64 protein-coding genes and 2 riboswitches (1 of these 66 cut by a window edge) are annotated in these 56,608 nt (G+C 45.4%); of the genes, 10 read left to right on the forward strand and 54 right to left on the reverse strand.

Features of this window, described 5'->3' with window-relative positions; genetic code table 11:
* Positions 1–43: 43 nt before the first annotated feature.
* Entirely contained in the window at positions 44–1,057 is a 1,014-nt protein-coding gene (pdxA, locus tag CHH53_RS10045) for a 4-hydroxythreonine-4-phosphate dehydrogenase PdxA (protein WP_095215999.1), read from the reverse strand.
* Complete coding sequence (locus tag CHH53_RS10050) at positions 1,054–2,352, reverse strand: four-carbon acid sugar kinase family protein (RefSeq protein ID WP_095216000.1); 1,299 nt, start codon at positions 2,350–2,352, stop codon at positions 1,054–1,056. Before CHH53_RS10050 ends, pdxA begins: the two co-directional genes overlap by 4 nt.
* A 332-nt stretch (positions 2,353–2,684) precedes the next feature.
* On the opposite strand from CHH53_RS10050, the gene CHH53_RS10055 reads away from it, so the two are divergent.
* Both CHH53_RS10055 and CHH53_RS10060 read left to right on the forward strand, forming a co-directional pair.
* A complete protein-coding gene (locus CHH53_RS10055) occupies positions 2,685–4,418 on the forward strand; it encodes a sigma-54-dependent Fis family transcriptional regulator (RefSeq protein ID WP_095216001.1) in 1,734 nt (577 codons plus the stop codon).
* Between the two features lie 216 nt (positions 4,419–4,634).
* Entirely contained in the window at positions 4,635–5,669 is a 1,035-nt protein-coding gene (locus CHH53_RS10060) for a 2-keto-3-deoxygluconate permease (protein WP_095216002.1), read from the forward strand.
* 97 nt (positions 5,670–5,766) lie between these two features.
* Here the strand turns inward: CHH53_RS10060 and acsA are convergent, their stop codons facing one another.
* The 6 genes from acsA to metX all read right to left on the reverse strand — a co-directional run bounded on the left by acsA (position 5,767) and on the right by metX (position 13,007).
* Positions 5,767–7,452, reverse strand: a complete 1,686-nt coding sequence (gene acsA, locus CHH53_RS10065) for an acetate--CoA ligase (RefSeq protein ID WP_095216003.1) — start codon at positions 7,450–7,452, stop codon at positions 5,767–5,769.
* A complete protein-coding gene (locus CHH53_RS10070) occupies positions 7,412–8,164 on the reverse strand; it encodes an ABC transporter ATP-binding protein (protein ID WP_095216004.1) in 753 nt (250 codons plus the stop codon). The genes acsA and CHH53_RS10070 overlap by 41 nt, the downstream gene beginning before the upstream one ends.
* Positions 8,165–8,180: 16 nt before the next feature.
* Positions 8,181–8,957 (reverse strand): ABC transporter permease, encoded by a 777-nt coding sequence (locus CHH53_RS17655; protein WP_233135023.1) that lies wholly within the window; start codon positions 8,955–8,957, stop codon positions 8,181–8,183.
* Positions 8,958–8,963: 6 nt separating this feature from the next.
* Positions 8,964–9,965 (reverse strand): aliphatic sulfonate ABC transporter substrate-binding protein, encoded by a 1,002-nt coding sequence (locus CHH53_RS17660; protein WP_233135024.1) that lies wholly within the window; start codon positions 9,963–9,965, stop codon positions 8,964–8,966.
* Entirely contained in the window at positions 9,958–11,748 is a 1,791-nt protein-coding gene (locus tag CHH53_RS10080) for a PLP-dependent aspartate aminotransferase family protein (protein WP_095216005.1), read from the reverse strand. Before CHH53_RS10080 ends, CHH53_RS17660 begins: the two co-directional genes overlap by 8 nt.
* A 72-nt stretch (positions 11,749–11,820) precedes the next feature.
* Positions 11,821–11,929, reverse strand: a riboswitch (SAM riboswitch).
* The gene (gene metX, locus CHH53_RS10085; RefSeq protein ID WP_233135025.1) at positions 11,928–13,007 is read right to left on the reverse strand and encodes a homoserine O-acetyltransferase MetX; all 1,080 of its coding nucleotides are present in this window, start codon (positions 13,005–13,007) and stop codon (positions 11,928–11,930) included. It overlaps the preceding riboswitch by 2 nt.
* Before the next feature lie 66 nt (positions 13,008–13,073).
* Positions 13,074–13,186: riboswitch (SAM riboswitch) on the reverse strand.
* Positions 13,187–13,835: 649 nt separating this feature from the next.
* Here metX and CHH53_RS10090 point away from each other — a divergent pair.
* Positions 13,836–15,053, forward strand: coding sequence for an ammonium transporter (locus tag CHH53_RS10090; protein ID WP_095216007.1), 1,218 nt, complete (start codon positions 13,836–13,838; stop codon positions 15,051–15,053).
* 24 nt (positions 15,054–15,077) lie between these two features.
* Positions 15,078–15,428, forward strand: a complete 351-nt coding sequence (locus tag CHH53_RS10095) for a P-II family nitrogen regulator (protein ID WP_095216008.1) — start codon at positions 15,078–15,080, stop codon at positions 15,426–15,428.
* A gap of 186 nt (positions 15,429–15,614) precedes the next feature.
* Here CHH53_RS10095 and CHH53_RS10100 read toward each other — a convergent pair whose 3' ends face one another.
* Both CHH53_RS10100 and CHH53_RS10105 read right to left on the reverse strand, forming a co-directional pair.
* Positions 15,615–15,917: a hypothetical protein gene (locus tag CHH53_RS10100; protein WP_095216009.1), complete on the reverse strand. Its 303-nt coding sequence runs from the start codon at positions 15,915–15,917 to the stop codon at positions 15,615–15,617.
* A 25-nt stretch (positions 15,918–15,942) separates the two neighbouring features.
* Positions 15,943–16,245, reverse strand: a complete 303-nt coding sequence (locus CHH53_RS10105) for a hypothetical protein (RefSeq protein ID WP_095216010.1) — start codon at positions 16,243–16,245, stop codon at positions 15,943–15,945.
* A 124-nt stretch (positions 16,246–16,369) separates the two neighbouring features.
* Between CHH53_RS10105 and CHH53_RS10110 the strand changes: the two genes are divergently transcribed.
* Positions 16,370–16,930, forward strand: a complete 561-nt coding sequence (locus CHH53_RS10110; protein ID WP_233135032.1) for a GNAT family N-acetyltransferase — start codon at positions 16,370–16,372, stop codon at positions 16,928–16,930.
* A 127-nt stretch (positions 16,931–17,057) separates the two neighbouring features.
* On the opposite strand, the gene CHH53_RS17340 is transcribed toward CHH53_RS10110, so the two are convergent.
* From CHH53_RS17340 to CHH53_RS10175, 14 genes are all read right to left on the reverse strand, one after another.
* On the reverse strand, positions 17,058–17,198 hold the full coding sequence (locus CHH53_RS17340; RefSeq protein ID WP_158221533.1) for a hypothetical protein: 141 nt from the start codon (positions 17,196–17,198) through the stop codon (positions 17,058–17,060).
* A 110-nt stretch (positions 17,199–17,308) separates the two neighbouring features.
* Positions 17,309–17,593, reverse strand: coding sequence for a holin (locus CHH53_RS10115; RefSeq protein ID WP_369819876.1), 285 nt, complete (start codon positions 17,591–17,593; stop codon positions 17,309–17,311).
* 103 nt (positions 17,594–17,696) lie between these two features.
* Positions 17,697–18,533: a manganese catalase gene (locus CHH53_RS10120; protein WP_095216012.1), complete on the reverse strand. Its 837-nt coding sequence runs from the start codon at positions 18,531–18,533 to the stop codon at positions 17,697–17,699.
* 90 nt (positions 18,534–18,623) lie between these two features.
* Positions 18,624–19,829: an MFS transporter gene (locus CHH53_RS10125; RefSeq protein WP_095216013.1), complete on the reverse strand. Its 1,206-nt coding sequence runs from the start codon at positions 19,827–19,829 to the stop codon at positions 18,624–18,626.
* Between the two features lie 247 nt (positions 19,830–20,076).
* Positions 20,077–21,270 carry a CaiB/BaiF CoA transferase family protein gene (locus CHH53_RS10130; RefSeq protein WP_095216014.1) on the reverse strand — a complete coding sequence of 398 codons (1,194 nt, stop codon included), beginning with the start codon at positions 21,268–21,270 and terminating at the stop codon, positions 20,077–20,079.
* 17 nt (positions 21,271–21,287) lie between these two features.
* On the reverse strand, positions 21,288–23,051 hold the full coding sequence (locus CHH53_RS10135) for a thiamine pyrophosphate-binding protein (protein WP_095216015.1): 1,764 nt from the start codon (positions 23,049–23,051) through the stop codon (positions 21,288–21,290).
* Between the two features lie 33 nt (positions 23,052–23,084).
* A complete protein-coding gene (locus CHH53_RS10140) occupies positions 23,085–24,512 on the reverse strand; it encodes an aldehyde dehydrogenase family protein (protein ID WP_095216016.1) in 1,428 nt (475 codons plus the stop codon).
* 6 nt (positions 24,513–24,518) lie between these two features.
* Complete coding sequence (locus CHH53_RS10145; RefSeq protein ID WP_095216017.1) at positions 24,519–25,346, reverse strand: citryl-CoA lyase; 828 nt, start codon at positions 25,344–25,346, stop codon at positions 24,519–24,521.
* A 25-nt stretch (positions 25,347–25,371) separates the two neighbouring features.
* The gene (locus tag CHH53_RS10150; RefSeq protein WP_095216018.1) at positions 25,372–26,202 is read right to left on the reverse strand and encodes a sugar phosphate isomerase/epimerase family protein; all 831 of its coding nucleotides are present in this window, start codon (positions 26,200–26,202) and stop codon (positions 25,372–25,374) included.
* Positions 26,203–26,266: 64 nt separating this feature from the next.
* On the reverse strand, positions 26,267–27,541 hold the full coding sequence (locus tag CHH53_RS10155) for a TRAP transporter large permease (protein ID WP_095216019.1): 1,275 nt from the start codon (positions 27,539–27,541) through the stop codon (positions 26,267–26,269).
* Positions 27,542–27,573: 32 nt separating this feature from the next.
* Positions 27,574–28,089: a TRAP transporter small permease gene (locus tag CHH53_RS10160; protein ID WP_095216020.1), complete on the reverse strand. Its 516-nt coding sequence runs from the start codon at positions 28,087–28,089 to the stop codon at positions 27,574–27,576.
* Positions 28,090–28,108: 19 nt separating this feature from the next.
* The gene (locus CHH53_RS10165) at positions 28,109–29,110 is read right to left on the reverse strand and encodes a TRAP transporter substrate-binding protein (RefSeq protein ID WP_095216021.1); all 1,002 of its coding nucleotides are present in this window, start codon (positions 29,108–29,110) and stop codon (positions 28,109–28,111) included.
* Between the two features lie 36 nt (positions 29,111–29,146).
* Positions 29,147–30,193 (reverse strand): Gfo/Idh/MocA family protein, encoded by a 1,047-nt coding sequence (locus CHH53_RS10170; RefSeq protein ID WP_158221534.1) that lies wholly within the window; start codon positions 30,191–30,193, stop codon positions 29,147–29,149.
* A gap of 58 nt (positions 30,194–30,251) precedes the next feature.
* Complete coding sequence (locus CHH53_RS10175) at positions 30,252–30,956, reverse strand: GntR family transcriptional regulator (RefSeq protein WP_158221535.1); 705 nt, start codon at positions 30,954–30,956, stop codon at positions 30,252–30,254.
* Positions 30,957–31,061: 105 nt separating this feature from the next.
* Here CHH53_RS10175 and CHH53_RS10180 point away from each other — a divergent pair, with 105 nt between their 5' ends.
* Positions 31,062–31,382 carry a hypothetical protein gene (locus CHH53_RS10180; RefSeq protein WP_095216024.1) on the forward strand — a complete coding sequence of 107 codons (321 nt, stop codon included), beginning with the start codon at positions 31,062–31,064 and terminating at the stop codon, positions 31,380–31,382.
* 34 nt (positions 31,383–31,416) lie between these two features.
* Here CHH53_RS10180 and CHH53_RS10185 read toward each other — a convergent pair whose 3' ends face one another.
* Positions 31,417–31,797, reverse strand: a complete 381-nt coding sequence (locus CHH53_RS10185; protein WP_095216025.1) for a hypothetical protein — start codon at positions 31,795–31,797, stop codon at positions 31,417–31,419.
* A 709-nt stretch (positions 31,798–32,506) separates the two neighbouring features.
* Between CHH53_RS10185 and CHH53_RS10190 the strand changes: the two genes are divergently transcribed.
* The 4 genes from CHH53_RS10190 (at position 32,507) to CHH53_RS10205 (ending at position 35,057) form a co-directional block, all read left to right on the forward strand.
* Positions 32,507–33,418, forward strand: a complete 912-nt coding sequence (locus tag CHH53_RS10190; RefSeq protein WP_095216026.1) for a ParA family protein — start codon at positions 32,507–32,509, stop codon at positions 33,416–33,418.
* Positions 33,418–33,831, forward strand: a complete 414-nt coding sequence (locus CHH53_RS10195; protein ID WP_095216027.1) for a hypothetical protein — start codon at positions 33,418–33,420, stop codon at positions 33,829–33,831. Before CHH53_RS10190 ends, CHH53_RS10195 begins: the two co-directional genes overlap by 1 nt.
* Before the next feature lie 239 nt (positions 33,832–34,070).
* Positions 34,071–34,571 carry a nuclear transport factor 2 family protein gene (locus CHH53_RS10200; RefSeq protein WP_143594487.1) on the forward strand — a complete coding sequence of 167 codons (501 nt, stop codon included), beginning with the start codon at positions 34,071–34,073 and terminating at the stop codon, positions 34,569–34,571.
* 246 nt (positions 34,572–34,817) lie between these two features.
* On the forward strand, positions 34,818–35,057 hold the full coding sequence (locus CHH53_RS10205) for a hypothetical protein (protein WP_095216029.1): 240 nt from the start codon (positions 34,818–34,820) through the stop codon (positions 35,055–35,057).
* A 44-nt stretch (positions 35,058–35,101) separates the two neighbouring features.
* Here CHH53_RS10205 and CHH53_RS10210 read toward each other — a convergent pair whose 3' ends face one another.
* The 29 genes from CHH53_RS10210 to CHH53_RS10350 all read right to left on the reverse strand — a co-directional run.
* Complete coding sequence (locus CHH53_RS10210; RefSeq protein WP_233135026.1) at positions 35,102–35,890, reverse strand: N-acetylmuramoyl-L-alanine amidase; 789 nt, start codon at positions 35,888–35,890, stop codon at positions 35,102–35,104.
* 51 nt (positions 35,891–35,941) lie between these two features.
* A complete protein-coding gene (locus CHH53_RS10215) occupies positions 35,942–36,211 on the reverse strand; it encodes a phage holin (protein WP_095216031.1) in 270 nt (89 codons plus the stop codon).
* A 55-nt stretch (positions 36,212–36,266) separates the two neighbouring features.
* Positions 36,267–36,479 carry a BhlA/UviB family holin-like peptide gene (locus CHH53_RS10220; RefSeq protein WP_095216032.1) on the reverse strand — a complete coding sequence of 71 codons (213 nt, stop codon included), beginning with the start codon at positions 36,477–36,479 and terminating at the stop codon, positions 36,267–36,269.
* A gap of 32 nt (positions 36,480–36,511) precedes the next feature.
* Positions 36,512–37,318: a glycerophosphodiester phosphodiesterase family protein gene (locus CHH53_RS10225; protein WP_095216088.1), complete on the reverse strand. Its 807-nt coding sequence runs from the start codon at positions 37,316–37,318 to the stop codon at positions 36,512–36,514.
* 80 nt (positions 37,319–37,398) lie between these two features.
* Positions 37,399–37,566, reverse strand: a complete 168-nt coding sequence (locus CHH53_RS10230) for an XkdX family protein (protein ID WP_095216033.1) — start codon at positions 37,564–37,566, stop codon at positions 37,399–37,401.
* Positions 37,567–37,568: 2 nt separating this feature from the next.
* Entirely contained in the window at positions 37,569–38,006 is a 438-nt protein-coding gene (locus CHH53_RS10235) for a hypothetical protein (RefSeq protein WP_095216034.1), read from the reverse strand.
* A gap of 11 nt (positions 38,007–38,017) precedes the next feature.
* On the reverse strand, positions 38,018–39,994 hold the full coding sequence (locus CHH53_RS10240) for a pyocin knob domain-containing protein (protein ID WP_095216035.1): 1,977 nt from the start codon (positions 39,992–39,994) through the stop codon (positions 38,018–38,020).
* 2 nt (positions 39,995–39,996) lie between these two features.
* Positions 39,997–40,269 carry a hypothetical protein gene (locus CHH53_RS10245; protein WP_095216036.1) on the reverse strand — a complete coding sequence of 91 codons (273 nt, stop codon included), beginning with the start codon at positions 40,267–40,269 and terminating at the stop codon, positions 39,997–39,999.
* On the reverse strand, positions 40,266–40,844 hold the full coding sequence (locus CHH53_RS10250; RefSeq protein WP_095216037.1) for a putative phage tail protein: 579 nt from the start codon (positions 40,842–40,844) through the stop codon (positions 40,266–40,268). Before CHH53_RS10250 ends, CHH53_RS10245 begins: the two co-directional genes overlap by 4 nt.
* A complete protein-coding gene (locus tag CHH53_RS10255; RefSeq protein WP_095216038.1) occupies positions 40,831–41,874 on the reverse strand; it encodes a baseplate J/gp47 family protein in 1,044 nt (347 codons plus the stop codon). Before CHH53_RS10255 ends, CHH53_RS10250 begins: the two co-directional genes overlap by 14 nt.
* Positions 41,867–42,289 carry a DUF2634 domain-containing protein gene (locus CHH53_RS10260; RefSeq protein ID WP_095216039.1) on the reverse strand — a complete coding sequence of 141 codons (423 nt, stop codon included), beginning with the start codon at positions 42,287–42,289 and terminating at the stop codon, positions 41,867–41,869. Before CHH53_RS10260 ends, CHH53_RS10255 begins: the two co-directional genes overlap by 8 nt.
* Positions 42,290–42,300: 11 nt before the next feature.
* Complete coding sequence (locus CHH53_RS10265; protein WP_095216040.1) at positions 42,301–42,609, reverse strand: DUF2577 family protein; 309 nt, start codon at positions 42,607–42,609, stop codon at positions 42,301–42,303.
* Positions 42,606–43,586, reverse strand: coding sequence for an XkdQ/YqbQ family protein (locus CHH53_RS10270; RefSeq protein WP_095216041.1), 981 nt, complete (start codon positions 43,584–43,586; stop codon positions 42,606–42,608). Before CHH53_RS10270 ends, CHH53_RS10265 begins: the two co-directional genes overlap by 4 nt.
* Before the next feature lie 54 nt (positions 43,587–43,640).
* Positions 43,641–44,063, reverse strand: coding sequence for a GNAT family N-acetyltransferase (locus tag CHH53_RS10275; protein ID WP_233135027.1), 423 nt, complete (start codon positions 44,061–44,063; stop codon positions 43,641–43,643).
* A gap of 94 nt (positions 44,064–44,157) precedes the next feature.
* On the reverse strand, positions 44,158–44,814 hold the full coding sequence (locus CHH53_RS10280; RefSeq protein ID WP_095216043.1) for a LysM peptidoglycan-binding domain-containing protein: 657 nt from the start codon (positions 44,812–44,814) through the stop codon (positions 44,158–44,160).
* Positions 44,807–49,282, reverse strand: coding sequence for a transglycosylase SLT domain-containing protein (locus CHH53_RS10285; protein ID WP_095216044.1), 4,476 nt, complete (start codon positions 49,280–49,282; stop codon positions 44,807–44,809). Before CHH53_RS10285 ends, CHH53_RS10280 begins: the two co-directional genes overlap by 8 nt.
* A 16-nt stretch (positions 49,283–49,298) precedes the next feature.
* Positions 49,299–49,442, reverse strand: coding sequence for a hypothetical protein (locus CHH53_RS17665; RefSeq protein ID WP_095216045.1), 144 nt, complete (start codon positions 49,440–49,442; stop codon positions 49,299–49,301).
* Between the two features lie 38 nt (positions 49,443–49,480).
* On the reverse strand, positions 49,481–49,930 hold the full coding sequence (locus CHH53_RS10295; protein WP_095216046.1) for a phage tail assembly chaperone: 450 nt from the start codon (positions 49,928–49,930) through the stop codon (positions 49,481–49,483).
* A gap of 40 nt (positions 49,931–49,970) precedes the next feature.
* Positions 49,971–50,417 carry a phage tail tube protein gene (locus CHH53_RS10300; RefSeq protein WP_095216047.1) on the reverse strand — a complete coding sequence of 149 codons (447 nt, stop codon included), beginning with the start codon at positions 50,415–50,417 and terminating at the stop codon, positions 49,971–49,973.
* A gap of 1 nt (position 50,418) precedes the next feature.
* Complete coding sequence (locus CHH53_RS10305) at positions 50,419–51,765, reverse strand: phage tail sheath family protein (RefSeq protein WP_095216048.1); 1,347 nt, start codon at positions 51,763–51,765, stop codon at positions 50,419–50,421.
* Position 51,766: 1 nt separating this feature from the next.
* A complete protein-coding gene (locus tag CHH53_RS17900) occupies positions 51,767–52,006 on the reverse strand; it encodes a YqzN/YkzM domain-containing protein (RefSeq protein ID WP_143594488.1) in 240 nt (79 codons plus the stop codon).
* Positions 52,003–52,446: a phage tail terminator family protein gene (locus CHH53_RS10315; protein ID WP_095216049.1), complete on the reverse strand. Its 444-nt coding sequence runs from the start codon at positions 52,444–52,446 to the stop codon at positions 52,003–52,005. Before CHH53_RS10315 ends, CHH53_RS17900 begins: the two co-directional genes overlap by 4 nt.
* 6 nt (positions 52,447–52,452) lie before the next feature.
* Complete coding sequence (locus CHH53_RS10320; protein WP_095216050.1) at positions 52,453–52,959, reverse strand: HK97 gp10 family phage protein; 507 nt, start codon at positions 52,957–52,959, stop codon at positions 52,453–52,455.
* Positions 52,956–53,318, reverse strand: a complete 363-nt coding sequence (locus CHH53_RS10325; protein ID WP_095216051.1) for a DUF3599 family protein — start codon at positions 53,316–53,318, stop codon at positions 52,956–52,958. The genes CHH53_RS10320 and CHH53_RS10325 overlap by 4 nt, the downstream gene beginning before the upstream one ends.
* Positions 53,315–53,695: a protein YqbG gene (gene yqbG, locus CHH53_RS10330; RefSeq protein WP_095216052.1), complete on the reverse strand. Its 381-nt coding sequence runs from the start codon at positions 53,693–53,695 to the stop codon at positions 53,315–53,317. The genes CHH53_RS10325 and yqbG overlap by 4 nt, the downstream gene beginning before the upstream one ends.
* Before the next feature lies 1 nt (position 53,696).
* Entirely contained in the window at positions 53,697–54,077 is a 381-nt protein-coding gene (locus tag CHH53_RS10335) for a YqbF domain-containing protein (RefSeq protein ID WP_095216053.1), read from the reverse strand.
* Positions 54,078–54,082: 5 nt separating this feature from the next.
* A complete protein-coding gene (locus CHH53_RS10340; RefSeq protein ID WP_095216054.1) occupies positions 54,083–55,018 on the reverse strand; it encodes a phage major capsid protein in 936 nt (311 codons plus the stop codon).
* Between the two features lie 15 nt (positions 55,019–55,033).
* Positions 55,034–56,146, reverse strand: coding sequence for an XkdF-like putative serine protease domain-containing protein (locus CHH53_RS10345; RefSeq protein WP_095216055.1), 1,113 nt, complete (start codon positions 56,144–56,146; stop codon positions 55,034–55,036).
* A gap of 56 nt (positions 56,147–56,202) precedes the next feature.
* Positions 56,203–56,608 carry the 3' portion of a hypothetical protein gene (locus CHH53_RS10350; protein WP_095216056.1) on the reverse strand. Its footprint extends 224 nt past the window's final position, so 406 of the gene's 630 nt are visible here — the last part of the coding sequence; its start codon lies beyond the right edge, outside the window; the stop codon is at positions 56,203–56,205.

Genomic DNA, 56,608 nt, shown 5'->3' on the forward strand with positions numbered 1-56,608 from the left:
GAATCTTCCAAAAGAAGATTCTTTTTTGTCGGCACTACATTTTTCAGGTCTGCATATCACGTTTAGGCGCTAATTCGACAGCTGCAGTAATTGCAGCCTTCATGCTTTTCGAATCCGCAATATTCTTACCTGCAATATCAAATGCTGTTCCGTGATCCACCGAGGTGCGAATGATCCCGCCCTTGAGTCCAACGGTGATATTGACGCCGTCTTCGATACCCATCACTTTTATCGGGGCATGTCCCTGATCATGGTAACAAGCGACAACGATATCAAAATCACCCCGGCCAGCCCGGAAGAACAAAGTATCGGCAGGATAAGGTCCCGAGGCATCGATGCCCTCTTCGCGAGCTTTCTGTATACCAGGCACAAGCTTCTCCTCTTCTTCCCCATTACCAAACAGACCATTCTCTCCCGCATGCGGGTTAATACCGCAGACAGCAATTTTCGGCCGTTCCTTCCCTGCCGCTGTCAGGGTATCATGTGCTAGCTTCAGCACTTTATAAGTCCTGTCAGGATTTATCCGATTAATCGCTTCTATTAAACCGACGTGGGTCGTCAAGTGAATCACCTTGAGATTCGGTGTCGTCAGCATCATGGAAAAATCCTCTGTATCGGTAAGCGCCGCCAGGATTTCTGTATGCCCAGGGTAAAGATGCCCGCCTTTATGAAGCGCTTCTTTATTCAGCGGAGCTGTACATATAGAATCAATCTCTTTTGCTTTGGCTAAAGCGACTGCCTTCTCCAAATATTTGTATGCAGCATCACCCGCCAGTGCAGAAACCTCCCCGAATGCCAAATCCTCCGGAAGCACGTCAAGGTCAACTACATCTATGACATTGAATTCATTTTTCGCTTGACTGACTTCTTCTATACTATTGATTTCTGCATTTGATCCCACAATCCCCAAAGCGCGCTTCAATATCTTTGCATCCCCGATGACAATCGGCTGACTTTCCCCGTATATTTCCTCATCCATCAATGCTTTCACAATGATTTCCGGACCGATTCCAGCTGCATCGCCCATCGTAATACCAATTACCGGTTTTGTATTCATACATGCACAACCCCTCTTAGTTTTTTGATTGCATCCTTAAATACGGTTTCTTTACCGAATCCGCCCGCTTTCGTGATCACGAACATGTCTTCCCTGCCGATGAAGGAGGATATCGGCACACCAGTTTCCAATTCGTCATATAAAACGAATCCGTTCGTATCCAGCAAATCACAAACCTGTTTTGCTGTATCGCCTCCTGTCATGACAAGACCTTGAAAAGTTCCCTTTTCTACAAGTGCCGCTATCACTTCACCAAGCATTTTTACAATCTCGTTGCTGACTTGCGTCCTATCCAAACCGAGCTTTCCGCCTAATTCCCTGGCCTTCGCGATATCATTTTCGCTTCCCGCCGTATAAATCGCAGGATCCAGCCCTTCATCAGCCGCTTCCTTTGCCAAGGAGATCACTCGCCTTATTTCCCTTTCTCTTTCTTCTATAGAAGAAACTGCTTTGGCAGAATCCAGACAGATTCCTTTTGTCGTTGTATCCGCCAGTAAAATCTCAAGCTGTCTTCTGGAATTTTTATTCACGCTTCCTACGACAGTCAGCACCTGCTTATTATGCAGAGGAATGATAAGTTCCCGTTTCTTTTCACTTTTCAAATCATAGAAGGATGGCAGATAACTCGCCAAACCGGCAGACCCTGCCCATGAAATGGAATGAGACAGGCTCTTCGTATGCTCCAGCAGCAGTTCCAGGTCTTTCTCCTGCTCAGAATCCGCCACTATATATTTGATGCCTCGCTGTTTGTACGCATCCAGTAAGTCCTTCAGCTGCTCTTTTTCCGATCGGAGAACATCCAGGGTGATCAATCCGATCTCTTCTCCTATGTCTTTCTTTATGAGCGTGGGTATATGCGCCTCAGCCACAGGTGTTTTCGGGTCATTGGCTATTTCTGTTTCATGCAGCAAAACACCATGGAGATAGTGATTACCTCTCACCACCGTCCTCCCATTCCTTGGGTAGCCTGGTGCAATGATGATGAAATCGGTTTGGATTGCATCCCCGAATGCCTTGATTTCCTTTCCGACATTTCCTCTCATAGTGGAGTCTATCTTTTTGTAAATAAAATCAAATCCTGCATCGATCAAAAACTCAGTAATCGATTTTATTTTATCAAAAGCTGTTCCTGGTTCTATGGAACGGCTGTCCGTATCGAATACTACAGCCTCTGCATCTTTCGCAGCTGCATAATCCCGTTCAAGAAATACTGCCGTATTCAGTCCTTCTTTTGCCAGCTGGACTCCGCTGTCATTTGCCCCAGTCAGATCGTCGGCAATGATTGCTAATTTCAAATTGAAGTCACCCCTATTTTGTTACCGTTTTCAAAAACCATAAAAATTATTTAATGTTTGAATCTAATGCCATTGTAATAGTTAGTGATTTATTATGCAACATTTTTTGGTTATATTTATATAAAACCTGCTAAAAAGAATACATCGAGATAATAATTGCATCTAAACACAAAAGTAACGTTGCATTATAAAACGAATTTCATTTCAAGACAAAGCTTTCTACTCTCGCAAAGTAAATCTATAACCCTTCATGGGAAGTGAATTATTTCGTTCCGTGTATTATGCTAAGGTTAGAATGATTTGTAGATAAGTTGCTGAACAAAGGAGAAAACATGAGCATAAAAATATTGTTTATCGCCCCTTATAACGGATTAAAAGAATTGGTCAACACCATGAAGGATGATTTCCCTGATTTAGATATAGATGTATTGGTCGGCGATCTGGAAGAAGGAGTGCGTTATGCGAAAGAAACATACCAGCAATATGATTTGATCATCAGCAGAGGAGGAACTGCTCGATACATAAAGAAAAGCGTCCCCATACCGGTAATTGAAGTGAAAGTCTCGGGTTATGATGTATTGAAGGTCTTGACCCTTGCGGATGGCTATCCGGGCAAAAGCGCCATCGTCGGCTTCTCCAATGTAGCACAAGGAGCAAGGACAATCGCCAGCCTCCTGGACATGGATATCAAAACAGTCGAAATCGACAGCGGCACAGAAGTCCACGCTACTTTGACTGACTTACAGGAAGCGGGCATTACATCGATCATCGGGGATACCATCACTGTCGAAACAGCAAAAAAAATCGGTCTTCACGGCATACTGATCACTTCAGGGACGGAAGCAGTACACGATTCTTTTGAAGAAGCCATACAAATATACGAACTGGCGAACGGCATGCAGAAAGAGATACAGCGATATAAGGAATTGCTGAGAAACGAACAAAATGCTTATATCCTGCTTGATGCCAATGGAAATATCGCAGAGCAAAATCATGCCGCCGACCAGTTTATCCGGAAAATGGGAACAGCGTTCAGACAAATTCGCAACGCTGCATTGGCTTGCATGGATACAAACACCAAAAACAGGAAAATGGTTACAACGAACGAAAGTACATTCGACATTCTCTTCTTGCCGTTTAAAGAGGGATTGTGCTGGATCAAAATAACAGATACACCGATTCGAACAGATGGGAATCAAGGAATTTATATTGAAGAAGTGACCGCAGGCATGGACAGGATCGGTTCGAGTAAAGAGATCCAAACAGTTCATAAAAAAATACAAGCAGCATCGGATCACAGCCTGCCTGTCTTGTTGATCGGCGAAAATGGAGTCGGAAAAAGCACGGCAGCCAAGGAAATACACCGGAGAAGCAGCCATTCACACCATCCATTTGCCACTGTCGTATGCGATGAAATCCCTGCAGGTTCTTGGAAAACGACTATCCATTCTGTATTGACAAACGAGCACTTTGGTACATGCTATCTGATCAATCTCGAAAATGTAAGCAATGACAGAATTCATGCTTTGGCGGACACCCTCAAGGAAAGGGTAACGGGCCCTCGGCTTATAGCTGGTATGGAACAAGAGAAATACAGATTCATGTTTCAGGATGATGACACTGTTCAATCTGTATTCAGCCGAGCAATGATTGAAATCCCCCCACTCAGGGAGCGGAAGGAGGATATCGAATCATGGGCGCATTACCTTATCTCCTATTTCAATACGGAACACGGAAGACAAATAGTAGGCTTCAGGGAAGGTGCATCAGCTTTATTGCGCGAATTCGAATGGCCAGGGAACATCAGGCAGCTGACAACAGCCATCAAACAGCTTGTAGCAGAGGCAGACGGGTTTTATATCGAAACAGCCTCGGTAGAAACCCTGCTTCAAGCCATAAGCGCAGAAACACATACAGACACTCCCCTCTCCTTAACAGGAACGCTTGAGGAAATAGAAAAAAAAGTGATAAAGGCAGTTCTGAAAGAAGAAAATTACAATAAATCCAAAACAGCTGCGCGATTGGGTATCAATCGCTCTACCTTATGGCGTAAGCTGCAATCCTAACCAATACAATAAGAGGCAGCTCGTATCTGAGCTGCCTCTTATTGCATTATTCACCACACAAAACATCCTTTCTAACCCGAATTCATTTTTGTTTATTTTTGCAACTATTTTATAAATATATCTTGTATTAATTGGTGTAAGCATTTACAATAAATATTTGAAAGCGGTTAATATCCAAAAACGTTTCAAAATGAAACTATAGAAAAGGGTGTCTGTATGAAAATCAAGGCTACGTTAGAAAGAATCCCCGGCGGAATGATGGTTGTTCCCTTATTGCTCGCCGCAGTTTTAAACACATTTGCTCCTGATTTGCTTCGTATAGGAAACTTTACGCAAGCATTGTTTGTCGATGGTGCTTCCACACTGATTGCATTGTTCCTTTTATGCACCGGGGCACAAATCAATTTGAAATCATTTGGTCGTTCTTTAGGAAAAGGAGCTACATTACTATTCACTAAATGGGCAGTCGGAGCATTATTCGGATTGCTTGCCATCCTGTTTGCAGGAGAAGACGGATTGTGGCTGGGTATTGCGCCTATCGCCATGATTGCAGCAATGACTAACAGTAACGGCGGAATGTTCGTTGCACTTGTCGGTCAATACGGCAGCAAAGAAGACAGAGCGGCTTATTCTTTATTGGCACTCAATGATGGCCCTTTCCTTACAATGGTTGCCTTGTCCGTCTTCGGCGCGATGGGTTTTGTAAACGGTTTATTCTCGATCACTTCCTTCATCGCCGTACTTCTTCCCATCGTTGTCGGTATGGTTCTTGGTAATTTAGATGAAAATATGCGTCAGTTCCTTGAACGAGGAAGCTCCATGCTGATACCATTCTTTGCTTTTGCACTCGGAATGAGCATCGATTTCCGATCCATTATCGAAGGTGGTTTAAGCGGTATCATCCTTGGGCTGTTGACTGTATTCGTAACAGGTACTGCCGGCTACTTCGTGTTCAAGGCTCTCAAATGGAATCCGATTGTTGGTGCAGCAGAAGGTTCAACTGCTGGTAATGCAGTAGCGACACCAGCAGCGATCGCAGCAGCTAATGCAAGCTTTGCATCCGTAGTGGACATAGCTACAGTACAGGTTGCCGCCTCAGTTGTGACCACAGCAGTCCTGCTTCCGCTCTATGTCGGTTTCTTGGTGAAACGTTTGGAGAAAAAAGGCTATAAATTCGAACAAGACGCCCAAACAGAGTCAGGAAATGGTCATTCTGGAACAATGACCAACCAGGTGGGAAATCAAGCTTAAGGGCTTACGTAATATACAGAAGGTTCGTTTCGGAAATGACATCAACGGCCCTAGTGAGCGGGAAATATAAGAACAAGTGCTTTTAAAAACGCCCTCCTCATTCGGAAGGCGTTTTTAAAGCTAATTCTTTTTCCAATTCCCACTGCTTCAATTGCCGGCGCAAAATCTTTCCGCTGATTTGTGTTTTAGGCAGCTCTTCCATCACTTCGATCTCTCTCGGCGCAGCATGGGCGGCCAGGTTTTTACGGACGAACAAACGCAGTGATTCGAGCAGCTCCGGTGTCTCCTCATAGCCATCACGCAATGTGATGAATGCTTTGACGATCTCCCCGCGGACAGGATCGGGTTTCCCGATCACACCCGCTTCTGCCACAGCGGGATGTTCAATCAGCTTGCTTTCCACTTCGAATGGTCCGATTCGCTCCCCGGAGGAATTGATCATATCGTCATTCCGTCCTTGGAAAAAGATATAACCGTCTTCATCCTTCAAAGCCAAATCCCCGGAAATATACCAGCCTGGATAGACAAAGTAACTATCATACTTGCCCCTGTCGCCCCAGATATCATGCATCAGTCCTGGCCATGGAGTCTTGACGGCCAGCTGGCCAATCGTATTGGGCGGCAATTCGTTCCCTTCTTCATCCAGGATGCCGACCTGGATACCTGGGAATGCACGTCCCATCGAACCAGGCTTAATAGGTTCCGAGGGCAGGTTGACGATGATATGCCCACCCGTTTCCGTCATCCACCACGTATCATGGATTCGCAGCTGCAAGTTTTCCCAAGCCCATGTGATGACTTCCGGATTGAGCGGCTCTCCGACACTGAGGATGTGACGCAAGCTGGAAAGATCATAATCCTTATACAAATCACCTTTTGCTTTCAGCAGACGAAAAGCAGTCGGGGCGCTGTAAAGTGTCGTCACTTTCAGGTCTTCAATGATTTTATACCAAGATTCCGCCTTGAATCTCCCTCCTTGAATGACGATTGTCGCCCTGTTCAGCCAAGGGGCGAAGAGCCCATAAACGCTACCCGTGACCCAGCCTGGATGGGAGGTGCACCAATAGACATCATCATCCTGTATATCCAGTACCCATTTCCCCGAAATAGCATGATGGATCAAAGAACGATGTACATGCAGCACGCCCTTCGGCTTCCCGGTCGAACCGCTTGTGTAATGAATCAGCAGACCGTCTTCTTTGTCAACCCACTCCACGTCTCCGGAAATGGACGAATCGGGCTGAGCGGCATTCATGTCTTCTATTAATAGGATTTCCTTCAAGGAAGGGATATCCTCTGCAGGTACCCGCTTGATCAAATCCTGATCTGTAATGAGCAGGGTACCGCCGCAATCATTGATACGATCCCGTACAGCATCTTCCATGAATGCCTCGAACAGCGGTCCCGCAATGGCACCGATCCGGATCGTTGCCAAGATGGCAACATAGCATTCGGGATTTTTCGGAAGAAAGATGAAAACACGGTCTCCTTTGGCTACACCATGCGAGCGGAGGACTTTTGCATAGTGTTCGATTTTTTGCTGCAGTTCCGCAAATGTCAGACTGGATTCCAGCACTCCGTCCTTCACATAATGCAATGCAGTCTTTGCGCCATAGCCTTCTGCTACATGGCGGTCGACAGCTTCATAGGAAGCGTTGCATTTTCCGTTTTTTCTGCTGAGCAGTTCTTCTTCAAGCGCTTTCCAGTCGTGACTGCTCACTGCCTCTTGATAGCTTGGCAGATTATGCTTTCTGTCCGATTTCGGTGACAAGGTTATAGTCATAAATCTGTTCCTTCCCTTCCAGTAAATCCAGTATGTCTTCCTTCCATTTTCCGAGTGCCGCACTGCCGCGGGAGCGCGGCCTTGATAATGCTATTTTCAGATCCTTTGCCAACGTGGATGGCCTGCCTTGTAAAAGCAAGACACGATCGCTCAAATACAGGGCTTCGTCGATATCATGCGTGACGAGGATGATCGTCGTGCCGAATTCCTCCCAAATCTTCAAGAGGAGCTCTTGCAGCTGCATCTTTGTGAATGCATCCAATGCACTGAATGGCTCATCCAGCAGCAGGATATCCGGTTCCGTGACAAGGGCGCGGGCAATGGCAGCCCGCTGTGCCATCCCTCCCGAAAGCTCACGCGGATATAGTTTTTCTGCTTCCTTCAGCCCTACCAGCTCCAAATACCGGCGAGCTTTTTCTTCATTGTTTTTCCGGTCGCCATTCAAGCCGAAAGCGGCATTGGCCAATACCGTTTTCCACGGCAAGAGCCGCGGCTCCTGAAAGATAAACCCGACACGCTGGTCGGATGGGATGGTGATGTTCCCTTCATAATCCGGATCCAGTCCGGCCAGGGCCCGCAGGACTGTACTTTTACCGCAGCCGCTTGTACCGAGAAGGCTGACGATTTCTCCTTTTCCGACTGTGAAATTCACTTGCTGTATAACCTGCTTTTCCCCAAAACGCCTTCCCAGCTTATCCACTTGCAATGTCATGCTGAATCCTCCCTTGTCATTTCGCTAATACGGTATCCTGCCAATGAAGTGATCGTTTCTGGATGAGCTTCAACACCCAATCCGTCAATTTCCCAAGCAGGGCAAACAAGAAAATGCTGGCAATGATCACATCGGGAGCGTATGTGTTCTGCCCTAAAATAAGAAGATAGCCAAGCCCTTGGCTGGCACCCATGATTTCCGCAGCAACGACGAACATCCACCCCAGGCCAAGACCACTGCGCAATCCGGTAAGGAAAGAAGGCAATGATGCAGGAAGGATGATCCTTCTTACGAGAGCCATCCCATCCAGCCCATACATCCTTCCTACTTCGATCAGCTTACGATCAACGCCGCGAATCCCATCGACGATGTTCAAATAGACCGGGAAGAATACGCCGACCGCGATCAATGTCACCTTCGACGGTTCGCCGATCCCCATCCAGAGGATGAATAAAGGCACCCACGCCAGTGAAGGTATCGAACGGAACGCTTGAATCAGCGGATCAAAAAACTTTTCGGCAAGCTCCGAATAACCTACAAGGGTTCCCAAAAGGATAGCTGCTGCGGTTCCGATGATGAAACCGATGAATAAACGGTAAACGGTAAGCAATACATGATCCTGCAGAGTGCCATCCTGCAAATAAGCGATGATCGTTGACAGGATCTTACTCGGGGCAGGAAGCTGATAGGCAGGAATGACTCCTGCCCTGCTCAATACTTCCCACGCTGCCAGCAGGACAATCGGCAGCAAGGAACCAAGCAGTGCAGGATGCGTCCTTAATTTCTTCCACATAAATCATCATTCCTCCCCAAGATCTTCTGCGTATTTCGGTTCGATATAACTATCCACCGTTTCCGCTACATCTTTGCTGCCTTTCCATAGATTCGCTTTTTCCAGGACAGCACCTGATTGATTCAGGATCTCCCGCTGGGTATCACCCGGGACGGATTCCGAGAAATCATTACGTTCCAGCTGCTTTGCTGCTACTTCCTGGCTGATATTTGCCTCTTTGGCAACAATTTCAGCTGTCTCTTCCGGATTTTCTTCGATCCAGGCCCTTGCTTTGTCATAAAGCTTCAAGACTTCCTTCACTTCTTCGGGATGATTCTCAGCGAATTCTTCGCGGACATTCAGGAAATTATAAGTGTTGAAATCTTCGTTTCGATAGAATAATTGCGTATCACTTTCCAATTCCAGCTTTGCCATATGGGGATCAAGGCCTGCCCATACATCCACATCACCGGAAAGCAGCGCACTCGCTCCATCGGCATGCTGCAAATTGACGATTTGGACATCTTGTTCATCCAGACCTGCTTCCTGCAAGGAACGCTGCAGGAAGATATATGGATCGGTACCGACAGTTGCGGCTACCTTTTTCCCCTTGAGATCGGCCGGCTCCTTGATGTCGCTATCCTTTGTTGTGACCAATGCTGTCCACTCCGGCTTCGATGCCAGGTATATACCTTTTATCGGATTGCCATTCGCCTTGGCGAGCAAGGCCGCACTGCCTGCTGTGGAACCAAAATCCACACTGTTGCTGTTCAGGAATTCCAGTGCCTTGTTGCTCCCTTGACTTAGTGTCCAAGTCACCTCGATGCCTTGATCCTTGAACGCTTCTTCTGCCCAGCCTTTATTTTTGATCACCAAGCTGGCCGGGGAATAATAGGCGTAATCCAAACGAATCTGTTTAAGGTCTCCTGATGCTGAGCTTGAATTACCGCAGGCTGCCAGGAAGACAACCGCTAAAACGCTGAGTAAAGCTAGTAAACTTCTTTTATCTATGAGGGGAATCTTATTCATCGATTGCTACTCCTTTATCATCCAGTTCGCATGCATAGGTGCTGATCGTTCCGCGCAAGCGCTGCGCTTCTTTATAGGTGCAGCGGTTGTGGACCACTTCCAATCCCGCTTCACGCGCAATCGCGGCTGCTTCCGGGGAGACGACACCTTCCTGCAGCCAGAATATTTCCGGACGGACCTCGGCTGCTTCCTTTGCCAGCTCCACAGCCGCTTCCGGACTGCGGAAGATTTGGGCTATATCGATTTTCCCTGGTACACTTTTCAAATCCGGGTAAGCTTTCTCTCCCAGGACAGTTGTTTCGGCAGGATTTACCGGGATGATTTTGTAACCGAGGCGCTGCATCTTCCGAGCCAAACGATTGCTTGGACGCTGCTCCTTGCTGCTCAGCCCTACTACTGCAATCGTTTTTTGGCGCCCTTGGGCATCCGTTGCACTGCCGAGCGCTTCCCGGATGACAGCTTCATCATTGATCACGATTTTCCGGGATTCCGAACGGAATCCAGTAGCCTTCTCCAATGCACGATCCAAATCATGGATAAGATCATCCACTGCTTCAATCCCGACGGACAGCCGCACCAATTCCTCTTTTACCCCCGTAGCTGCCAATCCCTCGGCATCCAGCTGCAGATGTGTCGTGGAGGCAGGGTGGATGATCAATGATTTGGCATCGCCCACATTGGCAACATGGGACCAAAGGGCGACATTATTGATCAAAGCAGCACCAGCTTCCCTGCCTCCCTTGATGCCAAAGTTGACAATGGAACCAGCACCGGATGGAAGCACTCTTTTGGCGATTTCATGGGATGGATGGCTGCTGAGCCCCGGATAAGCGACCCAATCGACTGCCGGATGCCGTTCAAGGTAATCTGCCAGCTTTTCTGCATTTTGTACATGGCGTTCCACTCGTAAATGCAATGTCTCCAAGCCTTGGATCAGCTGCCATGCATTGAACGGACTAAGGGCAGCCCCAAGATCGCGCAGCAATTGGACACGCAATTTTGTACTGAAAGCAAGCGTACCGAAGTCAAATGCATAGCGGATGCCATTGTAACTCGGATCCGGCTCGGTGAATGTCGGAAACTTCGGTGAATTCCAATCAAATCGGCCCCCATCGACGATCAATCCCCCGATGGAAGTACCATGACCGCCGATCCATTTCGTTGCACTGTGCACGACGATATCCGCACCAAGCGTTATCGGTTTGCTAAGGATAGGTGTGGCAAACGTACTGTCGACAATGAGGGGGATCCCGGCATCATGTGCCACTTCCGCGACTGCTTCCACATCCAGCACATGCAGGCTGGGATTTCCGATGATTTCTGCAAATACAGCTTTTGTTTTGTCTGTGATCGCCGCGCGGAATGCCTCCGGATCGGTCGGATCGACGAATTTGACAGTGATTCCGTAGCGAGGGAGCGTAGTCTGGAATAGGTTATACGTCCCTCCGTATAAATTCGTTGCTGCTACGATTTCATCCCCGGCGCTTGCCAGATTGAGGATGCTGTAGCTGATGGCTGCCATTCCGGATGCAACACCGACTGCTGCGACGCCATCTTCCAGCAAAGCAATTCGTTTTTCCAGAACATCGACGGTAGGGTTGCCGATTCGGGAATAGATATTTCCCGGCTCATCCAGTGCGAATAGACGCTCTGCATGATCTGTATCATGGAACAAGTAAGAAGTGGTCTGGTAAAGCGGCACCGCTCTTGAGCCTGTCGTCGGATCCGGCGCTTGCCCGCCATGCAATGCTAGTGTTTCTGCTTTATATACTTGATCTGTCATTTTGTCATTCCTCCAGTTTATATAGATGAAAAAAGCAGCTCCCGGTAAGAAGCTGCTGCTTATGCACGAAACTCCTTATCTCCCAAACTTCCGTTTGCTGGATGTAGCACCTTAAAAGCCATTTCCGCTTACAGGTTGCCGGGTTTCATCGGGCCAGTCCCTCCACCTCTCTTGATAAGTCAATATGAAATTTTCATCGGCTGCTCGAGTACCTCCCTGATATGGTGTCCCCACTTCTCGAACTCCAGCAGAAAACCATCATGCCCATAGATTGTATCCACATCCACATGCCTTCCCCTTGGAACTGCCGCAGCAAAGCGGCTTATCTCCTCTGGAGGAAATAGCAGATCTCTTGAAAATCCGAATGTCAGCACAATTGCGTCTATTCTCCGGGCGGCTGCTTGCCATCCTCCTCTTCCCCTGCCGATATCATGACTGTTCATCGCTTCCAATAAAGTCATATAGCAGTTGGCATCAAAGCGATTGACCAGCTTCTCTCCTTGATAGTTCAAATACGATTCCACCTCGTAAGCTGCATCATCCCTCCGGGAGGCAGCACGGCGGAAACGTTCATTATATTGATGGTCGGAACGGTAAGTAAGCATCCCCACCATCCGCGCAAGTCCGAGACCGGCCGCAGGTAATCTGTCCGGTGTATAGTATCCATCGTTCCAATCGGGATCGGAGGTGATGGCTGTCTTAGCCAAATGGTTATACGCAATCGCATAATCACTCACAAAGGGGGTTGCTGCGAGCGGAATCAGCACATCCATGAAATCAGGGTACATGACGCCCCATTCCAGTACTTGCATCCCTCCCAATGATCCGCCGATTACTGCCTTTAGATGAGCAATTCCCAGTTTCTCCAAGGCAAGACGCTGCACCAAAACCATGTCCCTGATCGTTATTGCCGGAAAGGCTGCCGCATACCTGCTTCCCGAATCCGGGTTTACCGACAATGCACTCGTTGTCCCATTGCACCCGCCCAATACATTGAATGTAATCACTTGGTATCGGCGGGTATCGATGTATCCGCCCGGCTGCAGCAATCCATTCCACCATCCAGTTGCTGCATCAGTTCCGATTGCAAACTGATCTCCCGTCAACGCATGACAGACAAGCACCGTTTCTCCCGAAGCGGGTCCGCTTTTTTCAAAAGCCACCTCGACGTTTGGCAGGATATTGCCTGATTCAAGCACAATATCCCCGATGAGAAGTTTGCCGGTTTGGTATGACTGTTGTAAATCCATTCTCCGCATGCTTCCTCCCCCCAACTAAAAAAGCCACCCTGAGAGGACAGGGTGGCAATATGTACCGACATGTCTCTCTCATCTCTAAAGTGCTCTGCGCACTTTCAGGAATTAGCACCTTAAAAGCATTTCTGCTTGCAGGTTGCCGGGCATCATCGGGCCAGTCCCTCCGCCTCTCTTGATAAGAGCTTGCTATTGATTTGTTAACAGGATTGTAGCATGGGGTTCTTATAGGAGTCAACTATAAATTCTGAAATTTCCATCAGGATATTCTTCCCGGAAATTTGGACGCCCCGCATCGGCAATTGCCGATGCGGGGCTTAAAATGTAACTTTTTCTATTGTTATGCGAGAATGCCTAATACATTCTCCTGCCGCGGTACTTGTTCCACATGGTAGTTTTCACTTAAACGATGCAATCCCTACCTCTATTGCATCCTTACGGCTCCTTGGCCGCTCCAGTCTGAATAAGTACTTCTGATTAAAACTATAGCAGAATGCCAGAGATCTTCAATAAAGTTACTCAAATATTGAAGACGTTAATTATTCTATCATGCTTTACAATTACTGTCAAACCACCGATGCAGATGTACTCCCCTCCCTCTTCCATTCCCGTTAATCAAAGAGGACAAATCGCCCCGCATTTCCCATCTTTCTATAGGAGACCTTATTTTGGTGACGCTTTATGACAAATAATCTGTAAACACTTACACAACTTGGTCAGAAATATTCACGTAAGATATCCTGACAAGTTTGTTACATTTTTTTGCAGGGCACTTATAATGAAAAAAGATTTAAATTTTCAAATAATAAAGAAGGCATTCAGGGGGTAGAGAAAATGGATATGGCCAATACGGTATTCATGTTCGTCGCAACCGTCCTCGTATGGTTGATGACACCGGCACTCGCACTCTTCTACGGCGGGTTGGTAAGAAGCAAGAATGTGCTGAGCACAACGATGCACAGCTTTACGACAATGGCAATCGTTTCGATCATTTGGATCATTGTCGGCTTTTCCCTGGCATTCTCACCAGGTAACGGAATTATTGGGGGATTGGATTATTTCGGGCTGAATAACGTTGGTTTCGATCCAAACGCAGACTCCGGACATACAATTCCATTCAACTTATTCATGATGTTCCAAATGACATTTGCGATTCTGACAACAGCCATCGTGTCCGGCGCATATGCAGAACGCATTCGTTTTCCAGCATTCATTCTATTCACAGTTCTTTGGGTCCTCATCGTTTATTCCCCGCTGGCACACTGGGTTTGGGGCGGCGGCTGGATCGCAGAAATGGGCGCGCTTGATTTCGCAGGCGGAAACGTTGTCCATATCTCCTCCGGTCTTGCTGGGTTGGTTGTTGCAATCGTCATCGGCAAACGTAAAAATGCCGGCTCCACTGCACCGCATAACTTGATTTTCACATTGATCGGCGGCGCATTGCTTTGGTTCGGATGGTTTGGATTCAACGTCGGCAGCGAACTTGCTTTCGATGATGTAGCAATGTACGCCTTTATCAATACGAATACTGCTGCAGCAGCTGGTGTACTTGGATGGATGATCATTGAATGGATCATCAATAAAAAGCCGACACTGCTTGGAGCTGTATCCGGTGCGATCGCCGGGCTGGTTGCCATCACCCCTGCCGCTGGATTCGTCTCCCCGCTTGCCAGCATTCCAATCGGCTTGATCGGCGGCATCGTCTGCTTCTGGGGCGTCGGCTGGCTGAAGCAGAAGCTGGGTTATGATGACGCACTTGATGCCTTTGGATTGCATGCAGTGGGCGGTACATGGGGCGGCATCGCGACTGGCTTGTTCGCAAGCGACTCCATCAATGCAATCGTCGAGCACAATGGCCTTTTCTATGGCGGCGGTATTGATCTATTATGGAGACAGGTAGTTGCCATCATTGCAACATTCGCCTTTGTCGGGGTTGTGACATTCATCTTGATCTCCATCGTCAACCTCATCTTCAAAGCACGTGCCACAGAAGAAGAAGAAGCAAAAGGTCTTGATCTGACGATGCACGGCGAACGTGCCTACCAGGATTGATCAATCTAAAAGGAGGAACGGTATATGAGTGACATGTTCAAGGTTGAGATCATCACAAGGAACTCAGCAGATCTTGAAGTTTTCAAAATGAAAATGGCTGAAATCGGGGTATCCGGCATGACGTTCTCCCACGTGCAAGGCTGCGGCCTGGAAGAAGGCTATACGGAGTTATACCGCGGCGTCAAGAAAGTGCAGAATGTATTTGATCGCCTGAAAGTCGAAATCGTCGTCAGCGCAGTTCCAGTGGATGATGTCATCGAAGCAGCAAAAAGTGCGCTTCATACTGGTAAAGCAGGTGACGGAAAAATATTCGTCTATCCGATCCAGCAAACGATCGATATCAATACAGGAAAACAAGGTCCTGCAGCCTTGTAACGGAAGCGCTCCTTAAAGGGGGCGCTTCTTCTATGTAAAAAGCCAGCCCGAACAGGCTGGCATGGAGAAGAAAATGAGCAGACAAGTAACATTAGGACGATTGTTCACATAAGATGAAGCAGAAAGCTGCTATCAGCATTCCCGCCATTGGCGGCGCAGCCTAGCGGGGGTGCTGTCTCTATACGACTATTCTAAATGATAGATTTTAGCTGTTTTTGGATCATTATGATTATAGCTGCGATCCTCATCTACAAGTTTCTTCAATTTCCTGACAGCATCTTCGAATTCGAACTCGGATATCTGTTTCGTTGCACGCAAGGAACATAGCATGGCATATGCGATCGGCATCGTATTCACTTCTACAATTACGTCTACATCCGAGTTGCCGCTATATGCAACGTTGGAACTATTTTCATTTCTGCTGAAAGGATTCTTGTTTTCTTCTCTGCTGAAGGGATTCTTATTTTCGTATTTTCTAAGATTGCTCATCGTCCTTCTCCTTTTTTAATTGATATTATTTACACTTTTTGCGGCTGTGGCGATCACGATGGCCGTTATCTTCGTCATCTTCAATATCTGCCACGTCTTCTACATCCGCATCGGATTTTGCTTTTACATTTACATATGCGTTACCGCTTTTGATAACTTTTGCATAGTTGTAATTGTAATTTTCGTTCTTATTTTTGGATTTGCTTTCAGATTCGACAGTGTCCTCTACGCTTTCAAATTGATCATCATCATCACGGCGATGTTTGTCGTAGCTCATCGTTTGATTTCCCCCTTCGAATTTATGTTTTTTCTCCCATTTTTCTCCCATGGGTGATTCCTCCTTTTTGAATTGTTATCGTCTTACAGTTATAAGCTATGCAGCTGCATGGAAGAGTGTATGGTCAAACTGTCCGAGGGCAAACATGGAATTTGCTGGTATAGTAAAGGGGGAGGTGGACGAAGTGACTTTTGATTTCCGTGCAAATGCAGATGGGATCCTGATACGGCCGCTCTCCAAGGCGGACTACTCCAAATGGTTCAGCGGCTTCAGCCGGCGTAAATTTTCCCAGCATCCCCATGATCCTGGGCTGCCCGATATGACAGGATGTACAGCTACATGGTTTTCTGCTTTAGTGGACAAGCATCAGCAGCTCGCTGCTGATGACAAGGCATATGTCTTTGCCGTGTTCAGACAAGCCGACGGTGCTCATCTTGGCATGATTGATTTTTCAACATTGGCGCGGGATGATTTTCAATGGGGAAGGATCGGCTACACTATCCATAATCAATATTGGGGAAATGGTTACGGCAAGGCTGCAGTGCGATTGGCGCTTGAAGCTGCCATGACGGAGCTTCGCTATCAGCGTGTCGAAGCACATATCAATTTGGATAACCCGCAGTCAATAGCATTAGCCAAAAGCGTCGGCATGCGTTTTGAATGTATTCGTAAGGGGTTCATTTTTGAAAACGGTCAGTGGACAGACCATCTTGTTTTTATCTATATGCAAAAATAATGACGGGCTTCTGCTGAAGCCCGCCGCATTCATCCTCCATTCTCTTCTTCATATTCCCTTTTGTCAGATTTTCCTTTTCTTCCTGCATCCTGTCATGACGCTCCTAACTGCCGCCATCCAATTCTTCCTATACAGCTTGCTGTTCTCCACCACCTGCATCATCATAACGAACTTCCACATAACCGCCATCTGCACATGCATGGATATCCGTATCATCCCGGGTCAGGCTTACATCTTGTCCCTCGTCAGACAGATGCTCGCTTTCCAAGTCGATCCGCAGCCAGGCAGGAATAGAAATAAAAGGTTTCCCAGTAATAGTTTTTCATGAATAGGGCTCCCCCACAACTATTCACTATTCCTTTTCCCGGCTCATTGAAACTATCTATCCTGCGGAGGCTTTCTGGTAAAGAGCGTATTATACAGACCTGTACTGGCCAGGCCGGCAATTCCGCCTGCCCATAACCTGGCAGCAAGCTCGAAGTCCGTAAACGGATAAGCAGCCGCACCAAGCAGCGCACCGACAACAACGCTAAGGATGGCATGGTAGGGTGCAAAACGAGGAAAGGTCCGTTTCACCAGCTCCATGACTGCAGTCACGATCGGAGCAAGGATCGTCGCAAATACAAGCACTTGATACATTGTCTCATTTTGAATCGGATCCATGAGTCACACCTCCTTCTTGTACTGCATACTATGCGGACAAGAATGGTTGTGCATTTGATAACGACCCATTAAAAAAAGACGTACAAGCTGTACGTCCAGTATCTTACATCATCGATTTCGGCGGCATTGTATTATGATAGAGGAAGGGAGCTGGTTTGAGCTTCGGTGCTCCGGCAAATGGTTCCGGCTCCGCTACATAATGGAATTGACCCCTGCTGTCCATACTCGGTCCGCTTGCCCAGCGTCCTTTCGAGCTGGCATCGCCGCGGGAGAAGTTGAATAACGTATATGCCACTTCCCCTTTTTCCAATCTTCTTGGGAACGTCGTCGGTACGACGATGTCTCCTTCTCTTTCCTCCAATTCCTTGATCGCCGCAGCCCACTGGTTCTGATGCATGGTATCCCGTGCAATCAGGAAGGACAGCATATCACGCACACCCGGATCATCCGTCATACCATACAGGCGTGTCACTTGCAGGCGCCCCTGGGATTCCGCATTCAAGTTGGCCCGGAAATCGGCAAGCAGGTTTCCGCTGGAGATGATATATTTAGCATTCCATGGATAACCCGCTGCGTCTGCCGCCATGGCTCCAAGACCCGCCACAATTCCATGCTGCGGATTCGTTCCGCCCAAAATGGCATTCAATGCCGGATCTGTTTCATAGGCATTCTTTTGATCCTCGAAAGGAGCGTCATCCAGCAATCGTGCTATCATGGTTGCCAGCATTTCGATATGAGCGAGTTCCTCTGTTCCTGTATCCAATAACAAATCCCGGTACTTATCGTCAGCTCTTGAATTCCACCCTTGGGTAAGATACTGCATCGCAACTGTGATCTCACCATACTGTCCGCCCAATACTTCCTGCAGCTGTCTCGCAAAAACCGGATCCGGCTTAGATGGCTTAGCTTGGTATTGCAGTTCTTTGATGTGATAGAACATGCTTTCCCCACCTCTTTTGATTTTATCCAACGCAGGATTATATGAGCAGCGGAGCGAAAGTATGCCAATATCGACCGTAATCGGAGGCGGTCAATTTTCCAGCACTGATTCTTGCTGCTCATTCCCTTTCCATCTGAAGGTTATCACGAGACCAAAAAGCAAAATAACCGCAGAAAACAAATAAGGAAAATGAATATCGATATCGAAAAGGATTCCTCCCAGTGCCGGGCCGATGATATTTCCCAAGCTTGTATAAGTCGAATTCATGCCGGCAACAAAGCCTTGCTCCTTCCCGGCAGTCCTGGAGAGGAATGTCGTAAGTGCAGGGCGCAATAAATCGAATGCCAGAAAGATGAAGCAGGTTACCGCCAGCACTATGATAAAGCTGGATATCAAGGTTGATGCAATTGCCAGAATGCCGCCGATTATCAAGCATGCTTGTATCAGCAGCTTCTCTCCCATAAGATCGACCATTTTGCCGAATAACAGGACCTGCACAATCACACCGAAAATCGAACTGATCGTGATGATCGCGGCTATGTCCTTTGGCGTAAAGCCGAACTTGTGATCGGAAAACAAACTGAACACCGTTTCATACGCTGATAATCCGAAAGCCAGGACAAATACAATGAAAAAGGCAATGAAATAAATAGGATTCAATGATTTTTTCAAATCCAAGACAAAGCTGGTCCCTTTTTTACTTGCCGCAATTTCAGCCAGCTGTTCCTTGGACAGAGGCTCCTTCAGTATGAAAACAGAGAGGAAGCAGGCCAGGAATGCAATGCCGGCAGCAACATAAAAAGGCATGCGAATACCATATTCAGCGATATACCCGCCAAGGCCGGGTCCGATGATAAAACCCATGCTGATGGCCGCGGAAATATACCCCATTGCTTTCGGGCGTTCTTTATTCGTGGTGATATCGGCTACATACGCTGTGACACCAGGCATGATGAAAGAAGCACTGATCCCTCCCAGAATCCTGGATAAATACAGCAGCCAAACATGCGTCGCCAGCCCGAAAAGCAGCTCGGAAACAGCGAAAAGGAACAAACCCGCGGTGATGAGTTTCTTCCTTCCGTATCGGTCCACCCAACGGCCGGCGAACGGAGACATAATTAATTGCGCACCAGCAAAGGCAGCGACAAGATACCCCATCGTCTTGCCCGATAGATGCATGATATCCATAAAGGACGGCATGACCGGTATGATAAGCCCCATCCCTAAAAATGCGATGAACAAATTACTCAATAAAATAATCAATACCGACTTTTGCTCTTTTATTGGCTTCTTCACAGATCATTTCCCCTTCTGCAGCTAGAGCATACTCCACGCTTTTGCGTATAGCATCATTCTCCAAAAAGTTAAGTTTAGTTAATTAATATATTTTTCATTATAGTCGTTTCCATTACTTTGTAAAGCAGTCAGAAGGACTCAATGATGCAAGAAGAAAGAAAAATCAGCAAGGATGGCAGATTGCCTCACCCTTGCTGATTGTTATACGAAAGGAAAGATGTACCTCTTCATTCCCTTTTCTTATGGTTCATATAACTCCGTTTTGTTTAAACGCTTCTATCTCTTTAAGAGAATAACCCAATTCCTTCAGGATTTCCTCGTTATTTTCTCCCAAGTCCGGTGCAATCGAACGGATGCTTCCCGGTGTCTTTTCAAATTTTGGCACAATACCAGGTACTTTGATGGCACCAAGTCGAGGATGCTTCACTTCTACGATATTTTCACGTGCCTGATAGTGCTCATTTTCAAATATATCAGCTATGCTGAGTACCGGACTGATCGGCACCCCGAATTCATCCAGCTTTTTCAATAAAGCCTCCCGCGGCAGACCGCTGATCCAATCGGCAACGATTTGATTGATTGCTTCATTATTTTCCAGCCGGCTGGCATTGGTATGATAGCGCCGGTCTGTCAATAAATCAGGACGGTCCATTGCAGCCGCCAGACGATTGAAGGTTGTATCCGTGCTCGTAACCAGCACGACCCAATGGCCATCCTGCGTCTTGAAGGTTCCCGAAGGAGAAGAATGCCCTGCCAAACCAGGGGAACGTTCCCGGATCTTCCCGAGCTGATCATATTCGGCCACGAGAAATTCCATCATGCGAAAAACAGATTCATAGAGTGCTATATCTATCATCTGTCCGGTGCCGGATACATCCGTTTCACGGTGATACAGCGCAGTGACAGCAGCAAAGGCGACATAGATTCCGCATATATAATCCGTCAAGGAAAAAGGCGGACTGACCGGGTGCCGGTCTGTGAACCCTTGTAAATACGTATAGCCGCTGAATGCTGTCGCGGGTGTCCCGAAGCCTGCCTTTTCACGGTATGGTCCAGTCTGGCCGTAGCCCGAAACACGTATCATGATCAAATCCGGATTGATTTTTTTCAGGACATCATAGCCGACGCCCCATTTTTCCAGTGTCCCCGGTCGAAAATTTTCCACCAGGATATCATGGGTCGCGGCCAGCTTTTTCATGATTTCCACACCAGCTGCTTTATGCAAATCCAGCGTCAGTGATTTTTTGTTACGGGACAAGCCGGGCCAGCGCAGCGGTTCATCATCCTTGAATGGACCAACACTTCTTGACGTATCTCCTCTTCCCGGAATTTCCACCTTGGTAATTTCCGCTCCGAAGTCCCCCAGTAGAGCCGTTCCGAATGGTGCTGCAATCATTGTGGAAACATCAAGCACTTTCACACCTGCCAAAGGTGTCGGCATGGTCTTTTCCTCCTTCCTCATGGAATGCTTACATGTGATCTCTCATCATCAGGTGAATATATATCATTGATATTCCATTTCCCATCTGTCGGGACTGGCTCATTTTTCATCGCTACATCGATCACCACTGGTTCGTTGGCGGCAATTGCCTCCTTCAGCGCAACTTTGAATTGCGCAGCGGTTTCAATCTTGATCCCCTTTATGCCATATCCTTCCGCGATGGCGGCAAAGTCCGGTGTATAGCTATTACCATCCGCTTGGAATCGTGTTCCGTAAGTTGTGTCATAATGTGCCATTTCCAAACCGGCTATTGTACCAAAGGCACTATTATTCATGACAACCCAAACAACCGGGATATTCTCTTCCTTTGCTGTGGCGAGCACAGACGGATTTTGTCCGAATCCGCCATCGCCTATCAGCGAAACAACTATTTTTTCAGGTGCAGCTATTTTTGCCCCGATTGCAGCCGAACTGCCAAAGCCCATCGTGGCAAAACCGCCTGGCGTCAAAATGGAGCCTGGCGTATAAATAGGGAACTGCTGCCCGACACCATTTTTATTCCAGCCTACATCCGTCGTGAGATATGCATCCCGCGGCAGAACATCACGAACCTCGGCCAGGATGCGCTCGGGCTTCATCGGGAAGGATGTGCTGCTCACATTTTTTGAGATGCTCTCCCGCAATGATTTCCTATAAATGGAAATCATCTCTTTTAAGTGTTTATTTCGGTTGATGCCGTTCGGATATAAACGCTTAGCCACGCGATTCAATGCAAGGAAAGCCTTTTTCAAGTCAGCCACCGCACCAATTTCCGCTGGATAATTGCGGCCGATTTCATTTGGATCGATATCGATATGAATCAATTTTGTATTCGGAAAATGGAAGGTTACGTCATCATACCAGGAGCTTGAATCGGCTTCTGAAAAACGGGTGCCAGCCCCAAATAGGCAATCGGCATTCTTCGTTTGCTCATTGATGAATTTTGTTCCCCAAAAACCAGTCATGCCCAGGGTCAGCTCATGATCATCAGGCAGGGCACCCTTGCCCATCAAGGAATGGGCGACCGGTATATTCATATGCTCGACGAATTCCTGCAGCTCGGAAGCGGCATCAGCCAGAATGATTCCGCCTCCGGCGTACAGTACCGGGCGCTCTGCCTTTGCCAATTTCTCCACAATCCGCACTGCTGTCTCTTCATCCAAGCCAGGCCTTTCCACCACTTGGGTATGATGGTGCAAGCGCTCGAAACGGCCTTCTTCGATTTTCGTCGAGAAAATATCCATCGGTACAGAAATAAGGACAGGACCAGGGCGGCCGCTTTCTGCCAGCTGGAATGCTTTTTGAAGGATTTCCGGAAAAAGCTCTGCCTGATCGACGCGCCATGCTCGTTTGACGAACGGACGATAAATTTCATATTGAGCGCCGTCAGCGTGCATATTCACTTCCTGATGCGGATGTTTCCCGTAGTAATAGCTCGGTACATCGCCTGCAATGACAACCATCGGCGTGGAATCCAAGGCTGCATTGGCAACACCCGTGGCAGCATTCGTCAAACCAGGTCCTAGATGACTCAGTACTACTGCTGCCTTTTTTGTCACCCGGGCGTACCCATCTGCTGCATGTGCGGCAATTTGCTCATGGCGTACATTGATGAACTTGATCGAGCTTTTTTCCAATTCAGCCAGCACTGCGATATTGGTATGGCCGCATAGTCCGAAAATATGCTTTACACCACGGGATTCCAAGTATTTGACCAGCTGCTCCGAAATCAGTTTTTTCATAATTGAATACCCTCCTGGCTCTTCTTGTTCTGCCTACAGCAAATCCTGCAGTACGATCATCTTCAGCTCTGTCATCTCTTCTGCAGCAAAGCGCGGGCCTTCCCTGCCGATGCCGCTGTCTTTTATCCCGCCATACGGCCAGTGATCCAGGCGGAAGTTCGACGATCCATTAATGACAACACCGCCGACATCCAGCTCTTTTGCCGCCCTGCGGATGACATCCAATGAATTTGAAAAAATGCCGGCTTGCAGACCAAATACCGAATCGTTCACCTCTTGGATGGCTTCATCAAGCTCCCCATACGGCAGCACACTGACAACAGGACCAAATACTTCCTGGCACACGACCTTGCTTTGTTTTTTTGGATTGAGCAATATTGCTGGTTCGATGGAGGCACCGTTTGCTCTCCCGCCGCAGATCAGCTCTGCTCCTTCTGCCACTGCTTCCTCTATCCATCCCCTCACCCGCTCAGCTGTCTGTCTATTTACGACACAGCCGACATCTGTACGCTCATCTTCCGGATCACCGACAACAAGCCCTTCCGCAGCATGCTTCAGCTTTTCGACAAACGATTGGAAGATTCGTTCATGGACATAGATACGCTGGACGGAAATACAGCTTTGGCCGGAATTGCTGAATGCCGTCTTCGCACAAATGACTGCTGCCCGCCCGACATCGGCATCCTGATGAACAATGGTACCTGCATTGCCGCCAAGCTCCAGCAGCACCTTTTTCATCCCGGCATCCCGGCTGATTTGCCTGCCCCCCGGAACGCCTCCCGTGAATGAAACGAGATTCACGCGCGCATCCTGTACGATCTGTTCCCCTATCTCTTTTCCGCCCAAGACCATATGAATTGCCTGCGCGGGCATGCCGGCTTCCAGCAGCAATTCCACTAGTGCCGTTGCAATCAAGGGGGCTTGAGGTGCAGGTTTCAGGATGGTGACATTGCCAGCGGCAAAGCTCGGGCCGATCTTATGACAAATCAAATTCAGCGGTGCATTAAAAGGAGTGATCGCAGCCACTACTCCTGTTGGGACGCGGAAAGTCAAAGCCATGGAAGATAGCCCTCGTTCAGATGCCCCTCCCGGCAGCGTCTCCCCGAAAAGCCGTTTCGCTTCCTCCGCTGACAGCTGCAATGTTTCGATGGAACGAGCAACTTCATCGCGTGTGCTTTTCAGTGCTTTTCCCACTTCCTTTGCAATCAGATTCGCAAATATTTCCTTCCGTTCCTCCAGCAGGTCTGCCGCGCGATACAGCACCTTTGCACGGAATGCAGGTGAAAGATTTGCCACCTTCTTCTTCTGGAGATACGCTGCCTCCAGTGCCTGATCGACTTCGTTTTTGTCCGCTGTTAATTGGACACCGATTTTTTCACCCTGATAGGGACCTATGACCGGAATCGGCTCCCGTTCATCCTCTACCCAAACCCCATTCACGAATGGTCTGGCCTTTCGCATTCACTCTCACTCCTTTTGCGCGTCTTTCGGTATATCACCTGTATATCTGACAAGCTTCTCATCATTGGGGCAAGGCCCCTTGATCAAGGTGCCTTGCATCAATTCCTCATATGCATGTGCGACAATCCCCATTCCTCGCGAGAGGGAGAAGATACCTTTTGCCGCTTCTGCCGGAATGCCCAGTTCACATTGGATGGCCGCCGAGATACCATCGACATTGACCGTGAACTCTCGTTTTTTCACCGCCGACATGCTTTGCCGATAGTCTTCGAGAATTGCCAGATATTCTCCGCTGATCTCGCCGCTGTCGATCACCTTTTGCGCCAAATCGTACAGCCTCCCGACACGCGGATCCCGATCATGCAGCTGGTGGCCAAAACCAGGCAGCTTCTCCCCCGCTGACAGGAACTGCTGCAATTTGTCCGCTACAGCATTTGTATTGGAAGACAGCTCCTCCTTCGTTTCATATAAGAGATCCATTGCTCCTTCCACAGCTCCGCCATGAATATCCCCCAGCATATTGATGCCGCTGGCAACCGCCGAGTTAAAACTCACACCGCATGTTGCCGCCATCCTGGCTGCTGCTATCGATGGGGCTCGCGGTCCATGGTCGGCTCCGGCTACGAGCACACTTTCAAACAATCGAGCTTGCTGGTCGGTTAATTCCTTACCTATCAGCAGAAAGTACAGCATCTGGCTATAGCTGACATTTCCGATCAAATCTTCAATCCTTTTTCCGCGGAGGATGATTTGATTTTTCTTGATGTCACTGATTTCCGTTTCCCACCACGCTCCGCCATTCTTGTAATGCTCCAAAGCACTTCGTCTGCCCATATATTTCACCTCGTATTCTTGTATGCTAGTATATGTTCACGTCATCAAGGTTCAGACTGATATATTCCTTTGCCGACTGTAAGCACCTTCTTGCATATTCTTCGAAGCCTAAATTCCCAGACCGCCTTGAATGGGGTATTTCTAAAGAATACGGCACTTTCGGGATCTCCTGTAATATCTCTTTGATCGGGATCCCGCCCTCCCCGACGTAAAGGCGCTCCTCCCTCATGATCTGGATCATCCGCTCTTTTGACGCTGGGATTTCCTTCTCTGCATCACATAAATGAAACATATGAAACCAATCAGCAGGTATACCTTTGAGATCGTTTATATTTTCCTTCGACCGATGGAAATGATGAGCATCGATCATCAGTCCTGCGTTCTCCTGGGAGGCTGCTTGCAGCATGCCGACAGCCTGATTCAATGTGGCAATGGAGGCAACAGGGACGAATTCCAGTTCTATCGACAGATGATACGCCTTTGCCAGTTCACATAGCTCAATAAAACGTTCCGTTGCAAAGACGGCATCATCCGTCCAAACACTGCATAGCACATGCCGGGCACCCAGCTCCGCCCCGACTTCAAAGGCCGGTTCATACTGTTTCGGATCCATGCCATCCACTATTCTGGCAAGCTCGATATCCAGTACCTGCAGCCCAGTTTCCCGCAATGCTGTCTTTGTTTGTCTCAGCATCCTTCGGTCATTGGCCAAGTCATACTCTGGTTCATTCCTCAATCCCATAGAAATCGGTCTGATGCTTACAAAATCAAAACCCGCCTTGGCTGCGATATAAGTGAGGGTTGGAGGGGGACATGCCAATGCTGTCAGATGCGCCAATGAAAATTGATCCTTCACAGGAAATCAACCTTTCTGTTTGTTCATTCTTCTTAAGCAAGATCCGCCATTTGACCGTTTGATACTATCCACCCAATAGAAGCAGCGCTATTTCCGGAATGAGAATGATGAGAATCAACGCAAGCAGCATGACTGCGATATAAGGGACGATGGCTTTCGATATTTTCATGATCGATAAGCCGGATATTTCGCTGGCAACAAATAGATTGACGCCGATAGGAGGTGAGATGAAGCCGATGATCAGCGCCAAGATGATGATCAATCCATAATGTACCGGATCGAATCCCAGCTCGATTCCGACTGGCATCAATAGCGGGGTGAAAATGATGATCGCTGCCGTTGTATCCATTACCATCCCGATGAAAAGCAGCAAGATCACAATCAAGGAAATCAGGATGACAGGATTGTCGGAAATCGACAGCATTCCGCCGGCAATCTTGGCAGGCATCTGTTCAATGATCATGATTTTCCCGAATGCAGTGGCCGCTCCGATAATGACCATGATGGTCACTGTCATCAGCGCCGCATTCCGAAATACATCATACAAGTCCTTCAGGCGCAATTCTTTATAGATCAGCATGCCGGCGATCAAGCCGTACACAACTGCGACAACAGCTGCTTCCGTGGGTGTGAAGAAACCGCCATATATCCCGCCTAAAATGATCACAGGTACGATCAGCGCCCATTTTGCATCCCAGACAGCCCGTATCAATCGTTTAAAGGAAAAAGCTTCCCCGGTTCCGCTGTATCCATTCTTCCTGGCATAGAAATAGACATATAGCAGCATCAGGACAGCAATCAGAAGACCTGGCAGTATGCCAGCAATAAATAGATCACCAACCGAGGTCCCGCTTGCGACACCGTATACAATCATCGGGATACTTGGAGGCACGATAACTCCCAATGTTCCCGCTGCCGCGACGATGCCAGCTGCAAACTGCTTGCCATAGCCCATCTGAACCATTGCAGGAATCATGATTCCCCCCACGGCTGCAACAGTTGCTGGTCCAGATCCTGATATGGCCGCAAAGAAAAAACACGTTATGATCGTCGTCATTGCAAATCCGCCTTTTATATTCCCGACAACTGATTCAGCTACCTTGATCAACCGTTTGGAAAGCCCACCCCTTCCCATGATCTCCCCAGCCAAAATAAAGAATGGCACTGCCATGATCGGAAAGGAGTCGATAGAGGTGACCAATCCTTGAGCTAAAAATTCCAACGGCATATCCTGTGCGTATAGCAACGTAGCGATGGATGACAAAGCCAGTGCAATGCCAATCGGGACGCTTAACACCAGCAAGAGGCCAAAGCTGCCAAACATGATGATCGCAGACATTTCTCACCCTCCCAATATCATATTTCCGAGCATTATAATGCAGATGTTTGCTCTGCATCGGACAGCCCTTCCCTGCCGCGGAGTATATGGATTTGCTGCAGCAGCTGCTGTATGATCCGCCAGGATGTAAGCAGCATGCCGACAGGCGCTGCCAGATAAACCAACCCCATATTTATTTGCAAGGCCGGTGAACTCTGTCCCCACAGAAAAATCTGGGCACTGATTTTGCCGCCATAAATCAATAGGATTACAGCAAATGACAGAAACAGCACATTTACTATGATTTGGAGGATGACTCGCTGCTTCCCTTTCAACAATCGGTAAATGGCATCGATTCTTATATGCCGCTGTTTTTTCACCCCATAGCTTATGCCGATAAAGACAAGCCAGATAAAACAGTAGCGAGCCAATTCTTCCGACCAGCCAATAGATGATCCCAGGATAAAACGCATCATGATTTGTGCAGTGATGACGACGACCATGACAGACAGCAAAATGACCATCATGCATTCCTCCGTATATCGATTCCACCATCGGATAGATTTCATAAGAGCCTCCTTCTATCTATCAATCGGTTTCTGCCTCTATTTGCCTTAACCACTCATCTCCATACTTTTCTATATAGCTTTCACGAACCGGCATGGTTTCTTCCCGGAAACGCTCCAGTTCCTCTTCACTCAGTTCCGTTACCTTCATCCCCATCTCTTCGACAATGGCAAAGCTATCCTCGACTTCCTGCCGATTCATTTTCCGCTGCTCCTTTTGCACTTCGTCCGCCACGCGTTCCACTGCCGCCTGTTCTTCCTTCGTCAGTGACTCCCAAAAAGGCTTACTCACCATGAAAGGACTCGCATTGTAAATATGATTGGTGATTGTCAGATGGTCCTGCACCTCGTAGAAATGACTGTTTACCACATTACCCACTGGGTTCTCCTGGGCATCGACGGTACCTTGCTCCAGCCCAATATACAATTCGCCGTAGTTCATCGGCGTCGGGTTGGCGCCCAGTTCACGCCAAAGCTCCATATGCCACTCATTTTCCAACGTCCGGATATCGATTCCCTTGACATCGTCCACCGTGTCGATTTCACGTACATCATTGCTCAGCATCCGGAAGCCATTTTCCCAATAATTCAAACCGACTACGTTTTGGCTCTCCAATTCCTCCAACAGACGTTCCCCCACTTCCCCATCCAAGACACGGTAAGCTTCTTCCTCGTCAGCAAACAAAAATGGCAGCTCGAAAACGTTGAACTCATCGGCAAATTGTGCAATCGGTCCTGTCGACATCGATGCCCCCTGGATCGTGTTCAGCTGCATCCCCTCAAATACCTCCCTGTCTCCCCCGATAACGCTATTCGTATACACTTCGACATCAATGGAGCCATTCGTTTCCTGCTCCAGTTTCTCTTCAAACAAATAGAGCGCCTTACTCAAAGAACGGTCATCCGGAGTGGCATTTGCAAGGCGCATGACTTTCACTTCTTTTTCTGCTGAAGTCCCAATATTGCAAGCGCTTACAATAAGTCCCATGCTAATCAACGACAAAAATAGAAACAATTGCTTCATCCAATCCCCGCCTTCTCCTGAATGGAACGATTGTGTTTAACAACTTATAATCTCCCGAAGCGGCACACTTCTCTTCTCCCGAATGGACAGGTTGATGGCCTCCAGCACCTCCAGGGTCCTCAATCCCGCTTCTCCTGGTACGCGCGGAACTGCTTCCCCTTTCAATACATCTTCAAAGTGGGCTAATTCTGCCGCGATTGGATCCACAGTCCCCACCGGCAAGTATTGCGTTTCCATCAAAGGATGCTTCCAGCCATACGCTCCCTCCCTGTATTGGTAGCAGCGAAAGCTTGGAAAAGCCAAGCTCCCTTTTGTCCCGAAAAAGTGATAGCAATCCTCTTCATAAAAATGATAGATTGGATTTTCCTTTAGATTGAATTCATAAGACCAAGGAGATGGCACGCCGTCAGTCAGGAAATAATGGATGACCGTCCCATCTTCCGCCTCCAGAATTGCCGTGACCGCATCCTCCACTTCTGCCGACCGTATCTTATTCCGCCCGGCAGCGTAAACGCTTTCAATTTTAAGGCCGGTAACATAGAGTAAGTTATCCAAATCATGTATGCCATTGATCAACAGCGGACCGCCTCCTGCCTTCACCCGCCAAGCTTCTTTATAATAGTCATGATCCTTGGCAAGGGCCCACACCATATTCACCCCGATTAAATCTCCGATGACCTTGGTTTCCAGCAGCTGCTTCAAATGATTGATCTTAGCAGAGTAACGACGATGATGACCAACTAAAAGCTGCACCCGTTTCTCCCGGCAATGATCGATCATCTCCCGGGCTGCAGCCGTTGTATCGGCAATCGGTTTTTCAACCAGACAATGCAAGCCTTTATCTGCACAGTATTCCACAGCTTCCTTGTGCAAGTGATTCGGCAATGTAATAATGACTCCATCCAGCGAGCATGTATCGATCAGTTCCTTATAATCTTCATATAAAGGTACATCCAGCTCCTTTGCCCGCTCTTTTGCATCAGCGTTGTTCCCAGCTACTGCCGCCAATGTAAGACCAGCCATTTTTTTTGCCTGCTGTGCCAATGTGAATCCGTGGTTCAACCCCAATACAGCAATCTGCATCCTGTCCTTCTCCTTTTCGCATACTAGTATACAAGTCATTGGATGACACTATGCTCCACTATGGAGTGTGAGCTTCAAAATATGCGGCATACTTATCCATTATGCTGCCATAGTGACTGGCCGCTGTGTCGAGATGCTGATGAAGCCTCCGCACAGCTCCTTCTGCATCATTATTTTGGATCAGCGCAATCAACTCTTCATGATCACGAATGACACGGTCCATTTCCCTTGTCTCAAAAAATTCCAAATAACGGATTCGATTCACATGTCCCCGCACCTGACGTACGATTTCTCCCAAGGTCTGATTGCCGCATATTTCAAGGATTTTATCATGGAAAACCTCATCATAGCGGTAAAAGCCAACAACATCCACCCGTTCTGCCGCATCCCTTTGCTGGTCCATGATATGCCTTAATTCCGCCTTATAAGCACTGATCCTTGCATCAGCTTCATTCCATTTGACAGCAGCATCCATAAAAGCGACAGCTTCCAGACTCTTTCTGACTTGGAGCGCTTCCTGCACCTTTTTCTTCGATATATGCTTCACCCGGTTCCCCTTTTGCGGAATGATCTGCAGGAACCCTTCTGAAGCAAGCATTTGAATCGCTTCCCTGACAGGCGTTCTGCTCAGTCCCAGTTCCTCGGCTATTGCACTCTCATAAATCATCTGCCCCGGTTTGTATTGTAAGGTGATGACTTTGTCGTATAGATATTCATACACTTCATAAGCTAATGTCTTGCGCTGTACAGGCAGCTTGTTCATTTTGATCATCTCTTCATCATGGATTGTGGAAAACGATACTAGTATACATGTAATGGAATACGCTTCATGCTTCCACTGTATGCATGCATCCGGGATTAATTCCTGATGACAAGCAAGATCTTAAAAAAATTCCCGCAAAATATTTTGCGGGAATTCCAGCTCAAGGATATTTGTCAGACTCCAGAACGATATGCTACCATCAATAAAAGGAAAGGATTTTTATGGAAAAAGGAGGCGGTTACAATCAAGCATTTGGTTCCACTGATACTTCTGGCTGGCATCTTACCTTTAATGGCTGCAAACTTACCTCGCACCTTGGATGACTTATCCGCTCTCCTTTGGCTGCTATCGGCCTTATTATTCATCATCGTCATTTACATGGCAGTGAAAAGAGCAAAGGACAATCAAGAAAATACCCAGCGCTAAAGAGAAATGCTGGGCATTTTTAGTGCATTTAAGTTCACTCCGTGACTGCATCCCCCTTTTTCAACCCCGTTAAAATAGTGACCAGGATACTGCAGATACCAAGAATGACACCAAGAGCTCCGACAATGATGACGGCATTACTAGGAATCAATAAACCTGCCAAAATAAGACTAGAGAAAGCAAAGACGATAAAAACTTGGTAAATAGCAGAAACAATCTTCACCGCGAGATGACTGAAGAACGATAAGATGAAAGGCGGCAAAAACAGCAAAGCGATGATTCCAACATTCAACCAAATAATCATCGGTTCCTCAAACGAAACCGTATTCGGACCTGTAGGATTTGCAGCAGCCAAGAATAAAGCAGCAATTGCTAAAACGAAAAGCACAAACACCAAAGACACTCTTTTTAACATGAGAATTCTCCTTATTTCTATATTTACCAGAAAATGAGATACACTTTAATGTTGTACGCAGCCCTTATTGAAATGTTTCATTCTGTACCAATAGATTATTTCAATAGCCCAGCTCAAATCCGTTATTGCCTAAAGAATATAAACCATGATTTTGTCTTTGGATTTGCTGGATCATTGCTTGTCGAAACTGATAAGCTAGCTCTCAATCAAATTTAGATACAAAAAATAGCAAGGGGCGGCAAACTGACAGACCCTTGCTATCTCTATATTAAGCAGCGCGCTCGGAGGGATTCGAACCCCCGGCAGACGTGGTACCGGAAACCAATTTTTTATTATGAACAGATAACATAAGGTTTCATCACTATGCTTTTCCTTGTTTTAGCGCACGCCATACTTCATTAACTTACAATGCTTACTCCATATGTTGGCTCAGTATGTTAGCCTTTTGGTTTGCAATCAGGTTTGCAAACCAACTCTCAAATATTCTTAATCAGCGTATCCCTTTGAGCCCAAGCTTACACCGGTTCATGTCCTGTACTGCAGCGTTTGTCGCCTTGGCGGTTAGAAATATAGAGTATAATATAAAGAGACCGTTTAGACCATACAATTCACGAATAGGAATTTTATTACAACATATTATTTATTTTCCTTCAAAAATGTAAGATAATATAATAAGAAAAAATACCTATATTTGTGAAGGGGTCTTCAGATGAGTAAATCTATAAACATATCCATCATTAATATGAAAGGTGGAGTTGGTAAAACAACATTAACTATTAATATTGCAAACGAACTCTCAAAAAAGGGAAAAAAGGTTTTAGTTGTCGACATGGATCCTCAATTTAACGCAACGCAAAGCCTACTCTTATATAAAACTCGTCTCTCAAGAAGTTTAAATGTTAATAAAAATAACGAGGATGAAATAGAAATTAAAGAAGAAATAACTTCTTCTCAGCAATATGAAAGATTATCTAAAAATAGAGAAACAGTACTACAAATTTTCGGAGAAACTGATGTTAATAAACCTTTGCAAAATAAATCTCTAAAAACTAAAATTACAGATAAATTATTTTTAATACCAGGAGACCTCAAACTTACAAGAGAAGTTTCCGGTGATACTTCTTCTAAAGCCGGTGCTTTATTGAAACATTTAAGGGATAATGACTTGGAGGAAGAGTTTGATTACATACTGATTGATTGTCCACCCACTTGGTCCATTCTTACACACTCAAGTTTAGTAGCATCCGACTTTTACCTAATACCGAGTAAAGTGGATTTTTATTCTTCTATAGGTATAGAACTTTTAGAGGATACTATTAAAGAAAAATTAACAAATGATGTATTATATAGTTCATTACCTAATCAAGTTAAGAGGCTTGGAATTGTATTCACTTTAGTTCAAAGGAAGATTAGAGCAGAGGAAGAAAGAATTCTAAAGCTAAAAAAACAATTCCCTGATATAAACTTCTTTAATAGTGACTTACCTTATATGCCTTCTATACCTTCCAAGTTTGTAATGATTGAAGAGGCAAATGATAATCAAACATACGTACAAATAACCAATTCCATAGATCGTATTACTAGTGAACTGATAGGTAAGGTTGAGAAGGAGGTTAAATAATGGATAGTAAGCTATCAGAAATTCATTCAGATTTAAAAATTATTAATTCAAATAAGTTAAGTTCAAATCAAGGTCGACTTTTGCTGATGGGATTAACTTTTGAATTAATACAGAATAAACAATTATTCCCTAGAAATAATGATTTAAAAAACTTTATTAAAACTATTTACGAAGAAAACCTTGAACTTGAAAAGGAATATCGTGACTATCTATACTTATCTCGCACTTTATTAGGCTCAAGAGTGCTTAAAACGCTACTCATAAAAGATTACGATATGCTTCTACAAATAACCAATGATTTAATTGAGTTTTTACCATTTTCTAGCACCGAAAACAAATCTGTTTCCCCGAGGAATTCTAATAGCACTGATACAGATGAATGGGTAAACTTTTTGAGAGGTAGAAGTAATTGAATCTCAAGTATGATTGTAAAAATCAATTTGATATGTTTATCAGGGACTGCCATGCTGATATAAAAAAATCCTTTAACGACAGTCTATATAAAGTATTCTGCAGGATTTATACAGTTAACTACTTAAAAAACAGAATAGAAACAGAAAGATTCACACGCACTGAATATTTTAAAATCGTATTCTCGTGTTTGTTAGAATCTGTACAACTTTTAAAAAGCAATTACCTGAGAGGATCTGTATTGGTTTTAAGAAGTGCTCTTGAAAATTTTCTTAAACATGCAATTTTTACAGTTCAAGGAAATAGTATAAACATAAACGAGAAAAGTTATCTGGCAAATAAGAAACTATATGATAACTTAATTATTGATGAAAACCCTAACACACAAGAATATTCTACTTTCCTTCAATTACTAAACTCACAAATGCATAATTTATATCATAACATTTCTGGTATCTCTCATTCTTTAGTTTCTGGAAGCAGAGATAATATTCAGAGTTATTTTTCTGACTTGAGCCAAATAAACATGGAACATTTTAGGTCTACTCTTGATTTATTAGATAAAGCGAGTGATTTGATACTAGATTGGTTATTGATAATATGCCAGACTAGCCTAAAAAATTGGGAAAAAGAACACCTTAGTGAATTATTATCAGTTCCATTCGGGCCTAAAAGGAAAATAAGTACATACAAAAAACTTACCCATAAAGATTTTATTGAGGGTTTTAATGCACTAATATAAAATCAGTAATCTAATTCTCATATATTGCGCTAACTCAAATCTAACTCAGATTAAAAAGGGTTGCGTTAAGCTTTATATAAGAGAAGAGATGAGCAAAGAAATTCAGAGCAACCAGAGCTTCGAGAAAAATACAGACCCTATGATAATAAATAATTAACCCTTCCTCCGTGCAGGGTTGATTTTTTTATTCTTAATCACACCTTTCTTCACTCCAATACGATTATAGGAGTAAAAGGAGGAGATGAAATGCCAACACTAATCAGATTTGAGATGTACGGGGAGTATGTAAAAGCAAGAAATGAAATTGCAAAGGATCATCTACTTGAGTGGGTGATGTCTGAAGAAGATGATATTCCATTTCCAGAATTAACTCCAAAGCATCCATTGCTTAGAAAGTTCACACCGAGCGAAATTTTTAATTTCGAGGATCTATTTAGGAAAGATATGATGATCGTGCATCGGCCGAATCCATTGCTATCGTTATAAAGTAAAAAGCCCCCGCCGGATATTGGCAGGGGATTTTTTTGTCCTTATTTTACTTCCACATACTTGCTGGCAGCCGTGATATACAAACCGGATTTCAGCTTGTACATTTTAGAACCGCTGACCGTTAGCTCCTGGGCGATCGTGAAGGCTTCGCCAGGTTTTACCTTCTGGTACTTCGCGTTCCAGTCCGGCTTGTTGTATACCCATAGCCAACCATCAGGGTTATCTTTTACGATTACCATTTTGCCAACTGCGCCACCGCTGCCACTACCGCCACCAGGAGCTGTTGGTTTCTTTCCGTAGATTTCGCAAAGAGCATCAACCAATCCCCAAGCGGCATCAGATTTGAAAGAACTGTTTTTCAAGTCTGCCGCATCTTTACTGTTATCGATGAAACCAAGCTCAGTCAATACAGCTGCCATTTTAGATTCGCGCAGCACATGAAGATTTTTCTGCTTCATGCCGCGATCTGGCATGCCATATTTCCCAACCTTCGCTTTCATGTGCTTATGGATTGTGGCATGCATTTTACCAGTGGAGCTGCTTGCGCTTAGTGTAATATAACGATAGTCCTCGTATCCATGCCCGCCGCCCGCATTGATATGAATGGACAAGAAGAAATCAGCGCCCCATGCATTGGCTTCATTTGTACGCTGGGTGAGTGTTGGGTATGTGTCTCCTGTTCGGCTCATTTTAACCTCGAATCCGCTTGCTACCAAGCGGTCGCGTACTTTCTTAGCAATCTCAAGTACAACGTCTTTTTCTTTTAATCCATTTCCTTGTGCGCCTGGGTCTTTACCGCCATGTCCTGGGTCTATATAAATTTTCACCATAATAAATCTTCTCCTTTTTAGTAAATTAAAAAGGCTACCAATTGGCAGCCTTTATTTTTGGGGTTTGTTATAACTCAATACTTGCTTGCTATCGGTGACTCCGCCTGTTGTAGGGTCAATAGTGGCTTGATAAATCTGCGCTAAAACAGAAATGACTAGGTATGGATTACTTACAAAGTCCACGATGACTTTCCATAGTGTCGCCCAGCTGGTGATGTCTGTTGCTGTTAAATCTTGATAAGCTAGGACGGTAAAAACGACAGAAACCAGAAGCGGCAGTACAAAGTGAACGTTTTTAAAACGCACTTTCCAGTTAATCATTCAATCACCTCCTTTCAAGGAAATATGAAAGCCCGCCAGCTAGTCCTGACGGGCCTTATTTTAGATGTTGTTCAATGTCGTCTAATCGATCAATTACAACATCATATTTATCACTGAATTTTGCTAAAACATCATTCTGTGCATGAATCTGCTCATTTAGCTTGTCTTCCCGGTCTTTACTTGTACGCATTACATAGAAAAGCAGCCAGCAAAACAATACCGCAAAAGGTCCTTGAGTAACTAGATATTGTGTAATGTCCATCTCCATCCTTTCTCCCCCCTCTCAATAAAAAAGATCCATCATTTTGATGGATCCATTGTCTCTCTTGCATATTTTGGGTCGTTAGTGAAAGTGCCATCCACTTTCAACCCAAACATTTTCTCTGCTAACTCCTTTTCATCGTCATAGTAATAAGTGTGAATATCCAACCCATTATCATGTGCCATCTTTACAAGGTCTTTATCCGTACTCCCAGCATAAGTTCCAATAGCAAATGCAAACTCACTGATTTCATTCAATCGTTCTGGTGTAAGCTCCTGTATTTCTTTTTTGCGAAGCAAACGTACAAGCTGTATGTCCGGATCCTGGTCATGAATCTTTACCAAACTTGCCTCATCGAATGACTGAATAATTACATTATCATCATGGATTTTGTTTTCTTTTAAAATCTGCAACAACTGATCTTCCATTGTGATTTTGCCATCTACATTACTTCTGGTTTCAATATAGTATTTCACCTTGTTCTTATAATGAGAAGCGATGCTCCGCAGAGTTGGAACCTTCTGTCCATCTCCCGCATCCAAGGATTCAATATAATCCAATGTTAAATCCCTAACAAAACCTTCTCCGTCAGTGGTACGGTTTACATCTTCATCATGCATCGCGATTAATTCTCCATCTTTTGTTTCCCTTAGGTCTATTTCAATATAATCAGCGTCATCTTTGATTGCTCGATCATAAGAAGCAAAGGTATGTTCCGGTTCTAATTCTGATGCACCTCGATGCGCTATGATTAATGGATGATATTCTGTGCCAGAATCTGCACCACTAGCGAAAGAACAAGCGGATAGAAACAATAAACTACAAACTAGTAATAAATTCGTCATTTTTCTCATAATGCTACCAAACTACCATAACAAGAAAATTATAACAAGTTTATATTTGGTAGATTATCTAGTTCTATACTTTAGTAATCTTCACCAGTAATGTATTTGTATTGTTCTTTTTGAACCATTTCCTGCTCTACACCAGTTCGCAAATCATCTTTACTGCAATCCTTATACTCATATACCTTCTTTACCATTGCTGGGGTTGCCCAAGACTTAAACAAGGCACTAATCCAAAAGTTAGTCATCCCTATTTACTCCCTTCACTTAAAAGCTTGTCATATTTTATTAGTGTAAGTTCTTGACCAATTTGTTGAATGGACAGTTTTTGTTGTTGAAGAACCTCATCTTTCGCTAAATTCTTCAGCTTCTCTTCAGCCAACTGCCGACCAAGCTCATCTACACTTTGTTGTAACTCAATACTTCTGAGCTTCTCTTCCGCAAGCGCCTGTCCTAGTAAATCCTCATCAGAAGGTTGTGGTAGAGCTGGCTCAGGAGCGGTGCCTCCCTCTTGCCACTCGCCATCAATAAAAACAGGCAATATAAAAGCCAATCCGTCTTCACGAATTGGCTGTTTCCAAGTACTATTCTCTGGCAATTGATAGTTACCATCTTCATCTGGATATACTGTTATCCAGTCGAATAAATATTGTTTGGTCTCAGGTCCGTAAAGATGTGCTTTTCTCATTTCTCGACCTCCTAACTACTTGTAACAGTGAAATGTGTATCTATTGGATACCATTTTTCGGCGTCCCAAACGTCATCTGTATTATAGTCTACATAAACATTCCCATCTGGATTTATAATCCATCTAGCCAAGCGCGCTTTATAACCGTCCGTACTCGTATTTTGAATGAATACATGATCTTTTTGTGGTCTGCAATCGCCTGGTAGTGTTAAGCAAAGAAATTTTCTGTTTGTTATTCCTTTCAAAGCTCCCCTCAGGAAAACGTGGTCACCGATTCTCAAAACTTGCGGGGGAGCTGATTCGGTCCAAATCTGCGCACCTCCACGTGGAGTTAGATCCCGCCAACCTTCTTCCATGTTTCCAGCGGTTTGTAACCAGTCACTCCATACCCCCGCTGTCTTACGGCGCATAAACTCCGTTCTCGCCCCTGTCAGATAGGCGAGCTGAATGCCGTCGTCCGTGCCAGAGAAAATACTGTGCACGACCCCTCTTGCTGAACGTGGCGCATTGGATGCTGTACTACCAAATGATCTCCATCCAGTAGTGCTGGCGTCATTTAAGTTCATAAGATCCTGTAATCCATTGGAACCTAACCCCTCTGCTTGGAACGCCATTATGGCATTATTTTCAGCTTTATTAGCCTTAGATTGAGATTCTGCCGTTGTCTCCATCCTTTCCCAAGATGACCAGGTACCACTCTCTCTTGTTCTTGACCAGAATTCATCACGACGCCCCGCAATCTGGTAAGCGTACGCTGAACCGTGCTGGATATGCACTCCTATTACAACACTGCTTATTGGTCCGTTCATTGACCCTGAGTAGAAACCTGAAGTCGATAATGCATCCCAATCAATACCCGATCGCGCGGCAACTCCAAGGCCGTACTGCTGCACATAAGATTTAACCGTGTCAGCTTTTTCTTGCGCTCCGGCGGTTGTTTCGATAAATTCCGCAGTGCTTGAACCGTCGAGATTTGGATCCGTTCCGGTATCTATTTTCCAATTTCCATTTTTGTCAATCCCTATGTGACCGACAGCTCCATCATGTTCAAGTTTGACATTGGCATTGTTTGAATTGCCGCGTCGCTTGATATTTATAGGTGTGGGATCTGTCACATCAAAATTAAGTGGGCCTGACATGGTATCTCCCAACTTTGAGACACTTGCAGCTTTCGCTCGACTTTCAGCTTGATTAGCTTTAGATTGGGATCCATCGATTGTTTCAAAATCTTTATCATCCTTATTTACTACTCGAGCGCCCCTTATCACAGTTTTTCCGATGCTATCGGTATTGATATAGATATTATCATCACCGCCTCGATGGATAGTTCGTCGAATTTCTCCATTTGGAGACTTGTGTGATATTTTTTTATCATTATCAAGAATCAGATCACCGGACATCGTGCCACCGGTACGCGGGACACTTGCGTTTTTCGCATTAGATTCTGCCTTATCAGCCTTCTCTTGAGCTGCGGCTTCAGTTTCTGTTTTCGCCCAATCTCCCCAGCCGCCGTCTGCTTCCCTATACTTCCTTACCATGGATCGGATAACAGTGGACGATGACATATCATATATTGTTTGAACGGTTCTATTCGCACCCAGCTGCTCAGTCTCAATCAAAATAAAATCCCAAGGATAGCCTATGCTTTTACCTGTTCCGGTTTCAGCAATCGTTATACCCGTGGGATATTCGCTGTAATTAGCTGCAGCATCTCTTGCAGTAATTACGTTTATCTGTGTTGAATTTACTCTATGCGGATTATTGATATTATTTTTGTGACTATCAAAATCCTCTTTTGATGCTTGCTGTACGTCGTCTACGTTTCCTAATCCTACTTGCTTTTTTGTTACCCGATGAGGATTGGTCTGATCTTTCTTATGACTGTCTAACTCATTATGAGCATCATCAATCCCCTGCTCCCATCTATTCAGGTCATCTTCCCGAATCTCTGTATCCGGCAGCCAATCTGTCTTAGCTTCATACGCCATATTCACACCACCTCAAAAGAAAATCTAAAATCTAGTGTTCTGTTATCTTTCACATCCAGCTGCGAGCTACGTTCTGTAATAACCAGACCAAGTTCATCAAGTATTCTGATGCTATTTATCCGTGTGACTCCCTCTCGCCGACCGGTTAGTATAGTTACTTTAGTTCCCTCAAGCTCCTTGGAAACCATTTCAACCTCTTCTCCATTCAATTGAACCTTAGTGATACGATCAAAGAGGTCTTTTGCCACCCTTTCTTTATACTGACGGGTTATCATCTTAGTACCACCTCATTATTATCCAGTGTAACGGAGTAGCCAATCTTTAATTCCCTGACCTTTCTATACCGCCGCCGGTTTACAGTAACTTCATCAACAATCTGTATTGATTCATTGAGTGCAGCTCGTAATAGATAACCCAGATGCGCCGGCTTCATATCCTCAAGCGTCTGTATGATTTGTTTTACGAATTGCAAATCATCCACGTTCACGTCCACACTGAAACGGTATTGTTTTGGTAGCAGCCGCACCATGGCGCTTGGATTTTTCAGAAATCGATTGATTGCCTTCTCCAATGATAAAAATGTGACTGGCGGGATATTAGAAGCTTTGGCAAGTAACCGTGCTCTCCGCACCTCAATGTCATCTTCCGGATCCGGAATTACGTTGAGATTTTTTTCCCAACGCTGCAATCCCCAAGTGGCCGTGCTAATAAATAGCTGATCTGTAGCATCAAATATAGCTTCATTTTGCTTTTCAAATTCAGGTGCTTCAGCTTCCAGGATAATATTCATTTCTTTAATTTTACGAAGAAACTCCGGAAGGTAGGCTTGCATGTCATCAAACTTGCTCAACGATTGTCACCTCTCCCAGCCGCGGAATCTCTACATCTTCAAGCAATAGGTTTTCTGCTTTACCATTGATTTCAATATCCGCATAATCAGAAACAGAATCCGCATTGTAGACAATGTTATTGATTTGAGAAATCCGTACTACACTTTCCTCGAAGGCGATTCGTTTGAATAGCTTATTTACCTCGGATTCAATTTCAGCCTTAACCTCCGCGAGGGTCCGACCACCGACCGGAAGAACACTGGCGCTGATATTTATATCTTTCCACACGGCACTTTCCACGGTTACCTTAGCTCCAATCGGTGCCTCTCCCTCACCCATGGCAGGATCAGGATCGATATGATCCTGTACATTTTTTAGGAGCACATCAGAGGCTGGCTGCATATTGGCATCCGTGACCACAATTTTCACTGTGCCATCACCATCCCAAAGCGGAAAGACTTTAGCACGACCTACACCGTCTAGCTCTTCGGCCCATTGCTTATAATGCTGCTTATTGGCACTGACAGCTTCACGCCTCACCCTGACATAATATCTCTGCAATAGTGATTCATCTGTTTCTTCATCAGTACCAGGTACCAGCAGTTCCTTCAGAACCGCCTTTTCTAAGCCAGGTATAGTATTAATGGCTAACAGTTGCCGGTCTACAAAGTTTCCGTTTCCGACTGATCCCGCAGTTTCACACTGCAGAGTACCATCATCCAGAACAACGAAATATAAATTATCTCCATCCAGATAGAACCTGGTACCCTCGGGCACAGTCATGTTGAACTCCGCAGCCCGCACAGCCTTCGTCGCTTCGTTTCGAGTGACACCACCTTCAAGAGCACGCCGGTCCAAAAACTCCCCCTGCGCGGTATCTGCAAATACTTGTTCCAGCATGGTATCCAGCCAAACGTAGGACTGCGCTAATTCTGCAGCTGCCGGAGCTAATGCATTCCATATGACACTTCCTTCACGCTTATCGATGTCTGCCGGCACTCTTTCCAGCATGCGTTCCATGATTAATTCAAATGACTGATCTTCAAACATCTCCTATCACATCCTCTATTCCAATCACGCCTTCAACGCTGTGTACAGTGAAGCTCACGTGGTAGGCATCATCCACTTTCTCCAACACGAAATCTGATACTTCACTAATCCGGTCATCATACACAAGAGCTTCTTCTATCAACCTCGGTATTTCCATCTCCTTATAAGCTTCCGTGGTCTCTTTGTCTGATAGCAGCTCTTGCAATTCATTTCCGACATCATGACTATAGATCGGGTATGCATATCTCTCGGTGCGGAGTGCCATATATACAAATTGCTGGATCGCATCAATGCCAGTGATGACCTTATTGGTCAGCTCGCCAGTCTCAAAATCGATGTAATACGTTGAGGATGTTTCTATTGCTTCTGTTTCATCCTGCAGGTCTGTAAACTCCACCTCGGGAGATAATGCCATCCTAATTCCTCCTATATTCTGGCGAATAAAAAGAATGATTGCCCGCCAATCAGCGATGCAATCATTACTTTATCACCGTTATTAAGTTCACTTTTCATGCGCATTTTCTTTTCTTCCCCATCGATTTCTACCATGACAGCACGGTCTTTTAGATGATCAGCAACTGAAATCAAACCCTCAGGTATGACTAATTTGTTGTTTTCCCGCAATCTCACCTCAAGAGGACTTACACTAACAACTTCTCCAATTAAAAGATCTATTGGATTACCTGCATTTACAGCACCTTTTGCTAGAATTTTTATTGCATCTGCCATCCTCATGCATTCGCCCCCTCTGGTACAGTATTCTGTTTAACGACATCGAATGTCATCGTATGGCTGCTCCCTTTGAATTCATGCACATCATTATCAATCCAATAGTTACGATTGATACCCTCTTCCTTTATGATCACTCGTATTGGCATACCACTGACAGCCTCCGTAATTCCTACAGCTTTAATTCCTGACAGTTCTTCCTGAACACCTTTTTTCTGCTTCTGGAGGTTATTAGCTCGCTCTTGTAACTGACCGCTGTTTATATCATCAGTAACAGATTCCGTATACTGCAGCACTCCGAACTTCTTCTGATTCGAATTGTCGTTTGCTACAGCTGTATATGTTCGACCATCTTTCTCCATCCGAACTTTTACACGAGTAGCTGTATCCTCAATGGATGTTTTATAGCTGTAATCAATCAAGTTGTTACCTGACTCAATCACATATACCTCTGAGGGATCCGGCCATGCCCGCAGTCCCAACTTACCTTTTGTTGAGTACAACTGAAAGTTTCGTCCGTTTTGCTTGCGGCTTACCTTGTATGCCTGAAGCCAAATATCATAAAGCGACGTATCATTCTTAATCACTAAGGATTTAATGACATGTCCTGTATTCACCAAAGAAGTAAGTGGAATTTGAAAGTCATTCGCCATACGCCGGACAATCTGATCTGCACGCTGGTTGGAAAAGACATATACATCTTTATTTGCAACCATGTACTGCAACATGTCATATGCAACGAATCCCAGCAGCCCATCCTTTGGTGTCCGATTAAACACCGTTCCGCGAAACAGTTCAGTGCCTTTCCATTTAAAAAGAACCGTATCACCTTCATTTACGCTGTAGTACTTCTGTGCGCCTTGTTTGGTGACGATTTGAGCGGTTATTTTTCGCGGTGCTTTGTAACGCGCACCTTCCCAAGTCACTGTCTCAACAACCAGCTCCAGCCACTCGGTGTCTTTGACTAAAAACAGTTCAATCATTCCATCCCCCCTTTCGTTTAGGGATTTGTTCTTAATTGAAATTGGAAATGTTCATTATTTAAAAGACTTTACGAATAACTGTTGGCTATTAGTATTTTTATAGCCAATTCTTTTATAGAAATCATGAGCTATTAATCTCTGTCCGCCAGACCGTAATCTGATTTCTTTATAGCCATTTTCTTTAGCCCATTCCTCTGACTTCCTCATTAATTTAGATCCTATTCCGCCCTGCCTATAATTTTGGTCTACAATAAGTCCACCAATCTCAGCATACTCTAGCTCTATTAATAGCTTTCCAAAAACGTGAACCCAGCCCAGGAGACAACCATCACCCTCATATACAAATACTTGATTGTCTTTTTCATTAAGCAATCGACGAATCCTATTTTCTATTATTTCTTGTTTAGATGGATAACCCAATTGTAAAGTTAGTCTAGTTACTTCTTTGTAATCATTTTCAGTCAATGTTCTTATCAACAGTGTCACCCCTCGAGCAGAATAATTTATACAATTCAAATTTATCATACTGAAGAAAGAACTTATGAATAACATTGAGTGTTAGCTAGGATATTCAAGGAATTTTAAGTGTTTGTCCAGGGAATATCCAGTGCCCCGGCTGCCTTATATTTCGCTTGTCGCGCTTGATCATCATCGTTTTATTCGCTTCCCAAATCTTTCGCCATTGCGTGCTGTCGCTGTAATATTTGCCAGCAAGCGCCCAAAGCGTATCTCCGCGCTTTACCTTGTGACTTTTGGGGGCAGATTTAGAAGGACGCGTCTGTTGAGTTTTCTTTTTCTGCTTAATCTTCCGCGGAGAAGCCATTTTGTACTCCTTCAGGGTGATATCAAAATCATGATCCCCGATGTCCTTTTGCCCTTCACTATGATCAAAAGCATCAATGCTGCACTTAAAATTGATCTTAGTACCTGTTACAAGGAACTGTACCGTTTTTTCGCTATCTAGCCACTTTTCAATAGTTTTAATAGCATTTTCCGGGGCAGGAAAACCGCTATACTCTGCAAGCGGCGAATAGTCTTTCGGAAAAAAAGACGAGAACGAAAATGTTTTCGCTCCCGCCTTATCCAAGAATGTCAGCTCGCCGAACTTACTCACTCGAACCGTTTCATTTTGTGTACTGTTTTTTATATCAAGGGTTTCCGGAAGAATCGGAAACCGCAATTTCTCTTTGTCTTGTGACAGCCAGAATTCGTATACCGATTTACTCATCCGGTACTCCCTCCGATCCTGTTCGAATTTCTTCTTCGAGCTCGTCCACAATGGCTTTCTTGACCGCATCAGCCACGGCCTGAACATCTGTATCGTTCTGATAGATATTGTCTCCAGTAAAGCTTACATGAACAACAGTTCCTTGTTTCTCCACATAGACAGTCTTATTGGCACCACCAATGGCTGCAGCTGATTGTCCGGGATCAATCTGTGTTTCACCCTCGTCATACAGCTGATATCCCATGGACTGTGCCGCTTGATTCAACAAGTAGTGACCGCGGATTCCGCGTTCTTCTGGAATGATCCATTCGCGCTTTCCACCTTCACCGATACGAGCTATCTGCTCATTAGTGATTAAACCGCCATTTGCATAACCGCGGTACCCGCCACCTCTTGCCATGTTTCGCATACCAGGTGTATTGAACACGGTACCGTATCGTGCCTTGATGTAGTTGATGGAAGCAACTGCGTTGTGAACAGGGTTCCAGATGTCGTTCATTCCTTTGCCCTTATAGGCCTGGAATGTTGGATCGATCGTCTGCATTAACCCTTTGGAAGGTGTGCCGCGCTTGGCGTTAATATCCCAGTTGTTTATTGCCCGCGGATTACCACCAGACTCTCGCTGTGCCATCATAGATAGTGGACCAAGCCAGCTCATTGGCGTGTTCGTTGCCATCAGAGCTGCAGCTAGCCAAGCAGAGATATCGCCGCCCACTCCGTTCATATTGGAGAAGGCTGCTGCTAGAGAGCTTGCTTTGCTTTTCGCAAAGTTCTCAATGTCTACATCATCCAGACCCTTGATGATACCGATAGCTGCAAACTGACCATTTGCTCGCATACGGCGGGATGGTGAGTGGATATCTAACTCTTCACGGAATGCCTTATCTACACGCTCTGCCAAATCCTTGGCTGCTTGCGTCACATTAGCTCCAGAGTCGTTCATACCTGAAATGAAGTGACCCATTAAACCTGTTCCCCATGAAGGAGCTTCTGCTTGAGCACTCATGAACGGCGTCCGCACATGACGGTTCAAGTATGATCCAGTATTTGTTGCAGTAGCATTTTGCCCTGCTGCGAATCCATTCACAACACCTTTACCGTAGGTAGATGAGTAAGTGACCATTTGTTGCATTGGCGTTTTGACATTCTTTTGTTTCCACGCCTCCATTGACACGACGTTCTTCTGAATGCCAGTATCAAAGCCGCTCGTAAACTCTTGACCTACTGCAATGGACTGCTTTTGCATACCATCTAAATCAACGTACGGCGTGATAGATGGCTGATAAGAATAAGAGGGTGCGGTTGTGATAGGCGTGACAGTACTGCTACCACCTGTCGCTGCTTGTTGCATGTCGTCAACCACGTTCATGCCCAACTTATTCGCTGCTTGAGCAAGTAACATCTTCCCGCGACCTTTATTATTTTGAGTCGGAATAACAAACTCATTACCAGCTTCACCGATCCAGGAGATTGTGGGCTTTGTGATATAGCCGCCGGTAGCGTTTTTATCTACCTTACCGGCATTTCTTCCACGTTCTCGACCTTTTTGAAATTTTTCATTTATACCACCAAAAAGATCCCTAGATCCTTCTTTAATATCTCCCCACGTTCCAGAAGCCCAGTCTTTTACATCTTGCCATTTACCACTCCACCAGCTCGAACTGAATAGTGTTTCGTTGGCAGCATCCAAAACGTTATTCCAGATATCAGTCGTATCATTCCATGTATCTTTAGCCCAATCTTTGGTGTCTCCCCACTTTCCAGACCACCATTCTGAACTGAACAAAGTAGTCGAAATGGTTGTCTTTGCAGTGTCCCAGATATCAGTTGCTGTCTCCCATTTATCTTTAGTCCAAGTTTTTACTGAGTCCCACTTGAGGCCCCACCATTCTGAACTGAACAACGTATTGGATAGAGTGGTTTTTGCTGTTTCCCAAACATCTTGAGCTGTTTCCCATTTATCTTTAGCCCACGACTTAACGCTTTCCCATTTCTCACCCCACCATTCGGAGTTAAAGAGTGTGTCGTTGATAGTTGTAACAATCTTTTGACCAACTAATCCATCCCAAGCATCTTTTGCCCACGTTTTAACAGACTCCCATTTACTTATCCACCATTCACTATTGAACAATGTCTCTTCGAGATATCCCCAAACAAAACCAGCTTGTTCAATCCACCAATCTTCACTGAAAATCGTCTCTGTTGCAGTTTGCTTTATTCCATTCCACCAGTCAGATGTGTCAGATAGTTTATCTTTAGCCCACGACTTAACGCTTTCCCACTTTTCTCCCCACCATTCGCTGCTGAAAATAGTACTTCCTATATTCTCTTTTACACTTGCGAAGGTGTTAGAAATGGAAGAGCCCGCATCGGATGCTTTTTGCTTTATTGATTCAAAGGTCTTCGTTATACCGCCATCTTGAATCCATTGACCGACTTTTTCTCCGCCCATTGATCCAAGTATTCCACCGGCCACACCGCCGATTACTGTTCCGACCCCTGGAACTATACTACCAATTGCAGCACCAGCAGTGGCGCCGGCAGCACCACCAGCAACGTTACCGATTCCACCACCTAACTCATCTTTTGAGGTACCCAAAAGTGATAGCCCGCCGATTGCCGTACCAAGAATAGGCACACGCTTGATGCCGTTCTTCCCCCACCCAAGCGCTTTGGATAAGAATCCCTCGCCTTTCTTAGGCGCTGGTGCATTCGGTGGTGTAGAAGGGCCAGAAGGCGGTCCCTTTTTCCCTTTTCGACCCTTCGTCCAACCATGCGCCTTCTTTCCGATTTTCCAAGCTCCGGAAATCCCTTTCGTAAGCGGACTAAGCACCATAGATGCAATTGATCCTGCTATTAAAGTTCCTATTGCTGCGCTAGCAAAAGAACCTTCACCTGAGAAAGCGTCCTTCCACATGCCGCCTACAATGCCAAGACCGCCTTTCATTCCCTCTACAATACCGGTAAAAAGCGCTTCTCCAATGACGGTACCCATATCAATTGCCCAGGGTTCGCCGGTACTTTGCCACCACGATTCCAATTTCGGCTTAGCGGTGTCATTCCACCACGATTTCACGTCATCCAGAATGAATTTGACCTTACCTTCAAAGTCCAGGTTCCGGAATTCTTCATTCTCAAGATAATTCTCTCGAAGATAATTGAATCCGTCCGCTAAGCCTTGGAAAAGAGGTGTGGATATATCTGTGGCTACAGATACTATGGTTTCTTTCCATTCTTTCCATTTGTCCTGATTGTTGTCGATCCACCCTACGACTGCGTCCAGCTGTGGCATCAATCCATTAAGGATACCGTCTCCCGCTTGTCGGAAAGCAGTTCCGATATAACCTGTAATCGTACTAAGCTTCCCTCGAGCTGTTTGAGAAAGTTTGTCTGCCCCGCCAGAGAATCTATCATTTGCCTGATTGATGAAACCGTCCCAACCCATTTTTTCATAATCATCTGCGGTGACTTTCATGGAGAACTCTTTCATTCGCTCAAATTCGCCCATCTGAGCGTCAGCGAGCGCCTCCATGGCGTCGTTTACCGTTTTGCCAGGTGTAAGGGCAGCCATGTCGCTTGCAACCGTCAGGAGAGACTGCGCTTGCTTCACATCACCATTGGATAATCCAATACCGCGCGTCATAGCCGGGAACAATTCATCCATATTGAATGGCGTACTATCCGCATAACGCCCGAGCCAGTCCATTGTCTCTTTTACTTTCTCTTTGTTACCATCTAACCAATGATTCATCGAAACTGTGTACTGCTCGAAGTCCATCGCTGAACCTACGGTAGCATCAGTTAATTTCCCAGCCCCAATAACACCCAAAGTAATGGTCACCATAGATGGAATTGAGGTAATCATAGATTTAATGCTTCCAAGCGTACGTGTAGCCATATCCACTGCTTTGAACGTGACGGAATACGATTTGGAAGCAAATCTCTGGCTATAGTTTGCTATTCGGCCGACAGTTTTTGTGACCTTATCGATGACAGATATCGTTACCGAATAACCGCGCTGCAGATTATTTCGTACATAAGTTGCAATTTTACGCACAACTGGCGTCGCTTGATCCTTCGCGGTAATGGCGAAAGCATAAGAGTTCATAAGACTATTGTTCATATAACGCTGCAGCTTCTTCATCATAGGAGTCGCTTGATCCACAGCCTTTAAGATGACATCGTGCGTCTTTGGCATTTTTTGTTGCATATATCTATCAATTTTTTTCATCTGCCTGGTAGCCATATCATTGACTTTCACTTGAATACTGTAGGCTTTCTGAAAGTCTCGCAGGATAAAACGCTGCAACTTTAACATACCTTTCGTTACACGGTCCTCAAAACGAACTGTAACAGGACGCTCCCAGCGCTTACGCCGCCGATCCATCTGATCCAATTGACCAGTAATATATTTCAATTTTTTGCTGATACGGTCTTGAAGTTCGAACCTCGCAGTCAGTTTAGCCATCTATTTCCTCCTTTCATTATTTTTTCTTTTTAGCATCAGCCGCTTGTTTCGCAAGTACTTCCAGCTTATGGTCTATAAAACCAAAAAGGAGGCTCCTGAATTTTCGCGGCGCCTCCATCAATTCAAGTAATTCAGAGGGTGACCAATGTAATTCATGCATGGCATAGTAAAAATACGTTGCCTCTCGGTTTCCCTCTCTTATGAGTTTTTTGCTGCTTCTTCAAGATCCTCAAGCGTATCGTCGAAGCCGTTCACTTCCATCGCTTTTGTAATCAAATTTGAGTACTCGCCGGCAACAGATAGAAGTCTTTTTGCCACTTCTACAGGGTCCTCTGTCTTGTAAGCTTCACGCAGTTCTTTGCTGCGGAAGTCTGGATAAACAGTTGTTTCTACAGCGATACGCGCATAGAAGCGTTGTGTATCCAAATCTTTAACGCGTCCTTGGCCTTTCACATTTTTAAATGTAGTGCAGGCCTTCTCCAGTTCATCAATTCGCTCAGTAGGGATGGCTTTGAAGATGAATGGAACGATATTGCCTTCCTTATCCTTGAATCGCTTTGAAATAGGGGCTGTTACTTCCTCCGCCTCTTCAACTGCGCTTGGTAGGAAGAATGATAGATCGTGTACTTTTGTTTTGTTTTCTGACATGTGAATATCTCCTTTATATTTGAATTTGTTTAACTGCTAATTAAAACGTCTCAGATAGTTCTTCTGGAAGATCAATGTTTTCGAATGTGAAAGGCACTTCCTCTTCCAAAGCTTCAGAATCAACATCCAATCCCGCCACCTTCGCAGAATCGAAGTTCACGTCATACAAGTTAACCCGTTCCGTGCCACGGCCAGACGCTTTATCATCCAGCACCGCCTGCAGCGTGAAGTATGGATCATTTCCGTTTTTCACGTAATCAATCATCAGCTTCACGAACTTGGAAGTTACCTTATAGAAAGTAGCAGTTCCGGTACCATTCGCTCCGGTCGTTTTGTGACCGGTCATCCGACGTCCCATTACGTTTACTTCGGACTTATTTTTCTCGATATTTGCTTCAAATGTCTTGATGTAAGCCATTTCCTCACCATCCAGAAATAGGCGACCCTCTTTTCCAGAGATGGTATTTTGCGCTTTAAATTGCCCCATCTTATCTCACCTCCACGTTGAAGAAGAATTTCTCTGCAGCATCCACTGGCTGCGCGGCCATGTTGGTAATGAAACCATCACGATCTTCTGTAAGTTGGATTTGAATATCGGTTTCGGAATCGAAATTCTCAATACCGCCGCCGGCTTGCAACTCTGTCATGTACTCCACATACAAGGAACGGACAAACTGCAGACCGTCCTGGGAAGCCGGGATATCGGATCCCGCCTCTTTACGAGCTTTGATAAGATCCTTCAATTGTGCCGTCAAATCATTGTTGATCGAGTCCAGTACACGAACGATCTTGTTCTTGCTGAACATTTTATTTTTTTCAGTCGTGAAGCTAGTGAGAGAGCTGATATCCTTTTCCACGCTGACTGTTTTATCACGGGGATCAAAACTAAAGATGAATTCACCTTTGTTCAACTTTTCAATGATTTGATCCTCATCCAATCGGTTCAAAACGTCGACAGCACCCGCATACTCCACAAATGTCAACGACTGATTAAATCCGGCTGCAGCACTTGCACCCGCAACCCACGCCGTGGCAAGATGCGGCTCTATTCTTGTTCCATCTTCCAACAGTACGCCTTCTGTTACGTTGATGACTCCCTCGTGATCCGCTCGATAACCAGCAAGTACACCAGTCACCTTAATACCTTGGTTGTCACGGATTCGCTTAATGAAGGCTGTGAACGTTGCTTTGAGCTGCTCATCACCTTCTACCGGAAGGGCGATGCTGTTGAAATATTCCGTTTCAGCTGCAGCTAAGAAGTCCGTATAATCTTGAACATTCGCTTGACCGTTATTTCCGCCAAGTAATGAAGTACCAGCTGTAGGTGTCAGTTCCCCGGTACCCTCGAAGGAAACATAGTTATTGGCTTTCAGCTCTTCTGCTGCAGCGACAGTTTGTCTATCCACCTCATCAGTACCAACAAACGTCAATACATCTCGACGGGAAGTGTCGAGCACGTTCTCAGAGATTCGAATTGAAATATCGTTTCCTTTCTCACCGCCGTACTTCGCTGTTACTGCCAGCGTTTCGCTGAGCTGCGCCCTAGCTTGCTCACCTTGATTCAAGCGATACAACAGGACTGTCTGTGCTTTCTTCTTGGCTTCCCTATAAAGCAGAAGCGTAGGATCATCGATATTTAAACCGATTTTTTTGTTAAGGTCCTCAACAGTAGAGATAGCGAGAAACTGTTTCGCTGGCCCCCAACTGAGCACAACTGGCAGTGCTACTGTCCCAGTCACTCCAGAAGCTAGGCGGTCCTGTGCTAGTGTCTTGAAATTGAAGTAGATACCGGCACGTTGCTTGCTCTCTACAGATGTAAATGTCCCACCATTCATATCACTTTACCTCCTTCATTAGAAACGCCCGAATCAGGCGCTTTGCCTCTGTTTTGGTGATTGTATTGCTCTTGTAATGCAAAAGAGCACCATTGAACACTTCCGGCCGTACACCGAATAATGTCCTACTGTGCTCTTGCAATTCATGGATATAAAATTCTGATTCCGTTGATGCTGGCGGCTCTACCGCTTGTGTTGTTTTGGTGGCAGTTGCCGTCTTTGTTGTTGCTTTTGTAGTCATCCTTTCACCCCACTATTCATTTCTACAAACTCAAGACCGGGTGCCTTTTCTTGTTCATAATGATACCTGCTATTCCAGGAGAGAATTATGAACGCGACACCGGACTCTCCAACCCGAGTTTCTATACGATTGACCCTCAAGTAATCGCCAGTTGGCTGCCCATCTTCGCTCACAATCGGCAGCACACTTCTTTCTCTACGCAATGTATCTGCAATACGCTCAGCTTCTGCATTAGCTATTCGAGAATTATCGTGAAACAGCTTCACATTGAGCGTATATGCCTTTAGAAAGGTCATATTGGTGTCTCCCGCATCTGTAGCTTGAACAGGAGGGAAATACAGCGACGGTTTCTTAAATCCCTGTGGCAGTTCGTCTGTGTACACCTGGTTCGGGAACAGATCATAGAAGTATTTCATGATAGATCCTACTTCCAAGTTCATATATGATCACCTCCCAAAGTTTTTGTCCATCCATTGTTGCAGCTTCTTCTCCAAACTCTTCTCAAACATGAGCTCAAAGATGCGAAGCGCATTATCCCAATAGTTGGTTCCATCAATCCATTTCAAGATCAGCAACATGCCAGTATCGGCTCCAGGATCATAAACAAACCGGTCACCTTTCCAATAGCCCGGTACCCAACGGCTATCTTTCCCTTTTGCTGGATCAACAGTGAAATGACCGTCATTGGCATAACTTGCGTAATCCAGATTTGTCCCGACATCCAAGGTCATTCCATTATCTGAAATCTGCCAGGCATTCTCTCTATCTCCTTTATTAAAGGAATTGAGCAAACGGCGGGTATCGACTGTGTTAGTCCGTATGATTTCATCCTGGATAATATCCAAGAACTCATACCCCATGCCCTCCAGCCATAGCTCCATATCTGCCTTCAATACGCCGCTAGACATATCATCCATGGCTTTTCGGAAGGCATCTAGTCCATCAATTTTCAAAGTGCTTCCTCCTCTCTTACAGCTGCCACCTCAATGTGGTGATTACGAATCCGCCGTGGTTTTTGCAGGCGGAATGCATCCTCTTCGAATATAACCCGATCATTCGTCCTAACATCTGTATCCGGAAGGAAAAACACTTTGTAAGTTTGAATCAATTGCCGCTGCGGTTCTCCTTGTGCAATGCTCTGACTCTTCTCAACAAAATAAGCTGGAACTTTTGATAAGTCCGGCTCATCTGGGTAATCGTACTGTTGTTGCATATTCTCCACAGAAACGCCAAATGTAGGCTTGGTAGAGCTATCCTCTGCTTTCAGATGGTAAATGTCACACACGTCTGTCAGCATGTTTAGAAAGCTCATATGCCTCTCATCCTCAATCTGGTTTTTTGAGTGACTGTCACCACTGGCAGCAGATCGGCCAACAGATTGGAGATATCCGGTTTCCGGATGCTCTCCCCTGAAGCCAAGGTATAGGAGTAGTCTCCAAGTTTCTCAGATTGATAGCCTTTTACGATGGATTCATCACTATTTATCAGAGCGTAGAACTGAGCCAGCTTCTGGATAGCAAGTTTTATCTCTGGTAAAGCGCCATCTGATTCTGTCAGCGGTCTTCCCAACTGCTTTTTGATATCCAACTCGGCCTCCAAGATATCTTTTTCAATCAGATTATCATCCCGATTCATGACAACCGGAAAAGCACCGGAATAAGCTTTGACCTCGTCAGGAGTAACAAACATATTACAAACCAGCTTCTGTCTGCAGTTTAAGAATCAGCGCGACACGTTCTTCGTTATTCCTAACAGAAGCAACGTCTCCATCAAATCCAACAATAATAGATTCCAGCTCATCCTTTTGCATCTTCTTGAGCTCATCCTCTGTCAGTGCTTCTGCGTAAGGAGGCTCATTCTTTCCCTTGCCCTTGCCTTCTCCCTGATCTTCTTCAGTAGTCTTCTGTTCCTTCAGCTTCTCGCTTAAAACATTTGCTTTTACTTCGAAGTGCTTATTGTCTTGCAAGTAATCATAAATCTCCTTTGATACAGGAGTCTCTTCATCCTTCCGCAGCACCTTACCATGCACATCATATGTCTGTCCCTTAATAAGCTTTGCTGTGAATTCCATAACTATTACTCTCCCAACTTAATAATTTTGGAGACAGCATCTTCTTCTTCAAACACACTGTCCAGCTTAGCCGTAAGCACGATGATAAATTTACGCTCACGAATGTCCTTATCAACTTCGATACGGATGTTACGAGAGAATCCAAGGATAAGGTTTTTCGGATGAGCCAGTAGGATATCAGATACATCACTTTGCGCCTCGCCGATTGTTGTTGTATATGGCTGCATATTCGCAACGCCGCGGACTGGAATACCGAATGCAGAAGCAAGGCCGCCCTGTACTGCAGCATCACCTAGATTCGTTTGGCGATCGGCAACTTTATCTTTCCAATCTACTTCGGTACCAGGAGATGTATAGAAACGAAACTCTTGCGGCACTCGAAGATATTTCGATGGCATTGCTTTGTATGCCCGTTTGAACACTTGACGAGAGATTGGCTCGCCAGCGGCATCGACAATATGAGATACAGCCTGCTTTCGGAAACCGTTCAGCTGCGCAAGATACGGATCATCGGAATCTGTGTCTCCATTCAACATAAGCTCTTCAATATCCACTGCTGCACGCTCTGCCAGCAATGTCATGATTGTGTTCTTCAAGTTATCGCCTTCGATGTTGTTCTCCAACGTATCGTAAGTGATGTTTACTTCTGCGATGACTTCCTTAGCATTAAGTGAAACAGTCCCGGTCGTAGGCGCAACTCTTTGCTCTTTCGTCAGTGCCACGCCCTCGGTACCCGCCCGGAGAATACGTTGACCAAAGCCGATTTTTTCGATTTTCTGAGCATCACTATCCATAGGTACCACACGCGCATCTTTAAGAATGGTTGGTGTATTTTGGACCATGCGGATAAATTGCGATGACTGTTTCGGATTCATTAGCCCGCCAGTTTTTAGTGTGGCGAGCGTCATTTCTGCCTTGTTGATGATTTCTTCGTTTCTCAATGTATTAACCCCCTATTAAAGTAAGCCGTCCCAAACAGATGCGGATTTTTGTACATCCGTATCATTTGGATCGTCATCTGATTGTTGTGTAATCCCCCGTGCTTGCTCGACCTTCTCGATGCGGTCAGTAAGCGGAGCTAATTTTTCATCAAGAATCTCTCCAAATTGTTTTGCAAGATCCTCTTCCTTACCTGTACCTTCACTACTAGCTACCGGATTTTCTTCTTTCTCCAAATCATCCAATCGCTTCTGAATCGGAGCGAATTTGTCATCAAACATCTTCTCCAAATCTTCTTTCTTCACGTCTGTGTCCTCCTCTTTTGATAGTGGCTTTTCTGGCTTGCTTTCCATGGCCTTTTGGATATCGCCGGCTGTTTGAATCTCCGCTATGATCTCCAAGAACTCCTGTGCAGCTTCTTTAAGCCTCTCGAAGTCGGTTACTTCCGGTGTGCGGTTATCCCAAAGAGCGTTATGGTATGCTGCGTCTAAACCATCCCATGCTGCCCAAAGATTACGACGGCTTTGGTTTGCCTCATAGTTGTCCCGCACTTCACCTTTTTGAACTTTCTCTTTTGATGAGAAGAAGCTTTTGATCATATTAAAAAATCCAGCCATCTCGCTCTCATCAGGAGCAGATACTGGATCAGCAGCTCGCTTTTCAATTATCTCGGCCTTACCCGCCATTGAATAACCGGTATATTCACCTTTCTTTATGGATTGCCAAATCTCATCTGTAGCTTTAGTGACCAGTACCCATGACCCCTTTGCGATGTCGTGACCGCCAATCTCCATGTCACATGGAGCAATGTACGATTCGACAACCTCACCGACACCTGCCTGAAAATCATGCTGCGTATCAATATTGCGGGCATCCTTCATAAATCCATGAGCAGCTTTTTCGATTTCTGGTGCAGTCATAAAATCACCATGCGAGTCTTCTACATCCGGCTCATATACAACGCCGTACACCAGCTGTTGTTCCTCTTCGTCTTTATTGACGAATACTTGAACATGCTTCTGGAAATCAGGTTTATCATCAGACTTAGTAAAGAAGAATGTCTTTTGATTGGCGCCCTTGTCCACGTAACTTACGTGAGTAATAGAAGCGTTTTTTAATTCACGTGCCATCTATTGTTCACCTCCTTTCAAGCAAAACGAGCCGCTCAAGAAGAACGGCTCGTTTTTTATTTCAATGCTCTAGCAATTGTTGAATTCTTACCAATTTGTTTCTTTCTTGCTTTATCAGAATAAAAAATTACAAGGATTTTACCATATTTATATTTCTTATCTGTTGCATACCAGTATTGCTGCTTAGTGTATGTTACTTTTTTAGCTTTTAGGCGATTAACTACTGGTCTACCTAGTGTATTTAGTAAAATGTTACCTGCTGGGCCAGCCGCGAAATAAACCGCAGTGTTAAATGCACCATCCATGACAAGATTTTTTAGAGCATTTAAGTTCTTTGTACTACCTAAATACTCTTTTTGTTTTCTCCAATTGAGGCCACCGCCGCCCTCTATAATTTGAACACTTCTAGTTTGGAACCCACCACTATCCTTAATCACGGGTCCTACAGGTTGTGTATCTAAT

The sequence above is a fragment of the Terribacillus sp. 7520-G genome (assembly GCF_002271665.1).
In the GTDB taxonomy this organism is placed as follows: Bacteria; Bacillota; Bacilli; order Bacillales; family Amphibacillaceae; genus Terribacillus.

What these genes read in the sequence shown, in the direction of transcription:
- pdxA (WP_095215999.1), bottom strand. Translation starts at nt 1,057, where the DNA reads ATGAATACAAAACCGGTAATTGGTATTACGATGGGCGATGCAGCTGGA.
- CHH53_RS10055 (WP_095216001.1), top strand. Translation starts at nt 2,685, where the DNA reads ATGAGCATAAAAATATTGTTTATCGCCCCTTATAACGGATTAAAAGAA.
- CHH53_RS10060 (WP_095216002.1), top strand. Translation starts at nt 4,635, where the DNA reads ATGAAAATCAAGGCTACGTTAGAAAGAATCCCCGGCGGAATGATGGTT.
- acsA (WP_095216003.1), bottom strand. Translation starts at nt 7,452, where the DNA reads ATGACTATAACCTTGTCACCGAAATCGGACAGAAAGCATAATCTGCCA.
- CHH53_RS10070 (WP_095216004.1), bottom strand. Translation starts at nt 8,164, where the DNA reads ATGACATTGCAAGTGGATAAGCTGGGAAGGCGTTTTGGGGAAAAGCAG.
- CHH53_RS17655 (WP_233135023.1), bottom strand. Translation starts at nt 8,957, where the DNA reads ATGTGGAAGAAATTAAGGACGCATCCTGCACTGCTTGGTTCCTTGCTG.
- CHH53_RS17660 (WP_233135024.1), bottom strand. Translation starts at nt 9,965, where the DNA reads ATGAATAAGATTCCCCTCATAGATAAAAGAAGTTTACTAGCTTTACTC.
- CHH53_RS10080 (WP_095216005.1), bottom strand. Translation starts at nt 11,748, where the DNA reads ATGACAGATCAAGTATATAAAGCAGAAACACTAGCATTGCATGGCGGG.
- metX (WP_233135025.1), bottom strand. Translation starts at nt 13,007, where the DNA reads ATGCGGAGAATGGATTTACAACAGTCATACCAAACCGGCAAACTTCTC.
- CHH53_RS10090 (WP_095216007.1), top strand. Translation starts at nt 13,836, where the DNA reads ATGGATATGGCCAATACGGTATTCATGTTCGTCGCAACCGTCCTCGTA.
- CHH53_RS10095 (WP_095216008.1), top strand. Translation starts at nt 15,078, where the DNA reads ATGAGTGACATGTTCAAGGTTGAGATCATCACAAGGAACTCAGCAGAT.
- CHH53_RS10100 (WP_095216009.1), bottom strand. Translation starts at nt 15,917, where the DNA reads ATGAGCAATCTTAGAAAATACGAAAATAAGAATCCCTTCAGCAGAGAA.
- CHH53_RS10105 (WP_095216010.1), bottom strand. Translation starts at nt 16,245, where the DNA reads ATGGGAGAAAAATGGGAGAAAAAACATAAATTCGAAGGGGGAAATCAA.
- CHH53_RS10115 (WP_369819876.1), bottom strand. Translation starts at nt 17,593, where the DNA reads ATGGATCCGATTCAAAATGAGACAATGTATCAAGTGCTTGTATTTGCG.
- CHH53_RS10120 (WP_095216012.1), bottom strand. Translation starts at nt 18,533, where the DNA reads ATGTTCTATCACATCAAAGAACTGCAATACCAAGCTAAGCCATCTAAG.
- CHH53_RS10130 (WP_095216014.1), bottom strand. Translation starts at nt 21,270, where the DNA reads ATGCCGACACCTTTGGCAGGTGTGAAAGTGCTTGATGTTTCCACAATG.
- CHH53_RS10135 (WP_095216015.1), bottom strand. Translation starts at nt 23,051, where the DNA reads ATGAAAAAACTGATTTCGGAGCAGCTGGTCAAATACTTGGAATCCCGT.
- CHH53_RS10140 (WP_095216016.1), bottom strand. Translation starts at nt 24,512, where the DNA reads ATGCGAAAGGCCAGACCATTCGTGAATGGGGTTTGGGTAGAGGATGAA.
- CHH53_RS10145 (WP_095216017.1), bottom strand. Translation starts at nt 25,346, where the DNA reads ATGGGCAGACGAAGTGCTTTGGAGCATTACAAGAATGGCGGAGCGTGG.
- CHH53_RS10155 (WP_095216019.1), bottom strand. Translation starts at nt 27,541, where the DNA reads ATGTCTGCGATCATCATGTTTGGCAGCTTTGGCCTCTTGCTGGTGTTA.
- CHH53_RS10160 (WP_095216020.1), bottom strand. Translation starts at nt 28,089, where the DNA reads ATGAAATCTATCCGATGGTGGAATCGATATACGGAGGAATGCATGATG.
- CHH53_RS10165 (WP_095216021.1), bottom strand. Translation starts at nt 29,110, where the DNA reads ATGAAGCAATTGTTTCTATTTTTGTCGTTGATTAGCATGGGACTTATT.
- CHH53_RS10170 (WP_158221534.1), bottom strand. Translation starts at nt 30,193, where the DNA reads ATGCAGATTGCTGTATTGGGGTTGAACCACGGATTCACATTGGCACAG.
- CHH53_RS10175 (WP_158221535.1), bottom strand. Translation starts at nt 30,956, where the DNA reads ATGAACAAGCTGCCTGTACAGCGCAAGACATTAGCTTATGAAGTGTAT.
- CHH53_RS10180 (WP_095216024.1), top strand. Translation starts at nt 31,062, where the DNA reads ATGACAAGCAAGATCTTAAAAAAATTCCCGCAAAATATTTTGCGGGAA.
- CHH53_RS10185 (WP_095216025.1), bottom strand. Translation starts at nt 31,797, where the DNA reads ATGTTAAAAAGAGTGTCTTTGGTGTTTGTGCTTTTCGTTTTAGCAATT.
- CHH53_RS10190 (WP_095216026.1), top strand. Translation starts at nt 32,507, where the DNA reads ATGAGTAAATCTATAAACATATCCATCATTAATATGAAAGGTGGAGTT.
- CHH53_RS10195 (WP_095216027.1), top strand. Translation starts at nt 33,418, where the DNA reads ATGGATAGTAAGCTATCAGAAATTCATTCAGATTTAAAAATTATTAAT.
- CHH53_RS10205 (WP_095216029.1), top strand. Translation starts at nt 34,818, where the DNA reads ATGCCAACACTAATCAGATTTGAGATGTACGGGGAGTATGTAAAAGCA.
- CHH53_RS10210 (WP_233135026.1), bottom strand. Translation starts at nt 35,890, where the DNA reads ATGGTGAAAATTTATATAGACCCAGGACATGGCGGTAAAGACCCAGGC.
- CHH53_RS10215 (WP_095216031.1), bottom strand. Translation starts at nt 36,211, where the DNA reads ATGATTAACTGGAAAGTGCGTTTTAAAAACGTTCACTTTGTACTGCCG.
- CHH53_RS10220 (WP_095216032.1), bottom strand. Translation starts at nt 36,479, where the DNA reads ATGGAGATGGACATTACACAATATCTAGTTACTCAAGGACCTTTTGCG.
- CHH53_RS10225 (WP_095216088.1), bottom strand. Translation starts at nt 37,318, where the DNA reads ATGACGAATTTATTACTAGTTTGTAGTTTATTGTTTCTATCCGCTTGT.
- CHH53_RS10230 (WP_095216033.1), bottom strand. Translation starts at nt 37,566, where the DNA reads ATGACTAACTTTTGGATTAGTGCCTTGTTTAAGTCTTGGGCAACCCCA.
- CHH53_RS10235 (WP_095216034.1), bottom strand. Translation starts at nt 38,006, where the DNA reads ATGAGAAAAGCACATCTTTACGGACCTGAGACCAAACAATATTTATTC.
- CHH53_RS10240 (WP_095216035.1), bottom strand. Translation starts at nt 39,994, where the DNA reads ATGGCGTATGAAGCTAAGACAGATTGGCTGCCGGATACAGAGATTCGG.
- CHH53_RS10245 (WP_095216036.1), bottom strand. Translation starts at nt 40,269, where the DNA reads ATGATAACCCGTCAGTATAAAGAAAGGGTGGCAAAAGACCTCTTTGAT.
- CHH53_RS10255 (WP_095216038.1), bottom strand. Translation starts at nt 41,874, where the DNA reads ATGTTTGAAGATCAGTCATTTGAATTAATCATGGAACGCATGCTGGAA.
- CHH53_RS10260 (WP_095216039.1), bottom strand. Translation starts at nt 42,289, where the DNA reads ATGGCATTATCTCCCGAGGTGGAGTTTACAGACCTGCAGGATGAAACA.
- CHH53_RS10265 (WP_095216040.1), bottom strand. Translation starts at nt 42,609, where the DNA reads ATGAGGATGGCAGATGCAATAAAAATTCTAGCAAAAGGTGCTGTAAAT.
- CHH53_RS10270 (WP_095216041.1), bottom strand. Translation starts at nt 43,586, where the DNA reads ATGATTGAACTGTTTTTAGTCAAAGACACCGAGTGGCTGGAGCTGGTT.
- CHH53_RS10280 (WP_095216043.1), bottom strand. Translation starts at nt 44,814, where the DNA reads ATGAGTAAATCGGTATACGAATTCTGGCTGTCACAAGACAAAGAGAAA.
- CHH53_RS10285 (WP_095216044.1), bottom strand. Translation starts at nt 49,282, where the DNA reads ATGGCTAAACTGACTGCGAGGTTCGAACTTCAAGACCGTATCAGCAAA.
- CHH53_RS17665 (WP_095216045.1), bottom strand. Translation starts at nt 49,442, where the DNA reads ATGCATGAATTACATTGGTCACCCTCTGAATTACTTGAATTGATGGAG.
- CHH53_RS10295 (WP_095216046.1), bottom strand. Translation starts at nt 49,930, where the DNA reads ATGTCAGAAAACAAAACAAAAGTACACGATCTATCATTCTTCCTACCA.
- CHH53_RS10300 (WP_095216047.1), bottom strand. Translation starts at nt 50,417, where the DNA reads ATGGGGCAATTTAAAGCGCAAAATACCATCTCTGGAAAAGAGGGTCGC.
- CHH53_RS10305 (WP_095216048.1), bottom strand. Translation starts at nt 51,765, where the DNA reads ATGAATGGTGGGACATTTACATCTGTAGAGAGCAAGCAACGTGCCGGT.
- CHH53_RS17900 (WP_143594488.1), bottom strand. Translation starts at nt 52,006, where the DNA reads ATGACTACAAAAGCAACAACAAAGACGGCAACTGCCACCAAAACAACA.
- CHH53_RS10315 (WP_095216049.1), bottom strand. Translation starts at nt 52,446, where the DNA reads ATGAACTTGGAAGTAGGATCTATCATGAAATACTTCTATGATCTGTTC.
- CHH53_RS10325 (WP_095216051.1), bottom strand. Translation starts at nt 53,318, where the DNA reads ATGAGCTTTCTAAACATGCTGACAGACGTGTGTGACATTTACCATCTG.
- yqbG (WP_095216052.1), bottom strand. Translation starts at nt 53,695, where the DNA reads ATGTTTGTTACTCCTGACGAGGTCAAAGCTTATTCCGGTGCTTTTCCG.
- CHH53_RS10335 (WP_095216053.1), bottom strand. Translation starts at nt 54,077, where the DNA reads ATGGAATTCACAGCAAAGCTTATTAAGGGACAGACATATGATGTGCAT.
- CHH53_RS10345 (WP_095216055.1), bottom strand. Translation starts at nt 56,146, where the DNA reads ATGGCACGTGAATTAAAAAACGCTTCTATTACTCACGTAAGTTACGTG.